The organism is Janthinobacterium breve (assembly GCF_051380895.1).
Taxonomy (GTDB): Bacteria; Pseudomonadota; Gammaproteobacteria; order Burkholderiales; family Burkholderiaceae_D; genus Janthinobacterium.
The window spans coordinates 56,498-114,168 of the sequence record NZ_JBNYXY010000005.1; the positions used below are offsets into that span (position 1 = coordinate 56,498).

Here is a 57,671-nt window from a genome sequence, read left to right on the forward strand (position 1 = left end):
TCGATTTCGATGCGGACAAGCAGACGGCCACCGTGCATTTTGCCGAGCCGCTGGCCAAGGGCGAGTACCTGTTGCGCATCGACTACAGCGGCAAGATCGGTACGCAGGCGACGGGCTTGTTCTCGCTCGACTATGACACGCCGCAAGGGCGCCAGCGCGCGCTGTACACGCAGTTCGAAAATTCGGATGCGCGCAGCATGCTGCCGTCGTGGGATGAACCGGACTACAAGGCCACCTTCGCGCTGGACGTGGTCGTCCCGAGCAGCCAGATGGCAGTCGGTAACATGCCCATCGCCAGCAGCGAAGAGCTGGGCAATGGCATGAAGCACGTGTACTTCGCCACCACGCCGCGCATGTCGACGTATCTGCTGTTCTTCGGCCTGGGCGACTTCGAGCGGGCGACAAAGATGGCCGACGGCACGGAAGTGGGCGTCATCACGAAGAAAGGCGCGCTGGCGCAAAGCCGCTTCGCACTCGACGAATCGGCCGCCCTGCTGCGCGAATACAACGATTATTTCGGCGTGCGCTACCCGCTGCCCAAGCTCGACAACATCGCCGCGCCGGGCCGCAGCCAGTTCTTCGGCGCCATGGAAAACTGGGGCGCCGTCTTCACCTTCGAATACGGCCTGCTGCTCGACCCGGCCATCTCGACCCAGTCCGACAAGGAAAACATCTACACCACGCTGTCGCATGAAATGGCGCACCAGTGGTTCGGCGACCTGGTCACCATGCGCTGGTGGGACGACCTGTGGCTCAACGAAGGTTTTGCGTCATGGATGGAAAGCCGCACCACGGAACGTCTGCACCCGGAGTGGAATACGGCCCTGTCCAACGTGGGAGGGCGCGAATCGGCCATGAGCCAGGACGCGTTACGCACCACGCATCCCGTGGTGCAGCGCATCGCCACCGTGGAACAGGCCAGCCAGGCCTTCGACGGCATCACCTATCAAAAGGGCGAAGCGGTGATCCGCATGCTCGAAGCGTACGTGGGCGCCGATACGTGGCGCACCGCCGTGCGCAGCTACATGCGCAAGCATGCGTATGGCAATACAGTGTCGGACGACCTGTGGCACGAAGTCGATGCGGCCGCCGGCAAGCCTGTCAGCGCCATCGCCCATGATTTCACCCTGCAGCCGGGCGTGCCGATGATCACGGTGGGCCAGGCCGTATGCAGGAAGGGCAGCACGCGCGTGACCCTGACGCAGACGGAATTTTCCAAGGACCAGCCGGACAAGAAGCCGCTGTCGTGGAAAGTGCCGGTGATCGCTTCGACAGTCGGCAACGGCAAGCTGGCCAAGGTGGTGCTCAAGGATGGCAAGGCCACCCTGAACGTGCCAGGTTGCGGCGCCCTGCTGGTGAATGCGGGCCAGAGCGGCTACTACCGCACCCTGTACGCGCCAGCCGGCACGCGCGCGCTGGCGGGGAGCTTCGCGCGCCTCGCGCCGATCGACCAGCTGGGCTTGCTGGCAGACAGCCAGTCGCTGGGCATGGCGGGCCTGCAAGACCCGGCCGGCTTCCTGGAACTGGTGAAGGCCACGCCCCTGTCGGCCGACCCGCAAGTGCTGGGCCGGGTGGCCGGGTCGCTGAACGGCCTGTATGAGCAGTATGCGGGCGACGCGGTGCGCCAGCAGGCTTTCGGCCGCTTTGCCATGGCGCGCCTGGCGCCGATGATGGCGCAGACGGGCTGGGAAGCGCGCGCGGGCGAAGCATCGAGCGTGGCGACCCTGCGCGGACGACTGATCGCCATTCTCGGCGACATGGGCGAGCCGGGCGTGATCGCCGAAGCGCGCCGCCGCTACGCGGCCAGCGAACAGGCCGGTGAGCAGGCCGCCATGCCTGCACCGCTGCGCCGCACCATCCTGGGCGTGGTGGCGCAGCATGCGGACGCCGCCACCTGGGAACAATTGCACGCCAGGGCGCAACAAGAAAAGACACCGCTCATCAAGAACCAGCTGTACGACCTGCTGGCCTCAAGCGACGATACGGCCCTGGCGCAGCGTGCGCTGGCGCTGGCGCTGACGGAAGAACCGGGCGTGACCAACAGCCCGGCCATGATCTCGCGCGTGTCGCGCACGCATCCCGAGCTGGCCTTCGACTTCGCGCTGGCCCACCTGGAGCAAGTCAATGCGCGCATCGACGCCAGTTCGCGCAGCCGCTACTTCCCGCGCCTGGCGGCCGGTTCGGCGCAGCCGGAGATGATCGCCAAGCTGGAAGCGTACGCGCAAGCGCATCTGCCGGCTAGCGCGCGCGGCGACTCCGACAGTTCCGTGGCCGGCATCAAGTACCGCATCAAGGTACGCGCCGAGCGCCTGCCGGCGGTCGATGCATGGCTGGCGAAACAGGCGGGTTAAGTGGAATTCCCGGCGCCGCGGCGCCGGGAGGAAGAACATACAGGCAAAAAAAACCGGCTTCGCAGATTGCGGTAGCCGGTTGAAACGCTGTTTCAGAGCGCAGGGATAAAGCAGGAAAACACATGAAAAAGTGGAAATCGTGCCGGTCATTGAGGTGTCCGGCAACCCTGCGCCCGGGGTTTCCGTGCGCCATATATCCACTATGCCAGCCCTTCCTTGAGTCAGGCTTAGGACTTCATTAAATCCCCGCACTATCCCTGCATTTCCCCCTGCCCCACCCTGCGATCATTACTATAAAACAAGTTTTACATGTCTGGTGCCGATGGTTGAGCTCACCGGCTAAGCTGTTGAGTCATGCCTGCATCCTATCGCTCCCGGAACGTAGTGACCTGCGCACCGCATGCTGTGTGCCAACAAAAGCATCATAGCAGCGGCATATGACCGGCCTATGACGTAACGCTAAGGTGCGTCGCCTTCCTTCACTGAACGCTTGACACCCGTCAATTCAATTTCCACGCGGCGGTTCGGCTGCAAACAGGCGATCAGCGCGGCGCGCGTCGCCACCTTCTCGCAGGCGGCGACGGGTTCGGCCTTGCCCTTGCCATACGCACTGATGACATTCGCGATGCCTTGCTCGCGCAGCAACTGTTTCACCGTCAATGCACGCCGCTCGGACAGGGCCTGGTTATAGCTGTCCCTACCCAGGCGGTCCGTGTGGCCCGTCACGGATAGCGTATCGATCTGCACATAGCCCTGCTTCAGGCGTGCCGCCAGTGCGCGGATTTTCTCGACGCCCTGCGGCAGCATGTCGGCCGCGCCCGCCTTGTCGAAGCGAAACAAGGCATCCATGTCCAGCGTGATGCGTTCATGCTCGATGCGCGGCAGGATTTCCGGCTGCGGTTCCCGCTTCGGCTTGTCGGCCGGGCACGCCGCTGCGGCGGACTGGGCTGCCGCCTGCGCATCCTCGGCCAGCTGCACATACGGGTTCGCGTGGCGCCAGCCCTGCTGCTTGTATTCGTTGCCAGCATGCACCAGTTCCACTTCGCCGCACGCCACCTTTTGCGCCGCACAGGCGAATCCCGGCGACTCGCGCAGCTTGCCAAAGCTGGCCCACAGATCGTCGCGCAGGCGCGTGGCGTCGTTCACCAGCGGCGTAGCGTCGCCGGGATTGGTCGTGCTGCTGTCTTCCAGCGCGGCAACGATCTTGGCCGATTCCTGCAGCGCCTGCAGGGGAAAGGCCGAGCGATCATTGCGCGTGTATTCGTGGAAAGACACGTCGAGCCAGCATTGCGCCTTGGACAGGTAATAGTCACCCACGCGCACGCCGCCGTCGTTGAGCTTCTTGATGCGTTCCTGCAGCAGGCGGTAAGCCTGCTGGTCGGCAGAGACGGCCTGGTCGCTGATGCGCAGCTGGGGCATGGCCAGCGGCGCCGTTGGCAGGGTCGGCGTGGCCGCCTGGGCCAGGCCCATGGCCAGCAGGCTGGCCAGCGGTATCAGTTTCATCATCGGGATCATCATCGGTGTCATCGTCGGTATCAGTGAGGGAGTCATGGTAGTTTTCATGGCCGGGCCAGGGTACGGTTGATGGTGGCGTCTTTGCCTTTGAACAGGTTTTCATCGAACTTGAAGCGCAGGCGCAAATACGGTCCGCGCGCCGTGTAGTCGGCGCCCGTCAGGTCGCGGTCGGAAAAGCCCGACCAGTTGTGGCCGGCCGACAGCCACAGGTTTTGCGCCAGCAGATAGCCCACTTCGACGCCGTTCGCCCACTGGCGGCTGCCCCCTTGCGGGCTGCCCATCACGGCCGCCAGCACGCCGATGTCCCAGTTCTTGCTGATGTCGTAGACGGTGCGCCCGGAAAACAGCCACGCCGTGTACTTTTCCTGGCCTGCAGGCAAGTTCCTGTCGTTGTTGTGCTTGGCGGCAACCCTGCCCGTGAACCACCACGGACGGCTGGGGTGATAGTCGAGGTGCGTGGAAACGATGTGTGCGCGGTAATTGTCGCCATCGATCTGCGACTGGTCGCGCACGGTCTTGTACTCGTAGCGGGCCAGCCCGTTGAAACGGTTGTCGTCCACGGGGCGCCACGCAAAGCCCAGCTGTGCCCGGTCCTGCAGCACATTGCCCACGGGCGCGCCGCTGGCGTCGTCGTTGTTGCGCGTGTACAGCAGGTAATTGCGTGCAAGCAAAGTCCAGTCACGGCTCAGCTTGCGCGCCCAGGCAATGGTATTGAGCCATTGATCCTGGCGCTGGTCGCCGGGCGCGATTTCGCTGTCGAACAAGCGACGGTACTCGAGCTTGACGGAACCGCGCCACAGCGGATTGACCGAGTAGTCGAAGCCTGCCGCCACGGCCACGGCTTGTTGTTGCTGGCCGTTCATGACTTTCAGATATTCCACATTCGTATTCGCGGCCAGGCCTTCGCCCAGGTTCCACGTGTTGCGCAAGCCGGACGCCAGCTGCAAGTCGCGCTGGTTGCTGAGGCTGTAATCCATGGCGTCGCGCATGCGATACTCGCCAAACACGGTGCCACCCGGCATGTAACCCGTGTCCGCGCCGGCCACGAAACTGGTGCTGCGGTCGGCAGGATTGAGCGAATACGCAGACGCCAGCCCCGTCTGATTTTCATAGCGTGCATACAGCCGGCTGCGTTCGGCCAGCTGGTATTGCGCACCCAGGCCGTAGCGGTGCTGGTCCGCGTCGGAAATGCTTTTTTCCACGTCGCCATTCAAGGTCCAGCGCTCCGTGGCCTTGTATTGCGCCCCCAGGCGCACGGTGGTGGCGTCCAGCGGCACCGTCGCGCCGGCGCCGGCGCCGGGATTGATGGGCGCAAACGTGGTGATGCTGCCACCCGTGACGGGGTCGATGGCCGTGTTGGCCGTGCCGTTGCCGAAGAAGCCGCCCGTGGGATTGAGACCCGTGCCCAAGGGCGAGGTATTCGGTGCGATGCCGGCCGTCGACGGCATGCCGCCGCTCTCCTTCATGTGCTGGACGGAGACGTCGAGCAACCAGCGTTCGTTGGCATTCCATGCCACGCCCAGGCGCTGCGCATCGCGGCGCGCCTCCGTGCTGCGCTCGTCGCTACGGATGGCCTCGCCATACACGGTGACGGCGGGACTGAGCTTGTAGCCCGCCTTCACGCCCGCCTCGCCCCGTCCGCCCGTGATGCCGGCCGCCGTGTTATTGAAATCCTTGTCGGAACGGCTCCAGAACGCTTTCGCTTCCAGCTTGTCATCCTTGTGCTGCAGCTCGACCCGGGCCGCATTGCCGCTGACTTCATCACGCAGCTCGCCCGCCTGGCCCGACGGCGTGGTGTAGATGTTGCCGCCCGCGCTGTAGCTGGTGGACGTGGTGCGCGCCACTTCCACCACCAGCAGACTGTGCTCGCCGAAGCGCAAACCGGCATTGACACTGTGCAATTTATACGGCGACAAGGGATTCTTGTCTTCCACGGCCGAGCCACCGAGCGAGACCATCTTGCCCAGCTGTACTTGCCCATCCACGCCCAGGGTCCAGAATTTTTCGCCGCCTTGATCTACCTCATAGCTGATGCGTATCGATTGCGGATCGCCATTCGGCGTCAGCGCCGGGATCGCCTGCTTGAACAGGATGCGCCCGCTAAACGGCTCGAAGCTGTAATCCTCGAAACGGCGCAGCTGCGTCACCTGCACGATATTGCCGTTCTGGTTTTTGTCGCGCACCACGATCTCGATCTTTTCCGAGTTTTCGATGGCGTTGTTGTTGCGCACGGCGAATGGCCCCGAGGTGCCATTGGCCCGGTATTCCTCGACCACCTGCTTCAGGCTATCGTTGATGGCGAAGGCATTGGCGACGATGCCATCCTGTTCATAATGGCCGCGCCCGCCTGTGGCCGTGCGGTTGTACTGGCCCAATTTTCTCTGCTGCAAGCTGGCCACGGCGCCGCCGCCCGTCATCTGGCTGAAGCCGTCGCCGGTGGCGAAGTCGCCATACAGCACATAGCTTTTTTGCTGGTCGATGCGCACGTACAGGCGGTCGCTGGAGCGGGCGTCGAAATTGCGCACGGAACTGTCGCCGTAGACGGGATAGAACTCTTCCGGATTGACATCGCGCAAGAGGCGCGCGCGCGTATCCTTGTCCGAGTCGTAGGCGGCCGTCAGCAAGGCGTCGCCACGGATGGTTCCCTTCAGGAACATCGCCGCGCGGCCCGCCACATTGGCCTTGCCATTGTTGAATGCCCTGCTCCAGCGCTGGATGTCGCGCTCGAAACCATCGTTGAAACGCGATGGTGAAATGGAACTGCTCGACAGGCTGCGCTTGCTGATGATGCCGTCAATCAAGCCCACGGCCAGCATGTCGCGCAGTTCTGGCAGGAAACTGATCGTGCCCTGCGCCGCCACGCTGCCGGCCGACACGCGCAGAAGCACGTCCTGCGGCGTGGTGGGGGCCAGCAAGCTGAAGCTTGCTACACCATTCTCCACCGTCAGCTGCGTGCCGGGCGTGACCTTGTCGGCGTCGCGCCGCTCGGGGCCCAGTTCATCCGTGCGGGCGCCGGGCAGCAGGATGCGCCCGCCGCTGGCCTCGATGGTGAGCAAGGCCGTGCCCGTCAAGGGCTTGCCGTGCTCGTCATACAGCCTGACCGTCACCTTGACGGGGCTCTGGCCATCGGCAGGCACGTCATTCCCGTCCGTTTCGACGGCGATGCGCGCCACGCCCCGGTTGATCGCATAGTCGGCAAGGCCCACCTTGCCCGCAAACAAGGATGGCGCTGCCACGCTGTCCGGCACGGCCATCTGGGCCTGGCTAGCGGCCGGGAAGACCAGCAAAGCCAGTACGGCGGCCATGCGCCGGGGCGCGGGGAGAGTTCTCTTCATGGCTTGTTTCTCTTTAGCAGCATTGGCAAGCGGCAAGTAAGGTGAAAGAGGCTTATTGCGCATGGCTGCCTCCTGCGGCTGGCACGGTGGCGGGCGACGGCACGCGCGGAGCGACGACAGGCTGGTTGGCGCTGTCCGTCGCCTGCGCGGGCGCGCTGGCGGGCTGGCTGCTGAAACTCAGTCCCGGCCCCGCCCTGCCCTCCCTTTCCACGCTGCGCACCTCGCCCTGCGCGCGGCGCGCCTTGACTTGCTCCAGCACGGGGTTCGAGCACGAGCCTTCGATGAAATCGGCGCGCAGCAACTCGCCATTCTTGGTATCGAGGAACAGGCTGTGCGGATCGCCCAGGTTGCGGTTCGACGCTTCCATCATGCGGCTGGCGCGCGGCAACGTTGCGCCATCGACCTTGATGACATGGCTGTTCGGCGTGATGCCGCAATAGCTGTACTTGCCTTCCACGTCCGTGGTGAAGTTCGTGCCATCCTCCATGTACAGGCGCACGCCCGGGATGCCCAGTTCCTCCGCATCCTGCACATGGTTGTTATTGCAGTCCACAAACACCTTGCCGGCGATGCAGGCATCCGTGGTGAACACGCCGCCCGTCACCTTGACTTTCGCGCGCGCCTCGTTCGAAGGCGGGCCGTTGGTGGTCGATGCCTGGGCACGGTTGATGCCGTCGCCCTGCAGCGAACCGACGCCCACGCGCAGGCGGTAGCGGAAGCTGGCGCTGGCGTTCGGCGCCAGGGATTCCAGCTTGAAGCTCAGCTGCGGCCCCGGCTTGCCGGACGGATCGGGCTGCACCACATTGTTGCGCGTGGTGGTGCCGTCGATGTAGCGGAAACCGGCCGGCAGCTTATCGAGCACGCTGACGCCAAACGCCGTCGCCACGCCCGTGTTCTTCACCTCGATCGTGTACTGCAGGCTGTCGCCGATCTCGGCCTGAGTCTTGTTGACGCTCTTGCTGATCAACAACATCGGCTTGTCCGTCGTGTTGAACACCACGGGCGTAAAGCTCGGTGGCGTGGCACCAGGCGTGGCCGGCAGCAGCAAGGTGTCGGCCGAGCTGGCCAGGGCCAGCACGCTGGCCGGTGCCACCGGCGTCGTCGATGTACCCGTGCCGCTATAGCTGTGGCCGATGTTACGCCCGCCTGTTTCCGTGCCCAGCATGGTGCTCGCATACACCTGGTTCAGCTGCGGCACCGTGGGAATCGCCGCCACGCTGCCGAAGTCGACCAGCACCGTGAAGCCGATGTTGCAGCTTTCCTGCGGCTGCAAGTCGCCCTTGCCATTCAACAAGCCAAACACGGTGGCACCGTTGAAGTCGGGATTGGCGACACAGGCCGTGGCACTGGCGGGCCGCGCCGTGACGGCCAGGCTGCCCGGCTTGAGGGTGACGCTGGTGGCCGTGGGGAAGACGGCCTTCAGGTTTTCCGCCACCTGCACCATGGTCGAGGTCGGATAGCCGGCAGGATAACGGTTGGCCGCCTGCACCGTGTAGCTGATCTCGAACTTGCTGGCATCGACTTGTTGCTGTGCCGACACTGCCTTGATGACATCGACCACCTGGCGCAGCAACACCACGGGCGTGGGCGTGTCTTCGCCCGTGAAGGCGACACCGCCCACGGTATCCGAGGCATTGCCGTTATGGTTGGGATCGACCTTGTCCGCCAGCGCGGCCACGTCCGCTGCCGTGGCCACGGCGCCCGCATGGCTGCCGCCATTGTTGGAAGCGTCAAACACGAGGCTGCCCACGGGTGGCGTATACACCGGATTGGCGGCGATGACGCCCGCAGCAGGGGCTGGCGGCACGCTGATGGTGCCGCCCGCGTTGGCGACATTGCCGCCCAGCGCGCTGGTAAACACGCTGTTGTTGTACTGCGGCAAAGTCGTCTCCTGTACCGTGATTTCCACGGTGAAAGTGATGACGCTCAACTCGCCCTCGGCCAGTGCCGTATCACCGTTGAGCAAACGCAAGTCGCTGCCGCCGCAACCGCCCGTAAAGCCCGGGTTGACGGCCAGCTGGCGGCTACCGCCAATGGCGGGCGCGGCAGGCGGCGCGACGATGCGGCACGTGACGGGTTCGGGGAAGGCGGCGCGCAGGCTGTCGAGCGCCTGCACATTCTGCGCCGCGCCCTTGCCCACGTTGCGGATCACCACCGTGTATGGCACATTGAAGACCTTGGCCGACAGCTGGGTCACTTTGCCCACGCCCAGCGCCACGCCGATGGCCGGGTTGGCCACGTCCGTGACGGCCGTGCAATCAGATGCCTGCGCGCAACGTGGCAAATCGGGACCGGCGGGCACGATGGTGTTGCTCAGGGTGCCGCTGGCGGCCACTTTCGCACTCACCGTGACGGCGGCCACGGCGTTCGGCGCCAGGCCGGCCGGCACCGTACACACCAGCTTGTTCGCGGCCAGCGGCGCACAGGTGGTGGGCGCGGCGGGCGTGACGACGATGTCCGTCAGGCTGGCGGCCAGGTCGTCCGTCAACGTGATGGCTGCCGTGGTGGCACCGCTGCCGCCGTTGGTAGCCGTGATGCTCCAGCTGACGGTGTCACCGATGCTGGCATTGGTCTTGTCCGCCACTTTTTTCACCATCACGCTGGGGCTGGTGACATTGGTCGTCGTCTGGCAATCGCTTGGGACCAGGCACAGCGGCACGTCGGGCCCGGAAGGCACGATGCGGTTGAGCGCCGTGCCGGGCTGGGTGACGGTGGCCGACACTTCCACGCTGGCTTCGCCGCCATTACCGATCAGGCCGGCAGGTACGCTGCAGCTCAGCACATTGCCGGCCACCGGTGCGCACGTGGCGCGCACAGGCGTGACCACCACATTCGCCAGGCCGGCCGGCAAGGTGTCGACCAGGGTCATGACGGCGCGCGTGGGGCCGGTGCCCGTATTGCTGGCCGTGATGGTCCACACGACGGTGTCGCCCACATTGGCGCTGGCGCGGTTGACGCTTTTCCGCACCGCCACCTTGGGTCCCGTCAGCACGATGCTGGACTCGCAGCTGTTCGCCTGCGCGCAGGCTGGATTGTCTGGCCCGCTCGGCATCACGCGGTTCGACAGCGTTCCTTCCAGCGTACCGGTCGCCGTCACGCGCACGCTGCGCGTGCCATTTCCGATAGCCAATTGACCTGCAGCGATGCTGCAGCTTTGCACGCTGTTCGCCACCCAGCTCGCCAGCGGCGGACACGTCACGCCAGCGTCGGCATTGACCGCCAGCACCGTCAAGTTCGGTGGCAGGATATCGGCCAGGGTCACCACGCCTTGGTTGGCCACGCCGCCGCTGTTGACGGCAGTGATGGTCCAGATGATGCTGTCGCCCACGTTGGCATTGTTGCGGTTGGCCGTCTTGCTGACGCGGATGACGGGACCCGGCATGGTTACCGTGGCCGTGTTCGGCAAATCGTACTGCACTTCCGTCGAGCTGGTGGCGATGAGGCTGACGATGGTCGAGACATTGCTGGCTGGCTGGATGTACGACAGGCCGAAGCTGTGCAGCTCGTTGGGCGCCAGGCTGGCGGGCAAGCCCGTCACCGTCAGCATGCCGCTGATGGCGTCATAGCTGCCGGCCACACCGCTCAGGGTCACGCCCATCAGGCCCTGCGCCAGTTTCAAGCTGTACGTCACGTTCTCGGCCGTGCCGGGACCAACGTTGCTGTAGCTGACGATGCCGTTGATCTGGTCGCCGGCACTGGTGCTGCCGGGGAAACCGTTCAGGGTGGTAGTCACGTCGACCAGCAGCTTGATGGCCGTGGTACTGGTGGTGCAGTCCGCCGCCTGCAAGCAGACAGGATTGTCCGGTCCGCTTGGCAACACCGTGTTCTGCAGCACGCCAGCCGCGCTGGCCGTGGCCCGCAGCACCACTTGCGCCTGTCCGCCCGGCGCCAGGCCGGCCGTCACGCTGCACGTGACGATATTGCCCGCCACAGGCGCACAAGTGGCCAGCTGCGTGGACAGCACTTGCACGCCACTGACGCCGGCTGGCAGGTTGTCGGTGAGCACGATGGCGGACTTGGTCGCACCCGTGCCGCCATTGCTGGCGGTAATGGTCCAGGTCAGCACGTCACCCACGTTGACACTGCTCTTGTCGACGCTCTTGCGCACCGTCACTTGCGGCGCGACGAGGGTCGTCGTGGCTTGGCAGGCGCTGGCCGTATCGCAGGCGGGATTGTCGCCACCGCTGGGCAAGACACGATTCGACAGGGTGCCACCCAAGGTGCCGCGGCCCGTGATGACGACCTTGCGGCTGCCATTGCCGGCGGCCAATTGACCTGCCGCAACCGTGCATGCCTGCACGCTGCCAGCCGTCCAGCTGGCGACCGGCGGACAGCTCACGCCCGCGTCAGGTGTCACGCTGAGCACGACGATATTGGCAGGCAACACATCGCTGACGACGACCGGGTGTTGATTCGGCAAGTTGCCCGTGTTCGTAGCCGCAATGGTCCACGTCAGGATATCGCCCACGGCCGCGTTTACCTTGTCGACCGTCTTGCTGGCGCGGATCACGGGGCCCGGCAAGTTCGTCGTCGCCGTATTCGGCAAGTCGTTGACGATTTCCGTCGAACTGGTGCCCACCATGCTGGTGATGCGCGAGCTGTTGCTGGCCGGCTGGGTGTAGAACAGGTTGAAGCTGGCGCTCTGGCCGGCGATCAGGGTGGCCGGCAAGCCACTCAGCACATACATGCCCGTGGCGCTGTTGTAAACGCCGCTGATGCCAGGCGCACCGCTGACGGCGCTGAGGGAAACGCCGCTCAGGCCCGCTTCCAGCTGCAGGCTGTAGCTCATCGTTTCCGCCACGCCCGGACCGACGTTGACAAAGGTCACCACGCCACGGATGGCGTCGCCCGCATTGCTGCTGGCGGGGAAGCCGTTCAGGGTGGTGGTCACGTCGACCAGCAGTTTCGATACCACCGTGGTGGTCTGGCAATCGCCGGGGACGGCGCAGACGGGATTATCCGGCCCGCTCGGCACCAGCGCATTCGCGAGGCTGCCCGACAAGGTGGCCGTGGCGCTCAGCTTGACGCTGGCGCTGGCGCCGGCGGCCAGGCCGGCTGGCACGCTGCAGCTGACGACATTGCCTGCCGGCGCGGCGCAGGTGACGGGCGCCGTCGGCGTCACCAGCACATTCGCCAGGCCCGCAGGCAAGGTATCGCTCAGGGTGGCGATGGCCGTGCTGGGCCCGCTACCGCTATTGCGCAAGGTCAAGGTCCACGTCAGGGTATCGCCCACGTTGGCTGCCGTCTTGTCGACGCTCTTGCTGGCGTTCAGCAAGGGCGCGCTGACGGTGCTGGTGGTGCTGCAATCACCCGCCTGCAGGCAGGCCGGGTTGTCCGTGCCGCTGGCGCTGACGCCATTGACGAGACTACCGGCCACGGCAGCACGCGCCGTCACTTGCAACGTGGCATTGCCGCCAGCGGCCAGGCCAGCCGGCACGCTGCATGTGAGCACATTGCCGGCCAGCGGCGCGCAGGTGACGGGCGCGGCGGGCGTGACGACGATATTCGCCAGGCCAGCCGGCAAGGTGTCGGTGATGGTGGCGATGGCCGTGCTGGCCCCCGTGCCGCTGTTGGCCAGGGTGACCGTCCACGTCAGGCTGTCGCCGATATTCAGGGCCAGCTTGTCGACGCTCTTGCTCAGCGCCAGGCTGGGGCTGGTAATGGTGGTGTGTGTCTGGCAGCTGCTGGCCTGGAAACAAGCCGGATTGTCGGGGCCGCTCGGCATGAGCTGGTTGGCCAGGGTGCCGCCCGCGCTGGCCTTGCCGGTCAGCACGATCTGGCGCTGGCCATTACCGGCCGCCAGCTGGCCGATGGCTACGCTGCAACTCTGGCTGCTATTGGCCACCCAGCTGGCCAGCGGCGGACAGGTGACGCCGCCGTCGGGCGCCACATTGGTCACGATGATATTGGTCGGCAGCAAGTCGGTCAAAATGACGGCGCCCTGGTTGGCCAGGCTGCCCGTGTTGCTGGCCGTAATCGTCCAGATAATTTCCTCGCCCACATTCGCCACGGCCTTGTTGGCCGTCTTGCTGACGCGGATGATGGAGCCGGGCATGGTGACGGTCGCCACGTTGGGCTGGTCGTTCGGCACTTCCGCCGACGTCGTGGCAATGCGGCTGACCACGGTCGACAAGTTGCTGGCCGGCTGGATGTAGCTGAGCTGGAAGCTGAAACCCTGCCCCTGCGCCAGGGTGGCCGGCACGCCGCTGAACGTCACCAGGCCGGAGCCCCCGTTGTAGCTGCCCGCCACGCCGTTGACGCTCACGCCGGCCAAGCCGGGCGCCAGCTGCAGGCTGTAGCTCACACCCTCGGCCGGCCCGGGGCCGATATTGCTGAAATTGACGGTACCGGCTATCGTGTCGCCCGCGTGCGTGCTACCGGGAAAGCCGTTCAGGGTGGTGGTCACGTCGACCAGCAGTTTCACGGCCGTGCTGGTGGTACTGCAATCGCCGGGCTGCGGGCAGACAGGGTTATCGGGGCCGCTTGGCACGACGGTATTGACGTAGGCGCCGGCCGCATTGGCCACGCCCTTGACGACGATATTCAGCGTGCTTCCCGCCGCCATGCCGGCGGGAATGGCGCACACCAGCTGATTGCCGCTTGGCACGGCGCAGGTGGCGGGCGATGCGGGCAACACTTGCCACAGCGTCAGGTTGGCCGGCAAGGTGTCCGTCAGGGTGACCACACCCGTGGTCGCGCCCGTGCCCGTATTGGCCACGGCAATAGTCCAGGTCAGCGCATCGCCGACATTGATATTGCTCTTGTCGACGGTTTTATGCACGGCCACTTGCGGGCTGAGGATGGTGGTGCTGGTCTGGCAGGATGCAGCCTGGGCGCAGGCGGGATTGTCGGGTCCGCTCGGCAGCACCTTGTTGCCCAGGCTGCCACCGGTCGTTCCCCTGGCCGTTATGGTAATGCTGCGGCTGCCGTTCACGGCAGCCAGCTGGCCTGCCGCGACAGTACACGCTTGGGCGCTGTTGGCCAGCCAACTGGCCAGCGGCGGACAGCTGACGCCGGCGCCCGGCGTGACGGACAGCACCGCCACGTTGGCGGGCAGGATATCCGTCAGGGTCACTACGCCCAAGTTAGCCAGGCTGCCCGTATTCGTGGCCGTGATGCTCCAGGTAATCGTCTCGCCCACGTTGGCCGTCGTCTTGTCGGCCAGTTTCGTCACGCGGATGATGGGGCCGGGCACGGTTGCCATGGCCGTGTTCGGCAATTGGTTCGCCACTTCCACCGAGGTGGTGGCGATGGTCGAGGTCACCATCGACAGGTTGTCGGCCGGCTGCGTATAGCTGACATTGAAGCTGGTACTCTGGCCATTCGCCAGGCCCACGGGCAAGCCGCTGAGGGTCACGACGCCCGTGGCAGGATTGTAGCTGCCCACGGCGCCCATCAAGGTGACGTTGCTCAAGCCCGGCGTCAGCTGCAGGGTGTATGTCACGCCTTCGGCCGGGCCCGGTCCCACGTTGGCGTAGGTGACGGTGCCGGAAATCGTGTCGCCCGCCAAGGTATTCGGCGGGAAATTATTCAAGGTGGTGGTGACGTCGACCAGCAGCTTGACCACCGTGGTGGTGGTGCCGCAATCGCCGGGCAGCACGCAGGCGGGATTGTCCGGCCCCGATGGCAGCACGCTGTTGACGGCAGACCCGGCCAGGGTGGCCGTGGCGCTGACGATGATCTTCGCCGAGGCGCCTGAGGCCAGGCCGGTCGGCACGCTGCACGTCAGGTTCTGGCCCACCACTGGCGCGCAGCTGGCAGGCGCCTGCGGGCTGACGACGATGTTCGCCAGCCCGGCCGGCAAGGTGTCGGCCAGCGTGACGGCGCCCGTGCTGGCACCCGTGCCGCTATTGCTCACCGTTAAGGTCCACGTGATGGTATCGCCCACGTTGACGCTGGCCTTGTCGACGCTTTTCTTCACCGCCACGTTCGGGCTGGTGACGCTGGTGGTGGTCTGGCACTGGGCCGGCGTGGCGCACGCGGGATTGTCGATGCCGCCCGGAACAAGGCTGTTGGCCACCGTGCCGGGCGCATTCGTCACGGCCTTGATGAGCACTGTCGCCTGCATGCCACTGCCCAGCCCTGGCGGCACGGTGCACGTCAGGGTGGTGCCCACAGGCACGCCGCAACTGGCGGGCGCCACGGGCAGGATCTGCAGCGCGCCCACGTTGGCGGGCAAGCTGTCGGTCAGGGTGATCGGACCATTCGTGGGGCCGCTACCGCTGTTGATGGCCTTCAGGGTCCACGTAATGGTGTCGCCGAGATTGACGGTGGTCTTGTCGACGCCTTTCGTCACGGCCACGCTGGGGCTGGTCACCGTGCTGGTGGTGGCGCAGCCGGCAGGCGTGGCGCAGGCAGGATTGTCGGCGCCAGTCGGCACGACGGTGTTATTGTAGGTGCCCGCCGCCGCAGGCTGGGCCGTGACGGTGAAGCCGGCGACGCCGCCGTTCGCGGCCAGGCCGGCCGGCACCGTGCAGGTGAGGATATTGCCTACCGGCACGGCGCAGGTGGCGCTGCCGACCAGCGCCACGTTCAGGCCCACCAGGTTGGCCGGCAAGGTATCGGTCAGCGTGATGGGCGCGGTGCTCACGCCATCGCCGCTATTCGTCGCCGTGACGCTCCACGTCAGGCTGGCGCCGATATTGATGCTGGCATGGTCGACGGTTTTCGTCACCGCCACCTTGGGGCTGGTGATCGAGGTGACCGTGCGGCAGTTTTCCGCCGTGGCGCATGAAGGATTATCGGGTCCGCTCGGCATGATGCGGTTCGCCAGGCTGCCGCCCGCCGTGGCGTGCGCCGTGATGGTGATGGTGCGGCTGCCGTTGAGGGCCGCCAGCTGGCCGGCGGCGATGGTGCAGGTCTGGGTGCTCGACGCCACCCAGCTGGCCAGCGGCGGGCATGTCACGCCCGGCGCCGCCACCACGCTCGTCACCACCAAGTTGGGCGGTAACAAATCGGCCAGGGAAACCAGGCCCTGGTTGGCGATATTGCCCGTATTGCTGGCAGTGATCGTCCACGTGATGTTTTCGCCCACATTCGCCGTCAGCTTGTCGGCCACCTTGGTGACGCGCACGTTCGGCCCCGGCACCATCACGGTGGCCGTATTCGGCAAGTCATTGGCCACTTCGACCGAGGTGGTGCCGATCACGCTGGTGACGAACGAGCTGTTCGAGGCGGGCTGGGTATAGCTGAGATTAAAGGTGACGCCCTGCCCGGCCAGCAGATTCGGCGGCAGGCCGGACAGGATGATGAAGCCCGTGCCCGCGTTGTACACGCCCGTCACGCCGGTGACGGACACGCCCGTCAAGCCTGGCGGCAACTGCAGCGTGTACGTCACGTTCTCGGCCGTGCCCGGTCCCATGTTGCGGTAGGTGACTGTGCCGCTGATGGCATCGCCCGCATTCGTCGAACCGGGAAAGCCGTTCAGGGTGGTGGTCACGTCCACCAGCGCCTTGCTGACGACAGTGGTGGTCTGGCAAGCAGCCGGCGTGGCGCAGCTGGCGCCATTGCCGCCGGACGGCGCCACGCTGTTGACGAAATTGCCGGCCACCGTCGGTACGCCAGTGATGCTGACCTGGGCGCTGGCGCCCGGCGCCAGGCCGGCGGCTACCGTGCAGGTGAGCGTATTGCCGACCAGCGGCGCGCAGGTCGCGGGCGCCGTGGGCGTGACGACGATGCTGGTCAGGTTGGCCGGCAGGGTATCGGCAAGGGTCAGGGCCGCCGTGGTGGCGCCCGTGCCAGCATTGTTCGCCGTCAAGGTCCACTGCACGGTGTCGCCGATGAAGGCGCCGCTCTTGTCGACGCTTTTTTGCACGCGCACGAGCGGGCTGACGATGCCCAGCGTGTCGCTGTCCACGTTATTCGCGGGAATGGGGTCCAGCGTGGTGGCGCCGGCCGTGGTGGTGATCGTCAGGCTGCCGCTGGCGGGCAGGTTGAAGGTGGAGCTGCAATTGATGCGCGAGCCGGGAATGAAGGGCGTCACGGGTGCGCTGCAACTGGCCGTGGCGCCGGCTGGCAAGCCGCTCATCACGCAGGTGGGCGCTGCCGCGTTGTCGGGGCCGTTATTCGTGCACACGCCCGTGACCGTCACGGGGGCACCAGCATTGTAGGGACCGGCTGGCACCGTCGTGACGGCTTGCATGTCCGCCTGCAGGCGACGGTTGCTGATGGTACACGTGACGGGCGCCTCGGGCATCGTGAAGTTGCCGGCGTTGGCCGCGCCAGATCCGATGACGGCGGCCGTATCCGTGCGCACGCAACTGTAGCTGCTCTGGTATTGCGCCAGGATGGTGGCCGTGCCCGCGCTTTCCGCAAACGTCACGAGGTTGCCCACGCGCACCAGGGCGCTGGCCGTCGCACCATTGCCGCCCTGAACGCCGGCCGTGCCGTTGGCATTCATGATGAACAGGCCACTGTCGCTAGCGGGCGTGAGCGCCTTGACCACCGTCAAGGTATTCGTTTTGACCGTAGCCGTGGTGCTGCTGCTGTTGTTACTGAGATCGCTATCCGTTTCATTGGGCGAGACGGTCACCGTGGCCGTATTCACGATGCTGGCAGCGTCGCCCGGCGTGGCCGTGATCGTCACCGTCAGGTAAGAACCCGTGGTGGGGTCGCTGACGGCCGCATTCACGGGCAGGTTGCCCATGGTAATGCTGACGCTATTGCTGCCCGAACCCGAGGTTTTTGTGCCGCAGGAAGCGCTGCCGCTGGCGGCGCAAGTCCAGCTGACGTTGCTCAAGCTGGCCGGCAGCACATCGCTGAAGGTGGCGCCCGTGCTGAGGGCCGGGCCACGGTTCCACACTTTCATGGTATAGCTCAAGGGCTTGCCGACGGAAAACTGCGCCGGGCCCACCTTGCCGACGGCCAGGTCGGTCTTGCTATTGGTGCAGTCGGCATAGGAACTGGCCAGGCTGGGGTTGCGCAATTGCGCCGCAGGAATAATTTCCGTCACATTGTCAGGACGCGTCCAGCGCATGTGCAAATAATTGATGCCGCCCACGTTATTCCACAGGACGCGGGCCAGATAACAGCCACCGGGCGTGGCGCTATTGAAATTGCCGGCCAAATTCTGGAAATCCGTTTCATTATTCGAATATTCTGCCACGCTGCCCACGGCCACGTTGTACACGGTATTGCGGTAATTGGTCGAATACTGGGTCGAGAAATCGACCTTTACGTCGTCGTCGTGCGAGACGCTGAACTTGTAGTTTCCCGCCTGCGGAAACACCACCAGCGTGTACATCACGCGGCCCATGATCCAGGCCTGGCAGGCAGCAGACGTTTGCTGCGTGTCTAAGTTGCATAACTGCGCAGGACTGGCGGGCGTGCCATTGGCCCAGTCCAGCTGCGCCGAGGTGCCCATGCGCGCCGCATTGACGGCGGGATTGGCAGCCAGCGCCGCCAGACTGGCGAGACGAGCCGTGCTGCCCGCGTTAAAGCTGTTGTCGTAATTGGGCAAGGCGGGGTTGGCCGGCACCCGCGAAATACCCCGGTAATCCTCCCACAGCACTTGCGCACGGGCGGGCGCGGTGGCGCCCAGCAGCAAGGAGGCGAGCAACAGCGGTACGACATGCCACCTGGAAAGGTCGGGTAAGCGGGCGCGGTGAACAATCGCGGTCAGCATTCCCATGTAGCGCCCGACGGACAAAAAAGCTGCATGGCGGCCGGAACGGCCTGCCGTTTCCTGGTGTGTTTTGATCATGTTGTTCGCTAAGAAATGTACCGCTGCAAGGTGCAGGCCAATATAAAAATGACACTTATTTGTCATGATTATATGAACAAGTAACAGTTCAAGCGTACGACAACAGTGGTTTTTTTGTTTCCAACAAAGAAATTAAATTATCTCGTTGATATTTCGCAACACATTCATCAAATTAATCGTGCAGTTACGCTGACATTCTATTTTCTGCCGCATACTGATCAGCTCGACATCATATTTAAATTATCATTTATATAATGATGCGAAACTATCAAACGCGTAGTTTGTTTTTCAAAAGAAATTATTAATTCTCATTATCAGCACTTATTTCAATACGCATTTCCTTCCATGACCAACCATCCCACAATTCTATCCTGCACTGCAGCAGATTCATTTTCCAGCGCCTGAAGTCAATACCAACTCACTGCATTCATGTCTGCTGCCCTGCAAGGCAGGGCATGCGGCAAGACGAATTGGTCTTGCAAAACGGCCGCGCAAGCGAAGCGGCTATCGCGCCGCTGCCCGAATCGCTTACTATCGCCCCATCGCACCCTGCGCCACCACCATTGCCACCCTATGCCAGGAGTCCTCTGATGCCACATGCCCACCGCCGCACGCTGCTGGCCTGCGCCTGCGCCTTGCTCGCGGCCTGCACCCCGTTCGCCCCGCCGCCCAACGCCTCGCTCCCAGCCGCGCCAGTAGCGGCGCCAGCCATGCCCGCGCCCGCGTGGCAACAGCCGGGCGTGCATGTCTTGCACATCGTCCCGCAGGAATCCCTGCTGACCATCACCGTGCGGCGCGGTGGCGCGCTGGCCCGCCTGGGGCATGACCACGTGATCGCCAGCCGCAACTTGCAGGGCGTGGTGGCGCCCGCGCCGGGACGCGCGCAATTCCAGTTCCGGCTCGATGAGATGAGTGTGGATGAGGAAAGCTTGCGCCAGGCGGCCGGCCTGACGACGACGCCGTCGGCCGACGCCATCGCCGGCACGCGCCACAACATGCTGGTGCGCGTGCTCGAGGCCGAGCGTTATCCGTGGGTGCGTATCGATACCCGGCGCACGGGCAACAAGGAAATGCTCGACGCCGATATCACCCTGCATGGCGTGACGCGCACAATGCAACTGCCGGTGCGGATCGAGGAAACGGCCGACGGGCGCAGCCTGCAAGCGAGCGGCGGCCTGCTGTTAAAACAGAGCGACTTCGGCATCGTGCCCTTCGCCGTCCTGGGCGGCGCCATGGCCGTGCAGGACCAGATGGAACTGGCGTTCCGCATTACCGCCCGGCAAGACGTCAGCGCGCCAGGATCAGGCGCAAGCCCAGGCCGATGAAGATGGTGCCGGCCACGCGGTCCAGCCACAGGCCGGCGCGCGGGCGGCGGTTGAGCCACAGGCCGACGGCGCCGGAAAAATAGCCGAGCAAGCCAAACAGCACGCAAGCCTGCGCCGTGAAGACCAGGCCCAGCTGTGCCATCTGCCAGCTGACATTGCCCTGGCCCGCGACGATGAACTGCGGCAGGAACGAGAGGAAAAACAGCACGACTTTCGGATTGATACTGTTGGCAAACAAACCTTTGCCGAACAGGCGCAGCAGCGATTCGTCGGGCAAGGCCGCCGCGCCGTCGACTCTGGCGCCGCCACGGCTGCGCAAGGCGCCGATGCCCAGCCACACCAGGTACAGGCCGCCAGCCACTTTCAGCGCGGTAAATGCGGTGGGCGAGGCGGCCAGCAGGGCCGACACGCCGATGGTCGCCAGCACCGTGTGCGTGAGGCAGCCGAGGGCGCAGCCCAGGCCGAACGCCATGCCCTGGCGGCGCCCGCGCGACATGCCCACGCCCAGCACCATCAGGTTGTCGGGGCCGGGACTGGCGGTGATCAAAACGGCGGCGGCCAGGAAGGCCAGGAACTGGTCGGGACTGAGCATGGAGGACTCGCAGGCAAAAGGCGCCTTGATACCGGAGCGGGGCCATGCCGGCAGGACATGAAATTGCCCGTGTGCCACCGAGAGTCGATTAAAATGAGTACTCTACAACAAACGGCGTTGCCGCCACTTCCCGCGCGACCATCACCACACTCATCGATGCCAGCCCACCCGCCCCCGTCCCGCCACCGCGCTTCCTGCTCCCGCGTCTGCGCCTGGCTATGCGGCTGGCCGCTTGTGTTCGGCCTGCTGTTCGGCTTGCTGGGCTTGGGGGGCGCGGCGCAGGCAGCCACATTGGCCCTGAACAAGCAAGGCATCGCTCACCTGGGCAGCGGCGGGCAACTGTTTTTCCCCGGAAATGACGCCGCGCCTGCCGATGCCGCCGCCCTGCCCGCCTGGCTGGCGCGCCAGCGCCCGGCCGACCAGGTCGACCTGTTCGGCGGCGCCTACTGGCTGCATGCGCAGGTGCGCAACGACAGCAACGTGGCGGCCTGGGTCATCGACCCGAACGACACCCTGATCGACCTGGTCGACCTGCACGTGTATGGCCCCGGGCCGCACACGTCGCCGCACACCTTGCTGACGGGCTACCAGCGCCCGCACGAATATTTGCTGCACTACGGCAGGAACGTGCAGCTGGCGCCGGGCGCCACGTATGACATCCTGATCCGCTTTTCCAGCCCCTACTACGCGCGCGCCCCCCTGTTCGGCCTGACGACGCAGCAGGACTACCGCAAGCTGGTGGGCAAGGAAAACTTCCTGATAGTCGCATCCATCGGCGCCCTGCTGGCGCTGGGCCTGTTCAATTTCTTCATCTTTTCCATCACCCTGGAAAAAGCCTCGGCCTACTACGCGCTGTACGTGCTGACGTATGGCCTGGCCTGGGCCATGACCTTCCACGTCTTTGCCGACCTGTTCGACTGGCATATGCTACAGCTGCATTACGTGCCGTTTTTCCTGCTGCCCGTCTTCAGCACCCTGTTCTACACGCATTTCCTGCGCCTGCGCGACTACTCGCCCCTGCTGCACCGCATCAGCAAGGTCAACCTGGTGCTGCCCCTGCTGCTCTTGCCCAGCTGCTTCTTCGCCCTGTCGTATGCGCATACCTTGGCAACCATCGCCATCAGCATCTGGATGCTGCTGGCGCTGATCTGCGGCATCGTCGTCTGGTGCCGCGGCTACCAGCCGGCGCGCTTCTTCGTGCTGGCCTTCGTCGCCCTGATGCTGCCCGGCTTTCTGATCCTGCCGGCGAACCTGGGCCTGATGCCGGCCATGGTGGCCAACGCCCAGCTGGTGACCTTGCTCGGTGGCACGCTCGACGGCTTGCTGCTGGCCTTTGCCCTGGCCGACCAGATCCGCCTGCTGCGCAACAACCTGGAACAGCGCGTGCAGGAACGCACCTTGGCGCTGACCCTCAGCAACGATGCCCTGCTGAAGGCCAAGGAGCACGCGGAAGTGGTCAGCCGCCACCGCATCGACTTCCTGTCGGCCATGAGCCATGACATCCGCACCCCGCTCGCCGGCGTGATCGGCATGCTGAAATTCGCCCTGCGCGACCAGTCCGTCAAAGGTCGCACGCAGGAATACCTGCGCATTGGCCTGCATAATGGCGTGTCGCTATTGACCATTCTCAATGACATCCTCGATTTTTCGAAGATCGACGCGGGCAAGCTGACCCTGGAAACCGTGGACTTCGACTTGCTGGCGCTGATCGGCGACGCGGCCGGCATCGTGCAGGGCCAGGCCGACGCCAAGAGCCTGCTGCTGCGCCGCGAACTGGCGCTGGACCTGCCGCGCTACGTGCGCGCCGATCCCACGCGGCTGCGGCAAATCCTCATCAACCTGCTGGGGAACGCACTGAAATTCACGGCGAACGGCGAAGTGCTGCTGGAAGTGCGGCGCGCCCGCACGCCGCCGCGCCGCGACGGCTGCAGCGAGATCGACTTCATCATCAGCGATACGGGCCCCGGCATCGACGCGGACACCTTGCCGCGTTTGTTCCAGAAATTCGAGCAGGCCGACCATTCCACCACGCGCCGCTATGGCGGCACGGGCCTGGGCCTGGCCATCTGCAAGGAACTGGTCGAACTGATGCAAGGCACGATCGGCGTGGAAAGCCGGGTCGGCATCGGCTCGCGCTTCCATTTCACCTTGCCGCTGCAAGACGGCAGCGCGCCGGCGGCCGACGCGCGCCGGCCGGCACGCCACGCGCGCCATGCCTGCCGCCTGCGCATCCTGTGCGCCGAAGACGTGCGCACCAACCAGATCATCATCGGCACCCTGCTGGAAGGCATGGGACATGACGTGACCATCGTGGAAAACGGCGAGCAGGCGCTGCACGCGCTGGGCACGGGCGCCTTCGACTGCGTGCTGATGGATGGCCGCATGCCGCTGATGGATGGCGAACAGGCCACGCGCCTGATCCGCGACGGCGGCAACGCGCAGTTCCCCATTCCCGACGCGCACATCCCCATCCTCGCGCTGACGGCCAACGCCAGCGAACATGACCGGCAACGCTACCTGGCCGCCGGCATGGACGATTTCCTCAGCAAGCCCGTCGACGAAGCGCTGCTATTTGAAAAAATCGACACCATCATCGACCTGCTGCTGGCGCGCGGCCAAGCTCTGCCGCCGGCCATGCCCACCGCAGACGACACGCTGGCGCGCCAGTTCGGCCTGGATGACGCCGACGAGTCACCGGCATCGGCCGATCCCATGACGACGCCCGTGCACATCCTGCCGCTGGCAGGCCTGTCGCCGCAGCACTTGCAGCGCATCGCGCAAGCGTTCCTGATGGAAGCGCCGCGGCGCCTGGACCTGGCATGCCACGCCGTGCGCGATGGCAACGCCGGCGCAGCCGCAGCCGCCTTCCACGCCTTGAAAGGCAGCGCCGGCTACCTGAGCCGCCCCACCCTGCACGGCCTGTGCCACCAGATGGAAACCCTGGCCTCGAACGGCCAGCTCGACAACGTGGAGCCATTCCTGCCGCAGTTGCAGGAAGCGCTGGACGTGGCGCGGCGCGACTTGGAAGATCAACCCGGAGCTTGAGCCATCCAGCCGTGCGATTGCAGCCACGCCAGCAACAGCTGCGGCCAGGCAGCCGGCTCGCTGCCCGGCTTGCCCAGGCCCCAGCCATGGCCGCCGTGCTGGAACTGGTGCAGCTCGACGGGCACGCCCGCGCGGCGCAGCGCCGCTGCCATCAATAGACTGTTCTCGGGCGGCGCAATCGGATCGTCGAGCGCCTGCGCGACGAACATGGGCGGCGTGCGCGCATCGACGTGCAGTTCCACCGACAAGGCGTCGCGCGCCACCTGCGTGGGGTGACTTCCCAGCAACTGCTTCTTCGCATGCGTCGTGTCGAATGGCCGCTGCATGGTCAGCACGGGGTACAGCAGCACGGCAAAATCGGGCCGTGCCGATACGCCATCGATCATGTCGACGGACGTGTAGCGGGAGACGTCGGGCAGCACGGCCGTCATGCCGGCCAGGTGCGCGCCGGCGGAAAAACCCAGGATGCCGATGCGCGCCGGGTCGACGCGCCATTCGGTGGCGCGCGCGCGGATCACGCGCATGGCCCGCTGGCCATCCTGGAAGGGCGCGGCCACCCCGCCGCCTTCCTGCGGCAAGCGGTACACGAGTTCAAACGCCGTGATGCCCTGCGCCTGCAGCCAGACGGCGACCGGGCCGCTTTCCTTGCCCGCCTCGATATGCGCATAGCCGCCGCCGCTGACCAGCAGGATGGCCGTGCCGTTCGGCTGCGCCGGGCGGTGCACGAGCAGGTAAGGCTGATCGACCTGCGTGATGGAGCCCTTGGCGCTGTCGCGCTGCGGCCCGGGCGCCGCGCCACCGGGCGGCGCGCCCGGCCACAGCACAATGGCGCCGGGCGGCGCGGCGCCCGCGTGCAGGTGGTAAAAGACAAGACATAGCAGCATCAGGCCTTGCATGCCTAGAAATCCGTCTCGCCATGGATCACGGCCGGATAACCGGTCATGGCGCGCGCAGTCTGCATGCCGGCCATCACGGCCGCCTCCACGCAGCCCGCGTTCAGTCCCGTCCTGATCCAGTCGCCCGTCAGGAACAGGTTGCTGAACCCTGACTGATCGGTGGCCAGCCGGTACTGCGTGCTGTTCACCACCGACATCACGTAGCGCTCGGACGGGTCGACGTTGGCGCGCCAGTACTGGCTGTCGAAGCGCGCCGGCCCCGTGCCAGCCTTCGCATCGACCAGCCATTGCCACGGAAACGCGCCGGGCCCACCCGCCTCGGGCCACAGCGCGCCGATTTCGCGCTCCAGTTGGTGCAGCGCGCCCTGTTTCGCCTTGGCCGCGCAGCGGGCGGGAAAGCACGTGTCGGTGATGGGCGGGTAGCTGTCGATGGGGAAGGCGCTGCAAAAATACGAGACGTTTTTCGGCTCCAGTCCCGCCGGCCAGTCTTCGTGCGCCAATAACTGATCCATCGGCGCCCAGGTGTCGTACGGCTCCGTGAAGGCCGACAGCACGGGCTGTTGCCCTTTCGGCTGCGTGGTCCAGCCCATCTGCGCCAGGCTTTTGTTCAACCACACCTGGTAAGCCTGCGTGGCCACGGTTTTCACCTTGTCGGCAGCCAGTTGCAGGGCCGGGCTTTGCGCCAGCAGTTGCGGGCACAGGGCGGGCAGCGAGCCGATGGAAATGCCGAACACCACCTTGTCGAAATCCACACCCTTCTTCAATACCGTGGCGGGCAGCTGGCGGCCGAACGCCTGCTGATACTGCTGCGGCCAGTCGCTCCAGTACGATTCCAGGTTAACTTCCTGCTCTTGCAGCAGCGCCGCCTGGGCCGGTTCGATCTGCGCGTAGTCGGGCGCGCTGGGCCAGCATGCCAGGCCTTTGACATCCACCAGCGGCGCGTAGCCGGCGTCCGGGTCCTTCAATTGCACCTGCTGCGCGATGCGGATGCTGTCGATGTCGCCCGCGCCCGGCACCAGTTCTTCCACGCGCTGGAAGAATTTGAATTCCACGCCCCTTTTTTTCAGCACTTCGTACAGGGGCGTGAAGATGGTGTCGCCCATGCCGGCCTGCATCTTGAACATGATGCCGCCCTTGTAGGCCAGGCCGATGCGCGCCATCGCCCGCAACAAGGTGCCCGCCTCGATGTTCGGCTTGGCGAAATCACCGCCCTCATAGGCAAACACCAGGTCGTAAAAGCCCCGCACGGGCGCCGAATTGACGCTGAACTGCTCGTCGCCGCCATGTTTTTTCAGCCAGGCGCGGAAATCGATGTCGTTGATGACGTCAAAGCCATTCTTGAATACGCCATCCTCGAACATGCCTTTCATCACCGTGATGCCCAGGTCCAGGCAGGTGAACAGCCGGCGCAATTCATCGTCGCCATCGATCAGGGCGCGGTAACGCAGGCGCAGCCAGGCGCGGATGCCGTTCAGGGTGCTGGCCAGCAGCTGGTGGCGGGCCTGGTCGTGGCGTGTGGAGTCCGGCGCCAGGTCGGCCACCAGCGCCACCAGCGCGCCAACGGACAGGCCCACATCGAGTCCCAGTTCATCGGCCTGCCCCACCACTTCGTCGGCCAGGCGGCGCAGCCAGCCCGGCCACACGCCCTCGCCTTGCGACGCGCTGGCGCTGGCACGCTCTATGCGCGCGTCGGCGTCGGCCACTTGCCGGATCTGGCGTATCCACTGCTCGATCCAGCCCACCATGGCGATGGCCATCTGCCACAGGGTGATATCTTCGCCGCCCTCGCCCGGCTCGCCCGGCAAGGTGGGGAAGACGATGGACCAGTTGCGCCACTGGCCCTTGACGTCTTCCGACAGGGCCACGTAATCGTGCTGCTTGAAGGCGTCGCGCCAGGTGGCCAGCGGGGCGCCGGGCGGACGCTCCAGGCTGGCGTAGGCTTCCTTGATCATCTTGAAGGCGTTCGCATAAAAGCCGAACCAGATGTGCAGGCCGTGTTCCTCGATGCGCTGGCCCACTTGCGCATTGCGCCCGCTGGCGCCCTTGCCGCCCAGGCGCCAGCCCAGCTGGTAGACGGTGATCGCATGCTGGTTTTGCCAGCCCGGCTGGTTCGTCAGATAATATGCCGCCGTCATGGCCGCCACGCCGCCACCCAGGATGGCGATCTTTTCCGGCGCGATCTGCGAGTTGTCGACCAGTTCCTCGCCCGGCATGGCCGTGAAGTCAAAATTCACATTGAACGGCAATATCGCCGCCTGCGGTCCCAGCCGCAAGCCCAGGGTCTGGTCGAGCGGGAAACTGTCGAAGGCGTGCAAGGTGCATTCATACTCATAGCCCAGCAGGCGCGCGCTGTGCAGGCGGTTGATCTCGGCCGGCGCGGCCAGCAAGGCCTGGTACACGGCTTTCACACCCGCGCTGTCGGGGAATTGCTTGAGGAATATCTGGTCGATGCGGGGATTGCGCAGCAGCGACAGGATGTCCGCCCAGCCGGCCTGGTCCATGTCAAAGAAACCCGGGATGGAGAGGAAAATCTTGAACGCCTGCTCGATGAGTTCGAGGAAACTGTTGACGGGTTTATGCGGCCCCGTCTGCACGGTGGCGTTGACTTCCAGCAGCGGGTGCAAGGCCAGTTTCGTTTCCGGCGAAAAATGCTGGAAGCCCTTGGCGGCCACGGAACAGCGCAGCGGCTCGCTGCCAGCGGTGGGGATTTCGTAGTCGCACAGGTATTTCGGATAGCCGAACAGCTCGCGCCCGTTGATCAGGGCCATGGCGTCGTCGACAAAAATATGGCACGGATACCAATAGATATGCGCAAGCTTGCCCGCCGCATCCATCTCGCCGACCATGATCCAGGTGACGATATCGACTTCCGTGATCCAGCCCTTGGCCTGGTCGACGGGGTTGGCGGAGTCCGCATGGTTGACGCGCGTAAACGTCAGCATTACATACGGCGACAGGGCTTTCAGGGTCATTTTGCGGCCCGCCACCTGGTTCAGCGTGGTATTCACGGTCGCTTGCAGCTTCGCCAGATCGCCCCTGACGAAATAGCCGTACATTTCCGACTGTTTCAATTGCAGCGGCGAATGCATCATCACCGAACCGCCCTGATAGATATACGAAGGTCTTGCCGAAGGTATCGCCGTCATTGCCCTGCCCCCTGTGAAGTTTCAGACAAACAAGATTGCTATAGTGTATTGAGAAAGAACAATGAATGATATGAAATAAATGAAAGGATTTGCCAAGAGGCATAGCTTAGGCTCCGTCCCTGCAAGAAACTTCCTGCGCACGGCAGCCGGGGCAGGTCCCCGCCATCGGGTGTACGATGAAACATCCTGACCGTTCCGAGCTCCCTGCCATGGCAATGATTACCACCGACTACGTTTCCACTTATTCCGGCAACCGTTTTTATCCCTTGCGCCCGCATATCGACAAGGTAGTCATCGAGGACATCGCCCACGGCCTCGCTTACCAGTGCCGCTTCAATGGACAGACGCAAGTGTTTTACTCGGTCGCCCAGCACAGCCTGATCGTCGCCGGGCTGGTGCCGCCCCATTTGCGCCTGGCCGCCCTGCTGCATGACGCGGCAGAAGCCTACCTGGGCGATATGGTGAAGCCCTTGAAAGTGCTGTTGCCGGAATTTGCTGTGCTGGAAGACAAGGTCAGCGCCATCATCGCCGCCACCTATGGCCTGGATTTTTCCGATTACGCGCCCATCAAGCGGGCCGACCTGATCGCACTGGCCACGGAAAAGCGCGACCTGATGCCCCACTCGGCCGAGCGCTGGGCTTACCTTGACGGCATCGCCCCCTTGCCCGATATAATCGAAGCCATGGGTCCGGCCGAAGCCAAGCAGCGCTTCCTGCATGCTTTTGCCCAACTGGGCGGACTTGGGCTTGCGGCGTGAAGCTTCCCCTGCCGCACGAACGGGCGCTAAGCCCCGGTTTTTACACGGCTTTTTTAGATATCCACAGCAACTGTGGATAAAGTTGTTGATAAGCCCCTCTTGACAAGCCGCAACACCAGTATTGATGCGGGTTTCAACAATTTGCTGATTTCACAGGCATTTTTTTATCCCAATGAAATCAATGACTTAGAATCATGAGTTTGCGCTAGCACAAAGTTACTCGACCACCATGAAAATATATTTTTCTGTGCATAAACAATCCTGCCCCAGGCCGTCTTGCCTGAACAGCATTGTTTTGACAAACCCCGCAGACTGGCATAGTGTGGAGTGAGCGAGCACGATCAACGGTGGATAAATGCATGAATATGGATAGCGATAGCACCGCCAAGGAGGCGGATGAACCCGACTGGCTGGTCGACGAACCACTCGGGCGGGCAGACGCGGCGGCAGAGCCCGCCAACGCGGCGCCATGGCGCGTGCTGATTGTCGATGATGATGTCGATGTGCACGTGGTGACCAAGTTCGCCCTCAGCCAGGCCAGTTTCCAGGGCCGCAGACTGAGCTTTCTGCACGCCTATTCGGGCGCGGAGGCGCTCAGCCTGCTGCGCAGCACACAAGATATCGCCGTGGTGCTGCTCGATGTCATCATGGAAACCCAGGATGCGGGGCTGCAAGTGGCGCGCCAGGTGCGCGAAGACCTGCACAACAGTGCCGTGCGCATCATCCTGCGCACGGGCCAGCCTGGCCAGGCGCTGGAACACCGCATCATCATCGACTACGACATCAACGATTTCTGGTGCAAGACCGACCTGACCACACGCAAGTTGTTTACCACCGTGATCGCCTCGCTGCGCACCTACGCCACCTTGCGCGAAGCGCAGCAACAAGTCGCCGAGCTCGCCGCCGCCCTGGCCCACTGCGGGGACGCGCCAACGGCACCGGCCGCCGACACGCCCTGAACCGCCGCCGCTACTTTCAGTCATAAAAACAAGAGCACTGGATAGGCATACAGGCTTGTGCAAGGCCCCGTTTTGGCCTGCGGCGGCGCTGCATCTGCTGCGCCAATCCGGCGTCATTATCTAAGTGGCGGATTGTTAAGCGCTTTTTCAGATATCCACACGGACTGTGGATATCTTTGTGGATAAGCGCCTATTGACAGGCCTCAAAGCCACAGCCCGTGCGGCTTTCAATAAACTGCTCAATCAAACAGCAAAAATAAAAACCATTAAAATCAAACACTTAGAAAGTCACAGATAATCACAAGAAAATTATTTCGTCAGTTTCGCTAACCCATCATTTGTGCATAACTGAGCCGCAATGATCAATCCGACAACACCGTCTTGCCGCTGCCGGCAACACAGTTGCCTTGCGGATACTCAATGCACGGTCTGGCGGCGCTGCTCCGGATGCAGCAACACGCGTTCGATCAATTCGGGGGCAACATTGTATGACTTCAGGTATTCCAGTGCGCACAAGGTACTGAAGGCAGCCTGCACGGCGATGCCCAGGTTGACGATGTCGCACATCTTCTGATCGAGCCGGGCATGCGGCACCACGGTTTTGGCGGGCATATGCAGCGTTTCTGTGGAATTAAGCATGATGAACAACTCCTGCGAAGGGGGAAGGAGGGGCGGAGACGGCATACCGGTGCGTACCGCGCCAGCGCGGACAGGAACAGCGGTCGTGTTGCCGATAAAGTATTGCTGATAAACTCTCGATGTCAATGGCAGGGAAACATGAGCCAAGGTTTTTTTCTTGCAGGCACAACTGGAGCCGAAAGCGATGGACAAGCGCAATCGGCCACGGCGATAATCAGCCATGCCCTCATCCCCCCTTTCCGCCTTCCCGCCCGACCTGCCCCGCCCGCAACCGGCCTCGCTGGCCGACCTGTTCTTCTCGTTCACCTGGCTGGCCCTGCAGGGATTCGGCGGCGTGCTGGCCGTGATCCAGCGCGAGATGGTCGAGCGCAAGCGCTGGCTGACGCAAGAGGAGTTCCTGGAAGACTGGGCCGTGGCGCAAATCATGCCCGGGCCGAATGTCGTCAATCTGTCGCTGATGGTGGGCGGACGCTATTTCGGCTTGCGCGGCGCGCTGACGGCGCTGGCCGGCATGCTGGCCGTGCCCCTCGTCATCGTGCTGCTGCTGGGCGTGCTGTACACGCGCTTTGGCGACAATCCGCAGATGGCGGGCGCACTGCGCGGCATGGCGGCCGTCTCGGCCGGCATGATCGCCGCCACGGGCGTGAAACTGGCGGCCGCGCTGGGCAAGCATCCGCTGCCCCTGTGGCTGACCTTGCCCATCACCGTGCTGGGCGTGCTGATGGTGGCGATCTTCCGTTGGCCCCTGCTGTACATCCTGCTGAGCCTGGGCGGCATAGCCTGCCTGCTGACCTACCGAAAACTGTCCTCATGACGCCGCCTTTGCAATTGGTGTTGAGCGCGGGCGACTGGCTGAACCTGTTCGGCCACTACCTGATGCTATCGCTGATGTCGATCGGCGGCGCCATTTCCACCACCTCCGAAATGCACCGCTTCCTGGTCGAGCAGCACGGCTGGCTGACACAGGCGCAATTCAATGAATCGATTGCCATCGCGCAAGCCGCACCCGGCCCCAACGTGCTGTTCGTCGCCCTGATGGGTTGGAACGTGGGCATGAATGCGGGCAGCTACACGGCCGCATACCTGGGCGTGCTGGTGACCATGGTGGGCATCATGCTGCCCAGCACCACCCTTACCTACGTGGCAGCCCAATGGGGCTACCGCAACCGCGACTTGCGCCCCGTGCGCGCCTTCAAGCAAGGCATGGCGCCCATCGTCGTGGCCCTGCTGATTTCCACGGGCATGATACTGGGCGGCGCCAATCACGACATCCGCACGGACTGGCCCCTGTGGAGCCTGTCCATCGTGGCCGGCCTGATCATCTGGCGCACGAAGATCCATTTGCTGTGGCTGCTGGCGGCCGGCGCCGTGCTGGGCTGGCTGCAACTCGTTTAAGCTACACGGCCAGGTGGCGCTTGACCTCGTCGCCATCCATCTGCGCAGCCAGTCCGCTGGCGACGACACTGCCGCGCGACAGCACGATGAATTCGTCGGCCAGCTCGCGGGCAAAGTCGAAATACTGTTCGCACAACACGATGGCCATGTCGCCCCGCTGTTTCAATAAGGCAATGACACGGCCGATATCCTTGATGACGGAGGGCTGGATGCCCTCCGTCGGCTCATCGAAGATGATCAACTGCGGCTCGGCCAGCAGGGCGCGCGCGATGGCCAGTTGCTGCTGTTGCCCGCCGGACAAATCGCCGCCGCGCCGCTGCAGCATCTCTTTTAATACCGGAAACAACTCATACACATGGGGATCGATGCGCGTAGCTTGCCTGCCCGTCTTGACGGCCATGCCCATCAGCAAGTTTTCCTCGACCGTCAGGCGCGCAAAGATGTCGCGCCCCTGCGGCACATAGGCCATGCCCAGCTTTGCCCGCGCATGCGGCGCCAGCCTGGTGATGTCGCGGCCATCGAGCACCACCTGGCCCTGTGCCACGGGCAGCACGCCCATCAGGCATTTCAAGAGCGTCGTCTTGCCCACGCCATTGCGCCCCAACAAGGCCAGGCATTCGCCCTTGCGGGCCGACAGGTTGATGCCGCGCAAGGTATGCGAGGAACCATAGTATTGATTTAATTGTTGCACTTCGAGCATGACTTACCTTCCCAGATAGACTTCGATCACGCGTTCGTCGGCTTGCACTTCGTCCATGCGGCCCTGCGCCAGCACGGCCCCTTCATGCAGCACGGTGACGATGCCTTGCTGGGCAATTTCCGTGACGAAACCCATGTCGTGCTCGACCACCATGATGGAGTGCTTGCCGCGCAATTCATTGAGGAGCTCCGCCGTGCGCGCCGTTTCCGCGTCCGACATGCCGGCTACCGGTTCGTCCAGCAGTATCAGCTGCGGCTCCTGCATCAAGAGCATGCCGATTTCCAGCCACTGCTTTTGCCCATGCGACAGCAAGCCGGCCGGCCGCGCTTGCTGACCATTGAGGCGTATCAAACGCAATATTGATTCGATCTTGCCCTCCTGCTCCGACGTCAGGCGCGCAAACAGGGTGGGCGCCACACGCTTGTCCATCTTCATGGCCAGTTCCAGGTTGTCGAACACCGTGTGCTGCTCGAATACGGTGGGGCGTTGGAACTTGCGGCCGATGCCCGCGTGGGCAATCTGCGCTTCCGTCATGGTGGCCAGGTTCATGGTCTGGCCGAACCAGGCCGTGCCGGACGTGGGCCGCGTCTTGCCCGTGATGACATCCATCATGGTCGTCTTGCCCGCCCCGTTAGGGCCGATGATGCAGCGCAATTCGCCCACGGAAATATCGAGGCTCAGCTTGTTAATCGCCTTGAAGCCGTCGAACGACACGCTGATGTCTTCCAGATACAAAATGGCGCCGTGCGTCGTGTCGACGCCCTCGCCTTTCACGCGCGAGTAGCTCGGACCAGCTTCGGCGCTAGCCATGCCGGGCAACATGCGGATGCTCATACGGCCTCCTCTGCCACGACGGCCACTTTTCTGCGTTTGAGCTTGTCCAACACGCCCAGCATGCCTTGCTGCATGAACAAGGTCACGCCGATGAACAGCAAGCCCAGCGCGAACAGCCACAGTTCCGGCAAGGCAGCCGTAAACCAGCTCTTCAAGCCATTGACGGTGAAAGCGCCCAGGATGGGGCCGATCAAAGTACCCCGCCCACCTACGGCCACCCACACGACCATCTCGATAGAGTTCGCCGGTGACATTTCGGACGGATTGATGATGCCCACCTGCGGCACGTACAGGGCGCCGGCGATGCCGCACAGCACGGCCGACAAGGTCCACACGAAGAGCTTGAACCACAACGGGTTGTAGCCAAGAAACATCAGCCGCGCCTCGCTGTCGCGCACGCCCTGCAGCACCCGGCCCAATTTCGAGCGGACGATGGCGCGCGCGCCCACCAGCGCCGCCAGCAGGATCGCCAGGGTCAGCAGGAACAGCACGGCCCGGGTGGCGGGCGCCGTGACGCTGTGGCCGAGAATGGTCTTGAAATCGGTGAAACCGTTGTTGCCGCCAAAGCCGGTGTCATTGCGGAAGAACAAAAGCATGAAGGCATACGTCATCGCTTGCGTGATGATGGAAAAATACACGCCCTTGATGCGCGAGCGAAACGCAAAGTAGCCAAACACGAAGGCAAGCACGCCCGGCACCAGCACGACGAGGGCCATGCAATACCAGAAATGTTCCGTGAAGGCCCAGTACCAGGGGTAGGTTTTCCAGTCGAGAAAGACCATGAAATCGGGCAAGCTGCTGTGGTACTGGCCTTGATCGCCAATGGCGCGCATCAGATACATGCCGTGCGCATACGCGCCCAGGGCAAAGAACACGCCGTGGCCCAGCGACAGGATGCCCGTGTAGCCCCAGACCAGATCCAACGCCAGCGCGGCCAGCGCATAGCACATGAACTTGCCCACCAGCGCCACCGTGTAGGCGGACACATGCAACGCATGCCCTTCGGCAAACGCCAGATTGAAAATCGGCAACAGCGCCGCCAGCACGCTACAGGTGGCAATGGCCATCCAGACGGGCCGGGGAAACAGGCCCTCGTTGACACGGAGTGAGGTAATCATTCGACGCTGCGTCCCTTCATGGCAAACAGGCCCTGCGGCCGGCGCTGGATAAAGATGATGATGAACACGAGGATGGCGATCTTCGCCAGCACGGCGCCCGCCACCGGTTCGAGAAATTTGTTCACTTCGCCCAGGCCCAGCGCGGCGATCACGGTGCCGGCCAGCTGGCCCACGCCACCCAGCACCACCACCATGAAGGAATCGACGATGTAGCTTTGGCCCAGGTCTGGGCCCACATTGCCCAGTTGCGACAGGGCCACGCCGCCCAGCCCCGCGATGCCGGAACCGAGGCCGAAGGTCAGCATGTCGACCTTGCCCGTGGCCACGCCCACGCAATCGGCCATGCGGCGGTTTTGCGTAACGGCCCGCACAAACAGGCCCAGGCGCGTCTTGTTCAAAATCAACCACACAGCCACCACCACGACGACGGCAAAGACGATGATGGCCAGCCGGTTGTACGGCAGCACGAGGCCGCCCAGCACGGTGACGCCACCCGACATCCAGGCGGGATTGGCCACTTCCACGTTTTGCGCGCCAAAGATCGTGCGCACCGTCTGCATGAGGATCAGGCTGATGCCCCAGGTGGCCAGCAGGGTTTCCAGCGGCCGGCCGTACAGCCAGCGGATGACCGTGCGCTCGAGCACCACGCCCACCAGGCCGGCAACAAAAAAGGCGGCAGGCAGCGCGGCCAGCAGGTAGGCCTCCTGCATGCCGGGCAGGTAGGTGCGGAAGAACAGCTGGCACAGGTAGGTCGTGTAAGCGCCTATCATCAGCAGCTCGCCATGCGCCATATTGATGATGCCCATCAGCCCGAACGTGATGGCCAGCCCCAGCGCGGCCAGCAGCAGCACGCTGCCCAGCGAAATGCCGTAGAACACATTACCGGCGAATTCCATGCGCGACACTCTTCCCTTGATCTGGCGCATGGTGTCGATGGCGGCCAGCTGCACGGACTCGTCCGGCTCGCTGGCGCGGCCATCCACACCCTTGTCCAGCATGGCTTGCAGCACGGGCAGCAGGCGCGCGTCGCTGCTGCCCGCCAGCGCCTGCACGGCGGCCTTGCGCGTGGCGGCATCGGGTGCCTGCAGGCTGGCGCTGGCGATCAGCACCTGCAATAGTTGTTTAATGTCAGCATCGCTTTCCCGCCCCAGGGCGGTGCGGATCAGGGGGAGTTGTGCGGGATCGACAGCCTTTTGCAAGGCTTGCGCCGCCGCCAGCCGGGCGCTGCGCTCCGGCGCCAGCAGCTGCAAGCCCGACAAGGCGCCCGCCACGGCGGCGCGCAAGCGGTTGTTGACCATCACGCCATCGATGCCGTCGGGCACCGGACCAGTCTTGCCACTTGCCGGATCGTAAGCTTGCTCGCCGTCGACCACATACACTTTGCCATCGGGCGCGGCATACAGGCTGTCATCCTGCAAGGCTTGCAACACGCGGGCGGCCTCGGGCGTGGCCAGCGCGGCGATCTGCGCCACGGCCTCGACGCGGGCATCGGGGTCGTCGCCGGACAGCGGTTTCAGTAGCTCTGGAGGGATGGCGGCCTGCGCCATGGATGACAGGCACAGGCAGGCGAAGACCAGCAGCGATGTGAATAGCCTCATTGAGTTCCCGGGAAAGCGTTGATGGTCAGCACCACCGGACGCATGCCCGATGATGCCGGCGTTGCTTTTACAGCTTTTGCTTGCCCTCATTGCCCTTGATATACGGGCTCCACGGCTGTGCGCGTATTGCTTCCTTGGTTTTCCACACGACATTGAATTGCCCATCGGCCTTGATCTCGCCGATCATCACGGGCTTGTGCAAATGGTGGTTGGTCGCGTCCATTGTCAGGGTGAAGCCCGATGGAGCTTTCATGCTCTGGCCCGCCATGGCGGCGATCACCTTGTCCGTCTCCGTCGATTTGGCTTTTTCCACCGCCTGCGCCCACATGTGGATGCCCACATAGGTCGCCTCCATAGGGTCGTTCGTCACCACGGAACCCGCGTTCGGCAACTTTTGCGCTACCGCATACGCCTTCCACTGCTTGATGAAGGCCATATTCGCGGGGTTCTTGACGGATTCGAAATAATTCCATGCCGCCAGATGACCGAGCAGCGGCTTGGTATCGATGCCGCGCAACTCTTCCTCGCCCACGGAAAAAGCGACGACGGGCACGTCCGTGGCTTTCAAGCCCGCGTTGCCCAGTTCCTTGTAGAACGGCACATTCGAATCGCCATTGATGGTGGAAATGACGGCCGTCTTGCCGCCCGTGGAAAACTTCTTGATGTTGGCCACGATGGTTTGATAGTCGGCATGGCCGAACGGCGTGTAGACCTCGCTGATATCGCTATCCTTGACGCCTTTGCTTTTCAGGAAGGCGCGCAATATCTTGTTGGTGGTGCGCGGATACACGTAATCCGTGCCCAACAATACGAAGCGCTTGGCCCCTCCGCCATCCTTGCTCATCAAGTATTCGACGGCGGGTATCGCCTGCTGGTTCGGCGCGGCGCCCGTATAAAACACATTCTTTTCCAGCTCCTCGCCCTCGTATTGCACCGGGTAAAACAGCAGGCTGTTGAGTTCCTTGAACACCGGCAAGACGGATTTGCGGGACACGGACGTCCAGCAGCCGAACACCACGGCCACTTTATCTTGCGCCACAAGCTGGCGCGCTTTTTCCGCAAACAAAGGCCAGTTCGACGCGGGATCGACCACCACGGCTTCCAGCTTCTTGCCCAGCACGCCACCCTTGGCATTGATTTCAGCGATCGTCATCAGGGCCACGTCTTTCAGCGACGTTTCGGAAATGGCCATGGTGCCCGACAGGGAGTGCAATATGCCCACCTTGATGGTATCGGCGGCCAGGGCTGCCTGCATATAGGTGGACGTGGCCAGGGCCAGTGCGCCGGCGGCGGCCGCTTTCAGGATGATGCGTCGTGACATGGGGACTCCTGTGATAGGTTCGTGGGGGTCGAGCTGGGCATACGATGTTGTTAAAGCAGAATACATGCCAGCACCGGCAGGCGTCCGCCATGGTGCACGCGGCCAGCGCCGCACGAAAAAAAAACCTGGCTGCACAAGGACTGTGCAGCCAGGTTTGAAATTGCCGTAAAACGGTGCGCGGCAGGCATCAATCCTTGTGTATCACTCCTTGCGCGGCACTCCGCGCAAGCGGCGCCAGCCCTTGCGGCCCAGCGGGAACAGCAGCATGAAAGCGATCAGCCACGGCAGGATGTAGGCCATGGCCGTGATGGCGTTGGCCACGCCTTGCGACAGGTTTTCCGTGAAATTGCCCAGCGCGCGCTTGACGGGCCGCCAGAACGATTGCTTGCCTTCGGCGCTGATGGCCACGTTCAGCAAGTCCGTGTCGATGCGCTGCATCAACAACGCGTTGGCCGCCGTCGCCTGCTCCAGTTCCACTTGCACGGTCGCCAGCTCCTTGGTCACCTTGATCAGGGCGTCGACGTTCGCGCCCGAGCGTTTTTCCAGGTCCTGCAATTGCGTTTGGTACTGCTTGAGCATGTCCAGGCGTTTCTTGCTGTCAAGCACGGGACGACCGAGGTCTTCCACCTTGGTGCCTTGGCTGGTGACATCGCCTTCGGCCGCGACCAGCGCGACGAGCTTCTTGATGCCGGCCGGCTTGGCGCGCATGCTGATGCGCGCATGCACGTAACGGCCGCCGTCGATGCTCGAGTCGAGCAGCAGACAGCCATTGTCCGTATCGGCCTTGCAGGCGGCGACCACTTTTTCATACAGGGGCCGCACTTGCGCCTCGTTCGTATCGACGCTGACATTGTGTTCATAGGCAAGAAATTCGCTGCCTTTTTCCTTGCCATCGAGACGCGCGGCGCTGGACTGCCCGGCGCTCTCGCCCTTGCCGCCGCAACCGGCCAGCAGCAACAGGCCGATCAGGCTGATATACACTTTTTTCATGATTTCTTTCTTCGAGTTATTTGTGCCGCGGCAGCAATTCAATATCGGGCAGATGCGCCGCCACTTCCTGCACGGTCGCATAGCCGGTCAGCGCAGCCACCACCTGCGGCAGCGGTGCCGGCCAGATTTCCGGTAAATCGCGTTCCTCGGGCGCCAGCACGGGAAAGGCCAGCTGCTCCTGCGGCGGCGTGAAGGCGGCAGCGACGCCGGGCTTGTTGCCGCGCGCATCAATGCGATACCAGCCAAACTCTTGCAGGTACACGGCGTTCAAGCCATGCAGGCAAAACGGCGGCCCCGCTTCGCCCACGGCCAGGCGTTGGTAGCACAGGCCGGCAGGAATGCCATTGGCGCGCAGCAGCGCGGCCAGCAAATGGCTCTTCGCATAGCAATAGCCGGTGCCATGCTGCAAGACATCGGACGCGCGGCAGGTGACGGGATTGCGCTGGTAGTCCCAGCTGTGGGCGATCTCGTCGCGCACGAAGGCAAAGCAGCGGGCCGCGATGGCGGCGTCGCCCACCGCGCCTGCCGCCAGCTCGGCCGCCCTGGCACGCACGGCCGGATGGTCGCTGTCTATGTAGATGCTGCTGGCTAGATATATGGAAAAGTCGGGGGGAAAATCGGTGGACATGGCATCAAGGTCATGCAAAAAGATAATGCGCGATTCTAGTCGAAACAGGTCGAAATCGAGCGTTTCCTTGCGCAGGAACAAAGAAAATGCACGCATCAGGTCGGCTGAACGGGGGGCGGCGGCTTTGGCAGCGGCGCCGTAGCTGGTATCATGCGGGCAAACGCAGCCAGCCATATTGGCGCGGCACATGCACTACCATGCGAAGCGGCCCCGCCCTCCAGCGCGCCGCCGACGCCACCCTACAGATCAGAGAAACGAGTTCCCTATGAGCACACCATCGTCCCACCCATCGTTCTGGCGCCGCGTCCCGCTGGCTTTCGGCGCCTTCTTCAGCACCCTGTCGGACGCCGCCTATGCGGCCCGCGTGGAAAAACTGTCCCTGCCCGAGGCTGCGCCTGTCGCGCCGGCCGCTCCTGCCCCGGCGCCCGCCCCCGTGCCGACGCCGGCCGCCGCCCCCGTCATATTAAAAGTAGCCACGCCGGACGCCGCCCTGCAACTACTTGCCTTACTGCAACGCGAAGCGCGATTGATCGACTTTACCCAGGAAAACCTGGGCAGCCATGCCGATGCCGACATTGGCGCGGCCGCCCGCGTCGTGCATGAAGGCTGCGCCAAGGTCATGCGCGAATACTTCACCATCGAGGCCGTGCGCCAGGAAGCCGAGGGCAGCCGCATCGTGCTGCAGGAAGGTTTTGACAGCGCCCAGGTCCGCCTGACGGGCAACGTCGTCGGTTCGGCGCCGTTTACGGGCACCCTCAGCCACCGCGGCTGGCGCGCCTCCAGCGTGCGCCTGCCGAAACTGAGCGAACAGCACGACGCCACCATCCTGGCCCCGGCCGAGGTGGAACTGTGAGCGATACCGTCAACCCTACCCCGCGCTACGCCATCGGCATCGACCTGGGCACCACCCACAGCGCCCTGTCGTATGTGAACCTGGTCGAGAGCGACGGCGAAAAGTCCAGCCACGGCGTGCTGAAAGTGCCGCAGCTGTCGGCGCCGGGCACCGTCGAAGATCTTTCACTGCTGCCATCGTTCGTCTACCTGCCGCACGCCGACGAAGTGACGGCGGGCGACCTGGCCCTGCCCTGGGTCACCGAGGAAGCGGAAGCGCCATTCGTCGTCGGCGAAATGGCCCGCAGCCGTGGCGCCACCACGCCCATCCGCTTGGTCTCCAGCGCGAAAAGCTGGCTGTGCCACCCGGGCGTGGACCGCCGCGCGGCCATCCTGCCGAACGACGCGCCGGCGGAAGTGGCGCGCATTTCGCCCATCACGGCCGCCACGCGCTACCTGACGCACTTGCGCCAGGCCTGGGACAACGCCCACCCGCAAGCGCCATTCGCGCAGCAAGAAATCACCGTCACCATTCCCGCCTCGTTCGATCCGGCCGCACGCGAGCTGACGATGGAAGCGGCGCAGGCGGCCGGCTACACTTCGCTCACCCTGCTGGAAGAGCCGCAAGCGGCCCTGTACAGCTGGATACAGACCAGCGAAGGACGCTGGCGCAAGGAAGTCAAGCCGGGAGACATCATCCTGGTGGTCGACGTGGGCGGCGGCACCAGCGACTTTTCGCTGATCGCCGTGCTCGAACGCGACGGCGTGCTGGAACCGCACCGCGTGGCAGTCGGTGAACACATCCTGCTCGGTGGCGACAATATGGACCTGGCCCTGGCCCACCTGGTGGCACGCAAGCTGGCTGCCAACGGCACCCAGCTCGATGCCTGGCAAATGCGCGCGCTCACTTATGGCTGCCGCAGCGCCAAGGAAAGCCTGCTGGCCGACAGCGGCCTCGATGTGGCACCGATCGTCGTGCCGAGCCGCGGCTCGAAACTGATCGGCGGCTCCATCCGCACGGAACTGACGCGCGCAGAGGTCTCCACCTTCATCCTCGATGGCTTCTTCCCGCAGGTGGAAGCGTCGAGCCGCCCCGCCGTGCGCACGCGCGCCGGCCTGACGCAACTGGGCTTGCCGTATGCGCAGGACGCAGCCATCACGCGCCACCTGGCCGCCTTCCTGGGCCGGCAAGTGGCGGCGACAAGCGAACTGGAAGGCTTTGCGGGCCGCCAGGCGGATGGCGCCAGCTTTTTGCACCCGACGGCCGTGCTGTTCAACGGCGGCGTCTTCAAGTCGGACTTGCTGGTACAGCGCATCATGGCCACCGTCAACGACTGGCTGTACATGGAAGGCGCGGAACCGGCGCGCATGCTGGCCGGGGCCGACCTGGACCTGGCCGTGGCCCGTGGCGCCGCCTACTACAGCTACGTGCGGCGCGGCCATGGCGTGCGCATCCGCGGCGGCACGGCCAGCGCCTTCTATGTCGCCATCGAGTCGGCCATGCCCGCCATCCCCGGCATGGAACCGCCGATCCAGGCCCTGTGCGTGGCGCCGTTCGGCATGGAAGAAGGCAGCGAACTGGAACTGCCAGGCCAGCAATTCGGCCTCGTGGTGGGCGAGCCCGTGCACTTCCGCTTCTTCGCCTCGTCCACCCGCCGCAACGACCAGATCGGCGATTTGCTCGATTTCTGGGGCCCCGATGAATTGCAGGAGCTGAGCGAAATCCAGGCGACGCTGTCCGCCGAAGGCCGGTCGGCTGGCGACGTGGTGCAAGTGAAACTGCACGCTCGCGTCACGGAAGCGGGCACCCTGGAGCTGCTGGCCGTTTCCCCTGACGGCGCCGAGCGCTGGAAAGTGGAATTCGACGTGCGCGGCACGCCGCAGCAATAAGCATGCGCAGCGCGAAGGTGCAGCCGGCCTGGCTGGTCGGCATCGACCTGGGCACCACCAATACGGTGGTGGCATATGCGGCGGCTGGCGATGCGCAGGCAGAAATAAACCTGTTCGGCATCGAGCAGCTGCTCGCTCCCGGCGAAGTGGGCGCACGCCCCCTGCTGCCGTCCTTGCGCTACCACCCTGCCCCCGGCGAACTGGCGGCGGGCGACTTGCCGCTGCCATGGCCACAAGTCGAGGCGGCGGGCGAGGAAGCACCAGTGCTGGGCGCTCTGGCACGCCAGCTCGGCGCGCAGGTACCGGGCCGCCTCGTGTCCAGCGCGAAGAGCTGGCTGTCGCATGCGAACGTGGACCGCCAGGCGCCCATCCTGCCCTGGGGCGCAGAAGCCGACGTGGCCAAGGTGTCGCCTGTGGCGGCCAGCGCCAGCTACCTCGCCTATGTACGCGCCGCGTGGAATCACCGCTTTCCCGACGCGCCCCTGGAAGCCCAGGAACTGGTGCTGACCATCCCCGCCTCGTTCGACGAGGGTGCGCGCGCACTCACCCTGGAAGCTGCGCGCATGGCGGGCTTGCCCACGCTACGATTGGTGGAAGAGCCGCAGGCCGCCTTTTATGATTTTCTGCAGCGCCGGCGTGAAACGCTGCGCCTTGACCTTGTGCAAACGCGGCGCATTTTAGTGTGCGACGTGGGCGGCGGCACCACCGATTTCAGCCTGATCGACGTCGCCTTCGATGAGGATGGCGAACCGCAGCTCACGCGCAGCAGCGTGGGCAACCATTTGATACTCGGCGGCGACAATATGGACCTGGCGCTGGCCCACCTGGTGGAAACGCGCATGGCGGCGGGAGTGGAAGGCGGCATGAAGCTATCGGCCGCGCGACTGTCGCAGCTGATGGAGCGCTGCCGCGCGGCCAAGGAATTGCTGCTTTCCAGCGACGCACCCGATAGCGCCACCGTCACCCTGCTGGGCGCCGGCTCGCGCCTGATAGGCGCCAGCCGTTCCGCCGACATCACGCGCGAGGACGTGGCGGCCATGGTAGTCGACGGCTTCTTCCCGAAAGTGGAACCCAGCGAGGTGGCCAGGAAAGGCCGCGCCGGCATCGTCGAATTCGGCCTGCCGTATGCGCAGGACGCGGCCATCACGCGCCACCTGGCCAGTTTCCTGCAGCAGCATCAAGGCGCACTGCCAGATACGCTACTGCTGAACGGCGGCGTGTTCCGCGCCGACGCGCTGGCGCGCCGCCTGGCCGAGACGCTCGCCCACTGGCGCGGCGCGCCCCTCACCATCTTGCACAACGATAATCCCGACGTGGCCGTGGCGCGCGGTGCCGTCGCCTACGCGCTGGCCCGCCGCGGCCAGGCACCGCGCATCGGCGGCGGCTCGCCGCGCAGCTATTTTCTCGTGCTGGGCGAGGCGGGCAAGGAGCGCCGCGCCGTCTGCATCCTGCCCCGTGGCAGCGCCAGCGACGAAGAAATCCGCCTGACGGAGCGCCTGTTCGCCCTGCGCCTGGGCCGGCCCGTGCGCTTCCACCTGGCCACTTCCCTCGCCGAAACGGGCACGCCGCCCAAGCTGGGCGACATCGTCGACCTGGACGCCGGCGAGTATCTGCGCCTGCCGCCGCTGGCCAGCGTGCTGCACGATAAACACGATGCCAGTGACAAGCGCGAAATCACCGTGCAACTGGCCACCGTGATGACGGAAGTAGGCACCCTGGAAGTGCATTGCGTGGCCGAAGCCGATGCCAGCGACCGCTGGCTGCTGGAATTCCAGTTGCGCGCTGATAAGGAAGAGCAAGGCGATGGCGAGGCTCAAGCCGTTTCGCCACGCATCAAGGAAGCGATCGAGAAGATCGAGCGCATCTTCGGCGGCAAGGCGCAAAAGGTCGACACCAAGGAAGTGCGCCAGCTGCGCCAGCACCTGGAACGGGGGTTGGGTGGACGCGAAAGCTGGGAGACGCCGCTGCTGCGCCAGCTGTTCGACGCCTTGCTACAACGCGCGCGTGGCAGGCGCCGCTCCGCCGAGCATGAGCGGGTCTGGCTGAACCTGGCCGGCTACTGTTTGCGGCCCGGCTACGGCGACGCGCTCGACCCGTGGCGTATCGAACAGCTATGGGCCCTGTTCGACACGGGCATCCAGCATCACAAGGACAACCAGGTGTGCGCCGAATGGTGGACCCTGTGGCGCAGGGTCGCCGGCGGCTTGAGTACACAGCAGCAACTGCGCCTGCTGGACGACTTTGCCTTCAACCTGCAAGCCGATGCGGCGCAGCGCGGCAGCCGCCCCGTCACCCTGGTCGACGGCAGCGACGACGACATGCTGCGCCTGGGCGCCTCGCTGGAGCGCATCCCCGGCGCCTACAAGGCGGAAGTGGGTGCCTGGCTGATCAAGCGTCTGCGGAAGGCTGATAAAAAGGGCGAAGCGGCGGATACGAACACCCTGTGGGCGTTGGCCAGGGTCGGCGCGCGCCAGCCCTTCCACGGCAGCGCACACGATGTGGTCGACAGCGCCACCGTGTCCGACTGGCTGCAGGTGCTGCTGGCGCTGGACTGGAAAAAGACCGAGCCGGCCGCCTTTGCCGCCGCCCACCTGGCGCGCATGACAGGTGACCGCTCGCGCGACATCGCCGACGATTTGCGCGCCACCATCCTCGCCCGCCTGAAAGCCGTCGGCGCCCCGTCCCTGTGGCAGGCGATGGTCAGCGAAGTGACGCAGCTGGACGAAGCAGTTACCCGGCGCATGCTGGGCGAGGCGCTGCCGCCGGGGTTGAAGCTGATCGGCTGATCGGCTTCCAGCGCAGCATGTCCTCCAGCCCTACACCAGCGCCACCACCAGCAGCAGCACCGCCAGCGGCGCCTGGACCAGCACGATGCCGGGATGCGTGCGGCGCAGCTGGGCCCAGACGGACAGGCCCGGCACTTCCTCGTGCGGATGGTGGGCTTCGTCGCGCAGCGACATCGCGTGCAGGAACATGCCGGCGATCAGGGGGCCGGGGTTGACCCACCAGCCCTGCTCGAGCAAGCCGCGCGACAGGTAGATGGCCAGCGCGCCGATGGCAAACGGCGAGGCCCACACCAGCACCAGCATCAAGCGGATGCCATAGAATTCCGCCAGGGTGCCCAGGCGGTGCAGGCGGCTGAAATCATGGTCTTCCATGCGCCGGTCGATAGCCAGTTCGGCCCGGCCGTACAGGGTCCACAGGCCGCCGAACAGGCAGCCCAGCAGCACGCCGATGACGATATCGGCCACGAACACCGCATATTTGTTGACGTCAGCCGTGCCGATGCCCAGCGAAGTGTGGGCGGCCGCGTGCAGGTGCAAGCTGGCCTGCTCGCCTTCGGCCGTCGTATAGCGGTCGCGCACGTCATAAGTGCTGCCGATATACACGACGTTCTTGCGCAGTGCGTCGGCCGCCACGCCGGCCCGGCCATCGATCAGTTTGACGCGCGTGCGCGTGGGGTTCAGGAATTGCGGCGCCACGGCAGCCGGGTGAAACGGCGCGGTGACGGCGTTCTGCTCCGCCGCATCCTTCGCCTCGCCGTGGATCACGGGTTCGAACGCCCAGCGCGCCAATTCCTTTTCGCTGCCCGTGCGACTGGCCAGCTGGCACACGCGGCCGGCCAACGCCAGCACTTCCTTTTGCTGGGACAAGGCGGCCGGCATGGGCTGCTTCTGCTCCTGCTCGTCGGCGCCATGCGCCAGTTCGAAAGCCACGGCCGCCAGCACAGGGCTTTTCAGCTCGATGCGCGTGACAGCGCCCATGCGTTCGCGGATCTGCGGGCTGGCGAAGTGGATGCCGGCCGCGCAGCGCGCGCGTATCCACGGCAGGTTCGCGTTCCGATCCGATTGTTCGGGCAGGATCAGCACCAGTTGCCGGCCATTCGCGGCCAGCTGGTCGAGCAGGCGGTCCAGCGGCCGCTCGCCCGCCTTGTGCTGTTCATACACGGCCGGCGCCAGATCGAGGTCGATTGCCAGCACCTTGCTGCCGCGCGCGGCAGCGCTGGCGATCAATTGCTCCAGGCGTGAACGCTCCAGCGGTTCGCGCTCGTCGAAGACCTGTTCGAACGCGGGCTGGTCGATTTCGATGATACCGGGCCGGTAGGCGGCGCCCGGGTCCTTGTCCCGCTTCAGCAGTTGTTCCTGTGCCGCGCTGGCGCGCAGCATGGCCGCATCGAGCCATTCGAGCGCATGAAAACCTTCCAGCACCAGCATCAGCGCGGCGATCAGGCTGGCGCCGATCACGTGGTGCAGCAGATGCGTGCCCGTCAGCTTGAAGGCAGAGCCTAGCTGGGCGAGCGGCCACAGCAGGCGCCGCCAGAGCGGCGGGTACGGTTGTTCCGGCTGGCTGGTTTCCACGGTGCGTTCCCCTTGCGTGCGACGCATGAGTTATCACTCAAGCAACGGCGATGACAAAAGGACAGTGTATTGCAGTTGTGCCCGTTTCGCCGCACGGCTGGCACGGGCCAGCCCGGCAGCCTACTTCGGCTTGGCCAGCAGCAGCTTGCCCAGCGCTTCGAAGGCTGGCGTGGTGGTCGGATCGTTCGCCGCATTGGCCGCCGTCGGCGTCGAAGCAAAACGCACGATCACCATTTCCGCCTTCGGATCGACATAGATGCGCTGGCCGTACACGCCGCGCGCCATGTAGGCGCCATGGTCGTTATGCGTGACCCACCACATATCGCGGTAGCTCCAGCCCTTGAGCAAATCGTAGCCGCCCTTGGCGAACAGCTGCTTGTCGCCGCCGCGGCGGATATCGTCGACAGCCGCCTTGGGCAAAATCTGCTGGCCGTTGTAGCGGCCATCGTTGCGCAGCATTTCGCCGAAGCGGGCCAGGTCGCGCAAGCCCGCATTCAAGCCGCCGCCGGCAAACGGCGTGCCGGTCGAATCGACCGTCATGTAGGCATCCTGCTCGGCGCCCAGCTTCTGCCAGATATGCTCGGACAGATACTCGTTGACGTTCTGCCCCGTGACGCGGGCGATGATCCAGCCCAGCACGTCGGAGTTGACCGTGCGGTAGCCGAACGCCTCGCCATGCCTGCCTTCGTGCTGCACCGTTTGCAGGTACTCGAAATAGCTGCGCGGCCCCGTGTAATCCTTCGGCTTGGGCAGCGGGCTGCCGGCCGCCGCGTGCTGCCACACTTCCGCTTTCGGGTCCGCGTAATCTTCGCTGAATTTCAGGCCGGTGGTCATGTCGAGCACCTGGCGCACTGTGGCGTCGCCAAAGGCAGATTTGGCCAGTTCCGGCACATACTCGGCCACTTTCTTGTCCGGATCGAGCTTGCCCTCGGCCACCAGGGCCGCGCCGATGGTGCCCATCACGGACTTCGTCACGGACATGGCGCCATGCTGGCCGCTTTCCTTCAACACGCCAAGGTAGCGCTCATACACGATGCGGCCACGGTGCAGCACCACGATGCCGTCCGTGTAGTTGGCGCCCAGCGACTGCTCCCAGGTCATCGCGTCCTTCGCGCCCAGGGGCGTGAAGCGCAGGCTGTCGATATCCTTGCGCAGCGCGCGCGGCAACGGCACGGGCGCGCTCAAACCACGCGACACCGCCACCGTCGGCATCAGCTGGCGGAAGTGCGACACGCTCCAGCGCAACTGCGGGAAATTGAAATAACTGCCATCGTCGAAGCGGATGATTTTATCGGCCGGCGGCGGCGCGCCCACCATCCATTGCAAAGCAGCCGGATCGCTGGCGGCGGCTGACAGCGGCGTGACAGCCGCCTTGGCCGTCTCGGCCGCGTGGGCGCCGGCGGCCAGCGCCAGGCAGGCAGCGGCCACGGCCAGGCGTTTCATGCTGGGAAAATCGTTCATGCGATGCTCTCCTTGATAAACAGAATACTTAATAAACCCATACCACATTGGCCAGCCATCCCGTCCAGGTCCTGGCCTGCCCGTTCACCAGCTGGTTGACGCCGGACTGCGCGAACGAGGCGCTGAAACCCAGGGTCAGGTAGGTATTCGGGTTCACCACGCGCACGTACTTGACGAAGACATCGTTCGACAGCATCGGGCGCAGCACGCCGGCGATCACCACGGGCGCGTCGCCCGGCACGTCGAGGCGCGTGGCCTGGCCGAACTGCAGCGGGCTGCCCATCTGGTTGGCCCGCACCTGGGCCAGGTAGGCGGTCACGGTATCTTTCGGCGTCGGGTGCAGCTCGATGGTGGCCTGCAGCGCGTTCACGTTGGCATTGACGAAAACCCAGGTCGCCTTGCTGCCTGAAGCCCAGGCGCCCGGCGTGCCTTCGAAGAACAGCGGGTCAAAGCGCTCGTTGCGCGCCGTGTGCGGATCGTCACCTGAAAAACTCTGGTAGCCGAGTGTGAACTTCGGCGTCCACGCCACGTCGGGCAGCGAAAAGCCCCCTTCCGTGCGCCAGCCCCAGGCCCGCATCGGCTCGCGCGTATTCCATTCACGCGCCGCATCGACGCCGAACCAGCCTTTCGGCAGCACGGAGGGCAATACGGGAACGCGCGCGTAGCCATACACGAATTGCAAATCCTTGCGGCCATCGGGCACGGCCAGCGGCGCGCCGATGCCGCCTGGAGCCGCCTGCGGATACGCGGCATGCGAACGGGGTACCTTGCCATACGCGATGCCGGCCTTGCGGTCGTTCGCGGGTGCGTAGCTGACGTCAACGCCCACCACGCGCGTGCCCGAATCGTTGTCGGGGTTTTCATTCGTGTCGAGATAAAACGCCTGGGCGCTGAACGCATCCTGGCTTATTTTGGCCACCACGGAATTCTGGAAGGCCTTGCGCGGCCCCAGTTTCAGCGCGCCACGGTCAAAGCCGTTCGAGCCGCCATTGGCGATCAACATGCCGGTGCCCAGCGTGAAATTCTGCGCGCCGGCCGACAGGTCGAGCATGGCGCCCGTACCGCCGATCGGCATGCGGATGCCGGCGACGAATTCCTCGATCGAGATGCGCCCCGTATCGCCCGCGCCGAAAGGATCGTGGCGCAAGGTGCCAGAGCCGACGGCGGACACGCGCGCATACAGCTGCCTGCCATCGCCCAGATTGCGCTTGAAGCCAAGCGCCGGCTTGACATAGAACTCGTACCAGTAGGGATTGAATTCGAAGTCGGGATTGCGCACCGGTGTATTTGACAGCTTCCAGAACAGATTGCTCTCGCCGGCCACCTGCACGCCCGCTTCCACTGAACGCGTCATTTGCCAGCTGGCGACTATGGCCGGTTCGACGGCAGCGCGCCGGGCCACTTCCTTCTCTAGGCTGCCCTGACCATCGGGATCGAGCTGGCCGGCGGCGCCGCAGGCGGCGCTCCAGCCCAGCAAGGCCATGATGAGTGAACGGCGCACCAGGAACATCGCTTGCATTGCCATAGATATCCCTTGCGCTAGCTGACTGTATGCTAGCTGACTGTATATTTGAGCGAATGTTATCAGAGATGCTCTTTTTTATTGTTGTAAAGCATCCTATTGTGCGTGCGGCCGTGGTGAGACGTACGTCTCACGACAAGCCCATGCTGCATTGCGACATGCATGTGCCTGCGCTTCGTGCTACAAACGGAAAGACCATCAAAACACCAGCAACCGAGACACCGGAGAGCGCCATGCCCTACGTCCGCCAGACCAGCCATATCGACCGCGTGCGCGACCTGATCGCCGGCCGTATCGTCAACCCAGGCGCCGACACGGCCAGGCTGGCGTCGTCGTACCGGCGCTCGCTGGACGACTACCGGCTCGATCCCGCCTCCACCACGGGGCCGCGCATCCTGACTGGCGCCGAACTGCGCGCCATCCAGCAGTCCGAAGAAAATTTTCTGCGCTCCACGGGCCAGTGCCTGCCGCGCCTTCATGCCATGGTGCGCGAAGCAGGCTACTGCGTCATCCTCGCCAATGCGCGCGGCGTGACCATCGATTACGCGGTCGACACGGACCAGCGCAAGGATTTCAAGAAGGCGGGCCTGTATCCGGGTTCGTGCTGGTCGGAAGAGGAGGAAGGCACCTGCGGCATCGCCTCCGTGCTGCTGGACCACGAAGCCATCACCGTGCACAAGACCGACCATTTTCGCGCCGCGTTCACGGGCCTCACGTGCAGCGCCGCGCCCATTTTTTCGCCGCACGGCGATTTGATCGGCGTGCTCGATGCGTCGGCACTGAGCTCGCCCGACGCGCGCGACAGCCAGCGCCTGGTCAGGCAGCTGGTGCGCCAGGGCGCGACCCTGATCGAGGACGGCTTTTTTCTCAAGTCCTACAGCCATTGCTGCATCCTGCTGGCGCACCGCAACCGCCACTTCGTGGAAGTGCAGCCGGAGATGCTGCTGGCCATCGACGAGCATGGCAACATCGTCGCCGCCAACCGCTGCGCGCGCGACGTCATCGGGGGACTCGACACTCTGCCGCGCCCCGTCGCCGAGGTGCTGGAAGTGCGCGCCGAACGGCTGTTCGACGCGCGCACGGGACACAATCTGCTGTCCCTGCGCCTGGCCGGCGGCAGTACCTGGCTGCACGCCCGCGTGCGCGCGCCGCTGCGCCAGGCCAGCGCGCGCCCGCGCGCCACACGCGAGGCGCCCGTCGCGCAAGACGCGGTGGCCTACACGCCGCCGGAGCTGGCCGAACGCACGCGCATCGTGCAAGCCATGAACGCCGCCAAATGGCGCCCGCTAGGGGCGGCTGCCATGCTGGGCATCTCGCGCGCCACGCTGTACCGGCGCCTCAAGCAGCTGAACATTGTGGCGCCGCACCGCCAGTAGCCGATCCGAAAAGCTGAGATTTCCGTCTCAAATTCAGCCATGCTGCGCTGCAGGATGCGGGGCCAGAACGCCAGTGTTACAACATCGTCAGCGGCAACACAGCCGCATCCCATCATAAAGTCAGCAGACTTGGAGGAGACACGATGCAAACCAATAGCAACCCGCACGACCTGGCCGTGGCCGGCATCCTGGAGCAGCTCGAAGGCTTTCTTCGCGCCAGCGACAGCACGGGCGCCGCGCAATTGTTCGAACAAGACGGCTACTGGCGCGACCTGGTGCTGTTTACCTGGAACCTGAAAACCCTGGAAGGCCGCGAGCAGATCGCCGCCATGCTGGCTGCGCAACTGGGCGCCGTGCAGCCGCTCTCCATCCGCATCGCCGACGGCGAGCACGCCGTTGAAGCCGGCGACGTGCTGCAAAGCTGGATCACGGTGGAAACGAACGTGGCGCGCGGCGTGGGCTTCGTCCGCATCCGCGACGGCAAAATCTGGACCCTGCTCACCACCATGAGCGAATTGAAGGGCTTTGAAGAAGCCAAGGGCGGCCGGCGGCCCATGGGCGCCGAACATGGCGCGCGCACGGACCGCAGCAGCTGGCTGGAAAACCGCGAGCAGGAAGCGGCGGAACTGGGCTACGCGCGCCAGCCCTATTGCGTCATCATCGGCGGCGGCCAGGGCGGCATCGCGCTCGGTGCGCGTTTGCGCCAGCTGAACGTCCCCACCATCATCATCGAGAAAAATGCGCGCCCCGGCGACAGCTGGCGCAAGCGCTACAAGTCCTTGTGCCTGCACGACCCCGTCTGGTACGACCACATGCCGTATATCCCCTTCCCGGACAACTGGCCCGTCTTCACACCGAAGGACAAGGTGGGCGACTGGCTGGAAATGTACACCAAGGTGATGGAACTCAATTACTGGGGTTCGACTTCATGCGAATCGGCCAGCTTCGACGACGCCACGGGCGAATGGACGGTGCAGGTGCTGCGCGACGGCCAGCCCGTCACCCTGAAGCCGAAGCAGCTGGTGCTGGCCACGGGCATGTCGGGCAAGGCGAACATGCCGAAGTTCAAGGGCATGGACGTATTCCAGGGCGAGCAGCAGCACTCGTCGCAGCATCCGGGGCCGGACGCCTACGTGGGCAAGAAAGTGGTGGTGGTCGGCGCGAACAATTCCGCGCACGATATCTGCGCCGCCCTGTGGGAAGCGGGCGTGGACGTGACCATGGTGCAGCGTTCGTCGACGCACATCGTCAAGTCGGACTCGCTGATGGACCTGGCGCTGGGCGACCTGTATTCGGAACGGGCGCTGGCGGCCGGCATGACGACGGCCAAGGCCGACTTGACCTTCGCCTCGATTCCGTACAAAATCCTGGCCGACTTCCAGAAACCCGTCTTCAAGGCCATCCGCGAGCGCGATGCGGATTTCTATGCACGCCTGGAAGAACGGGGCTTCATGCTCGATTTCGGCGACGATGATTCCGGCCTGTTCATGAAATACCTGCGCCGCGGCTCCGGCTACTACATCGACGTGGGCGCCTCGGAGCTGGTCGCCGACGGCAAGATCAAGCTGAAAAGCGGCGTCGGCGTGCAGGAGCTGAAAGCCCATTCCCTCGTGCTGTCCGACGGCACGGAACTGCCGGCCGACCTGGTGGTCTACGCCACCGGCTACGGCTCCATGAATGGCTGGGCAGCGGACCTGATCTCGCCCGAAGTGGCCAACAAGGTGGGCAAGGTCTGGGGACTGGGCTCGGCCACGACGAAGGACCCGGGTCCGTGGGAGGGCGAGCAGCGCAATATGTGGAAACCCACGCAGCAGCAAGCCTTGTGGTTCCACGGCGGTAACCTGCACCAGTCGCGCCACTATTCGCAATACCTGTCGCTGCAACTGAAGGCGCGCATGGAGGGTTTGACTACCCCTGTATATGGACAGCAGCAGGTGCATCACTTGTCGTGAAATCCGGGGTCTGACCCCAGCCCTCGCTTTGGGGATAGGTATAAAAAATGGCGGCGGACCGAAGTCCGCCGCCATTTTGCATCCTGCAGCCAACAATTACTGTTTGATGGCTTCGATGGCAAACGTCAAAGTCACATCATCGCTGACGGCTGGCGCATATTTGCCGGCGTTGAATTCCGAACGTTTGATCTTGGCCGTGGCGTTGGCGCCGCAAGCGTCTTTCTTCAGCATCGGGTGCGGTGCGCAGGCGAACGAGGTGACGGTCAGGGTGACTGGCTTGGTCACACCTTTCAGGGTCAGGTTGCCGTCGACGGACGCCAGCTTGTCGCCGTCGAAATTGAACTTGGTCGATTTGTAGGTGGCGACCGGGTACTTGGCCGTGTCGAGGAAGTCTTCGCCCTGAATGTGCGAATTGAACAGGGTCGAACCCGTATCGACGGATTTGGTGTCGATCAGCACTTCGACGGCGCCCGTCTTGGCGGCGCGGTCCAGCGTGACCTTGCCGGTGGTGTTATTGAAACGGCTTTGCTGCGTCGAGAAACCCATGTGGGTGTACTCGAAACGGGGGAAAGTGTGGCTGCCATCGATGACATAGACTTCAGGAGCGGCAACGGCGGACAGCGAGAAGCCGGCGGCGGCGATAAAAGCGAGCAGTTTTTTCATTGTAAATTCCTGATTGGGAGTGGAGGATGTCAAAACCGCAAGCAGCTGCAAGCGAACGGCGCATGCGGCTGATTGTCTGGCTTCAGTTGCAACAGATTATGCATGGCATGAAGATCGATGTAAAACGGAAAATATGCCTATTTAGCATCGATAAAATCGATAATAACGACGATACTGACCGCTACAGCGCCTTCTGCTGCCGATTATTGTCTGCATTGCCAAAAATATCCAGCGTTATCCAGCACCTCAGACAATACATCAAATGAGAATGATTCTTGTTATTATTTTATAGGCTTGTTATCATCGCGGCCCTGGCGGGCATGCAGCGTCGTCTTGATTCCTCCATAATGGAGCAGAACCCAGAGCAGAAAAACATGACGGCCACCCGCCACGCTATGAGCACAATGCACGCGCACCCCACCAATAACCAGCCCCGCGGCCAGGGCATGACAGCCGGCGCCTTCGCCTGATGCAGGAGCCGCACGCCCAGCCCCCGCTGCGCGAAGCGCACGGCGTGCGCCTGCGCCGCTGGGCCTGGACCGCCGCCGGCGCCTTGATGGTGCTGCTGGGGATCATCGGCGCCATGCTGCCTGTCATGCCGACGACGATTTTCCTGATCCTCGCCCTGGCCTGCTTCAGCCGCGCCTCGCCGCGCCTCGAGCACTGGCTGCTGCACCATCCCCGCTTCGGCCCGTCGCTGCGCCAGTGGCGCGAACACCGTGCCGTCTCGCGGCGCGGCAAGGCCATGGCTTGCCTGGGCATGGCCATCGGCTTTGTCGCCATGTGCCTGGGCCATCCGCCGTGGTGGGTCATCGCCATGGTGGGCATCATGGAAATCTCCGTCCTCATCTACCTGTTGCGGCGCCCCGAAGGCCCTGCCGCCAGCGGAGCAGAATCTGCCCCTGAAGAGGGCAATGGCAGGCAGTAAACGGCCATGCCCGCGTCGAAAAAACGCAAAGTCAGCCGAACTTCACATGAAAACACCGTGATGCCTGCGCAAGCCGCGTCGAACTTTTCACTGGGATGCGGCTCCATCGCGCCAGTCCACGCGATTAAATTCGGCAAGAACGCCAGTTCCCCACTTTTTCAACTTGAAAACAGACGCATAGACATTATTTGCATATTCAAAGCAAGATTCTGTCGTAGGAGTAATAACACGATCGGAGGTATACTACGCAACCGACGTAACAGGCCGGGCGATTTGGCCCCTGCAAGCAAGCCTGTCACGGTCCAATAAAAAAGGAAACACTGCATGACCACACCACACCGTACGCCGGTGATTCGCATCGACGGCGCGAACAAGACCTTCGCGCTGCCCAAGGGCGTGCAATTCCACGCGGTCAAATCGGTCACGCTGGAAGTCTATCCCGGTGATATTTTCGGCCTGATCGGCAAGAGCGGCGCCGGCAAATCCACCCTGCTGCGCCTGATTAACCTGCTCGAGCGTCCCGACAGCGGCACCATTACCGTGGCCGGGCGTGAACTAACCCGCCTGGGCAAGAGCGAATTGCGCGACGCGCGCCAGAACATCGGCATGATTTTCCAGCAATTCAATCTGCTGCAAAACGCCAGCGTCTTCGACAACGTCGCCTTCCCCTTGAAAATCCATGGCACGACCAAGGGCGAGCAGATCGCCGCCCGCGTCGAAGAATGCCTGGCGCTCGTGGGCCTGTCCGACAAGCTGCATAGCTATCCGGCGCAATTGTCCGGCGGGCAGAAACAGCGCGTGGCGATTGCCCGCGCGCTGGCCAGCCATCCCGACGTGCTGCTGTGCGACGAGCCGACGTCCGCGCTGGACGCGGAAACCACGCGCGCCCTGCTCGACACTTTGCGCGACATCAATGCGCGCCTGGGCGTGACCATCGTCATCGTCAGCCATGAGCTGTCGGTGCTGGGCGCCATCTGCAACCGCGTGGCCGTCGTGGAAAACGGCGCCATCGCCGAACAATTCGATTTGAGCGACACGGCCACCCCGCGCAAGACGGCGCTGGGACGCGAGCTGGCTTATTACGGCACCGAGGCGTTTGAAGCCACCGCATGGAAGGATGCAACACATGTTTGAAGAATCGATCAATAACGTCGTCAAGCTGCTGCCGGAGATCTGGGTGGCGCTGGGCCAGACCATGACCATGCTGGGCATCGGCCTGACGGCCGCCATCCTGATCGGCGGCCCGCTGGGCATTGTGCTGTTCCTCGTCTCGGAAGGCCAGTCGCTGGAAAACCGTCCGCTGTCGACGATTTTGGGCTGGCTGGTGAATACCGTGCGCAGCTTCCCCTTCATCATTTTGCTGGTCGCCCTGACGCCGTTTACGCGCATCATCGCGGGCACCTCGATTGGCCCGCTGGCGGCTGCCGTGCCGCTGTCGTTTGCCGCCATTCCCTACCTGGCGCGCCTGGTGGAACAGAACCTGCGCGAAGTGCCGCGCGGCGTGATTGAGGCGGCGCACGCCATGGGCGCGTCCGAAATGCAGATCATTTTCCGCGTGCTGCTGGTCGAAGCGCGCTCCGGCCTGGTGCTGGCGCTGACCGTGCTGTCGATCAGCTTCCTGTCGTATTCGGCCGTGGCCGGCGTGGTGGGCGGCGGCGGCATCGGCGACCTGGCCATCCGCTACGGCTACTACCGCTTCGAGACGGACATCATGGTCGTCACCGTGGCCATCCTGATCGTGCTGGTGCAAACCATCCAGTTCGCCGGCACGCGCATCGCCAAGCGCCTCGACAAACGTTAATTCATATTCAGAAACAAGGACTTACATGAACCACCTTCGCCGCACCCTGCTCCTGGCCGCCACCAGCCTGGCCTTCGCCACCGCTGCCCACGCCAAGGACCCGAAAGAACTCGTCATCGGCACCAGCTCCGGTCCGTATTCGGACCAGCTGAAGCTGGGCATCAAGCCCATCCTGGAAAAACAGGGCTACAAGGTCAAGATCGTCGAATTCAACGACTACGTGCAGCCGAACTACGCGCTGGCCGAGGGTTCGCTGGACGCCAACGTGTTCCAGCACATCGTCTACCTGACCAAGTTCGCCACCGATAACAAGCTGCCATTGAGCCCATTGATCACCGTGCCGACCATGCCCATCGGCCTGTACGGCGGCAAGCAAAAATCCTTGGCCGAAGTGAAGAACGGCGCCACCATCACCATGCCGAACGACCCGACCAACCAGGCGCGCGCGCTGGTCATGCTGGCCAAGATGGGCTGGATCAAACTGAAACCGAACGTCGACCCGCTGCGCGCTTCCGAGCGCGACGTGCTGGAAAACCCGAAGAAGCTGAAACTGGTGCCGCTGGAAGCGGCGCAACTGCCACGTTCGCTGGCGGACGCCGACTACGCCTTCGTCAACGGCAACTTCGCCCTGGCCGCCGGCATGAAGCTGACGTCGGCCCTGAGCGTGGAAAAGATCTCGGACAGCTACATCAACCTGGTGGCCATCCGCACGGCCGACAAGGCCAAGCCATGGGTCAAGGACCTGGAAGCGGCCTACCGCTCGCGCGCCTTCCTCGACGCGACGAACAAATACCTGGCCGGCTACGAAAAGACGGACTACCAGCTGGCGCTGGAAAAGACGCTGAAAAAATAAAGCGGCGCAGACAATGCAAAAAGGACGGCCAGGTGCAAACCCGGCCGTCCTTTTTTATTGTGCGCGCCACGCGGGCGCTGTCATGCCATGCTTAGAAGCGATAGCCGACGCCTACGCCGATCAGGACAGGATCAATCTTGACTTCGCTGGCCTTGGCGGCACCGACGAATACGTCGCTGCGGATCTGTACTTTCTTGATGTCGAAGTTCAGCGACCAGTTTTTGTCCAGCTTGTAGTCGACACCGGCTTGCAGCGAGAAGCCCCAGCTGTCATGCTCCAAGCGGCCAGCGCCATCCAGCAGTTTCACGCTCGAAATATTCGTATAGTTCACGCCTGCACCCACGTACGGGCTGAATTGTTTTTCAGGCATGAAGTGGTATTGCAGCGACAAGGTCGGCGGCAGATGCTTGAACGTGCCGATATTTTGGCCACCCAAGGTGACGTCATGCTTTTGCGGATAAGTCAGGATCAGCTCGGCGGCGATGTTCGGCGTGAAGAAATACGAAATATCGATTTCAGGAATTGTCTTGCTGCTGACATGTATCGTGTCCGATGCGCCAGCGCCCAAGACCGGCGTGGATTTGTTGGCCGGATCGATATGCACGGCGCGCGCACGGACCAGCCATGGGCTTTCCTGCGCCATTGCATTGCCGGCGAATGCGCCGATGGCGGCCAGGACGATTGCTGCTGCAGTTGCGGACTTCTTCATTCTAGTTCCCTCTTTTTGTCGTTAAGTAACGCTGCGAAGTCTATGAGTGCAGTGCAACAAAAACTTTGATCCACATCAAATAGTGCTAGATGGCATCACTAGAGGGATTTTTTTCTTTGCCCAAGTCAAGAAAATGCCGCGGCGCGTCAATGCACGCCGTCAAACAGGCTGGCGACCCAATCGGCAAACACGCGCACGCGCGGCGACAATTGCCGGTGATGGGGATACAGCACGGACACGGGCAAGGGGTCGGGACGCATGGCCGCCAACACTTCCACCAGCTCTCCAGCTGCCAGCGCCTGCTCCAGGTGGTAACGGGGCGCCTGGATCAAGCCCAGGCCCGCGCGGCAGCAGGCGTGATACGCATCAGCATTGTTGACGGATACGCTGCCCGGCAAGGCCACGCTGTGCCGCTGGCCGTCCACCTTGAAATCGAAGGGCCAGACCTTGCCCGTCTGGGCGGAAAAGAAATTGACGGCGC

At 64.0% G+C, this 57,671-nt stretch carries 38 protein-coding genes (2 of these 38 running past the window's edge); 18 read left to right on the forward strand and 20 right to left on the reverse strand.

The annotated features are described in order from the left end of the window. Positions 1-2,351 carry the 3' portion of a M1 family metallopeptidase gene (locus tag ACQ4W0_RS10570; protein WP_436576686.1) on the forward strand. Its footprint begins 349 nt before the window's first position, so the window shows 2,351 of its 2,700 coding nt (coding positions 350-2,700); the start codon falls outside the window, past its left edge; its stop codon occupies positions 2,349-2,351. A 459-nt stretch (positions 2,352-2,810) separates the two neighbouring features. On the opposite strand, the gene ACQ4W0_RS10575 is transcribed toward ACQ4W0_RS10570, so the two are convergent. The 3 genes from ACQ4W0_RS10575 to ACQ4W0_RS10585 are packed head-to-tail and all read right to left on the reverse strand — an operon-like array spanning position 2,811 to position 18,902. Next, positions 2,811-3,902 carry an OmpA family protein gene (locus ACQ4W0_RS10575; protein WP_436576687.1) on the reverse strand — a complete coding sequence of 364 codons (1,092 nt, stop codon included), beginning with the start codon at positions 3,900-3,902 and terminating at the stop codon, positions 2,811-2,813. Between the two features lie 8 nt (positions 3,903-3,910). Next, entirely contained in the window at positions 3,911-7,201 is a 3,291-nt protein-coding gene (locus ACQ4W0_RS10580; RefSeq protein WP_436576688.1) for a hypothetical protein, read from the reverse strand. Positions 7,202-7,253: 52 nt separating this feature from the next. After that, positions 7,254-18,902, reverse strand: coding sequence for a hypothetical protein (locus tag ACQ4W0_RS10585; protein WP_436576689.1), 11,649 nt, complete (start codon positions 18,900-18,902; stop codon positions 7,254-7,256). A gap of 590 nt (positions 18,903-19,492) precedes the next feature. On the opposite strand from ACQ4W0_RS10585, the gene ACQ4W0_RS10590 reads away from it, so the two are divergent. Continuing rightward, a complete protein-coding gene (locus ACQ4W0_RS10590; RefSeq protein ID WP_436576690.1) occupies positions 19,493-20,227 on the forward strand; it encodes a YceI family protein in 735 nt (244 codons plus the stop codon). On the opposite strand, the gene ACQ4W0_RS10595 is transcribed toward ACQ4W0_RS10590, so the two are convergent. Next, positions 20,190-20,819 carry a LysE family translocator gene (locus ACQ4W0_RS10595; RefSeq protein ID WP_436576691.1) on the reverse strand — a complete coding sequence of 210 codons (630 nt, stop codon included), beginning with the start codon at positions 20,817-20,819 and terminating at the stop codon, positions 20,190-20,192. The genes ACQ4W0_RS10590 and ACQ4W0_RS10595 overlap by 38 nt on opposite strands. Before the next feature lie 234 nt (positions 20,820-21,053). On the opposite strand from ACQ4W0_RS10595, the gene ACQ4W0_RS10600 reads away from it, so the two are divergent. Next, a complete protein-coding gene (locus tag ACQ4W0_RS10600) occupies positions 21,054-23,864 on the forward strand; it encodes a hybrid sensor histidine kinase/response regulator (RefSeq protein ID WP_436576692.1) in 2,811 nt (936 codons plus the stop codon). Here the strand turns inward: ACQ4W0_RS10600 and ACQ4W0_RS10605 are convergent. Next, positions 23,849-24,760, reverse strand: coding sequence for an alpha/beta hydrolase (locus ACQ4W0_RS10605; protein WP_436576693.1), 912 nt, complete (start codon positions 24,758-24,760; stop codon positions 23,849-23,851). The genes ACQ4W0_RS10600 and ACQ4W0_RS10605 overlap by 16 nt on opposite strands. A gap of 2 nt (positions 24,761-24,762) precedes the next feature. Continuing rightward, positions 24,763-27,906, reverse strand: coding sequence for an NAD(P)-binding protein (locus ACQ4W0_RS10610; protein WP_436576694.1), 3,144 nt, complete (start codon positions 27,904-27,906; stop codon positions 24,763-24,765). A gap of 209 nt (positions 27,907-28,115) precedes the next feature. Here ACQ4W0_RS10610 and ACQ4W0_RS10615 point away from each other — a divergent pair, with 209 nt between their 5' ends. Together ACQ4W0_RS10615 and ACQ4W0_RS10620 are read left to right on the forward strand one after the other, a co-directional pair. Further along, positions 28,116-28,664: a phosphohydrolase gene (locus ACQ4W0_RS10615; protein ID WP_436576695.1), complete on the forward strand. Its 549-nt coding sequence runs from the start codon at positions 28,116-28,118 to the stop codon at positions 28,662-28,664. 359 nt (positions 28,665-29,023) lie between these two features. Next, the gene (locus ACQ4W0_RS10620) at positions 29,024-29,623 is read left to right on the forward strand and encodes a response regulator (protein WP_436576696.1); all 600 of its coding nucleotides are present in this window, start codon (positions 29,024-29,026) and stop codon (positions 29,621-29,623) included. A 417-nt stretch (positions 29,624-30,040) separates the two neighbouring features. Here the strand turns inward: ACQ4W0_RS10620 and ACQ4W0_RS10625 are convergent, their stop codons facing one another. Next, positions 30,041-30,484 (reverse strand): hypothetical protein, encoded by a 444-nt coding sequence (locus ACQ4W0_RS10625; RefSeq protein ID WP_436576697.1) that lies wholly within the window; start codon positions 30,482-30,484, stop codon positions 30,041-30,043. Here ACQ4W0_RS10625 and ACQ4W0_RS10630 point away from each other — a divergent pair. Continuing rightward, on the forward strand, positions 30,483-31,076 hold the full coding sequence (locus tag ACQ4W0_RS10630) for a chromate transporter (protein WP_436576698.1): 594 nt from the start codon (positions 30,483-30,485) through the stop codon (positions 31,074-31,076). The genes ACQ4W0_RS10625 and ACQ4W0_RS10630 overlap by 2 nt on opposite strands. Continuing rightward, positions 31,073-31,657, forward strand: a complete 585-nt coding sequence (locus ACQ4W0_RS10635) for a chromate transporter (RefSeq protein ID WP_436576699.1) — start codon at positions 31,073-31,075, stop codon at positions 31,655-31,657. Before ACQ4W0_RS10630 ends, ACQ4W0_RS10635 begins: the two co-directional genes overlap by 4 nt. Position 31,658: 1 nt before the next feature. On the opposite strand, the gene urtE is transcribed toward ACQ4W0_RS10635, so the two are convergent. The 7 genes from urtE to ACQ4W0_RS10670 all read right to left on the reverse strand — a co-directional run bounded on the left by urtE (position 31,659) and on the right by ACQ4W0_RS10670 (position 38,942). Beyond that, on the reverse strand, positions 31,659-32,357 hold the full coding sequence (gene urtE, locus ACQ4W0_RS10640; protein WP_436576700.1) for an urea ABC transporter ATP-binding subunit UrtE: 699 nt from the start codon (positions 32,355-32,357) through the stop codon (positions 31,659-31,661). A gap of 3 nt (positions 32,358-32,360) precedes the next feature. Beyond that, on the reverse strand, positions 32,361-33,167 hold the full coding sequence (gene urtD / locus ACQ4W0_RS10645; RefSeq protein WP_436576989.1) for an urea ABC transporter ATP-binding protein UrtD: 807 nt from the start codon (positions 33,165-33,167) through the stop codon (positions 32,361-32,363). 20 nt (positions 33,168-33,187) lie between these two features. Beyond that, positions 33,188-34,309, reverse strand: coding sequence for an urea ABC transporter permease subunit UrtC (gene urtC / locus ACQ4W0_RS10650; RefSeq protein WP_436576701.1), 1,122 nt, complete (start codon positions 34,307-34,309; stop codon positions 33,188-33,190). Next, entirely contained in the window at positions 34,306-35,907 is a 1,602-nt protein-coding gene (urtB, locus tag ACQ4W0_RS10655) for an urea ABC transporter permease subunit UrtB (protein ID WP_436576702.1), read from the reverse strand. The genes urtC and urtB overlap by 4 nt, the downstream gene beginning before the upstream one ends. 67 nt (positions 35,908-35,974) lie before the next feature. Then, a complete protein-coding gene (gene urtA / locus ACQ4W0_RS10660) occupies positions 35,975-37,228 on the reverse strand; it encodes an urea ABC transporter substrate-binding protein (protein ID WP_436576703.1) in 1,254 nt (417 codons plus the stop codon). A 201-nt stretch (positions 37,229-37,429) separates the two neighbouring features. Next, complete coding sequence (locus ACQ4W0_RS10665; protein WP_436576704.1) at positions 37,430-38,218, reverse strand: DUF4349 domain-containing protein; 789 nt, start codon at positions 38,216-38,218, stop codon at positions 37,430-37,432. Between the two features lie 16 nt (positions 38,219-38,234). Further along, on the reverse strand, positions 38,235-38,942 hold the full coding sequence (locus ACQ4W0_RS10670) for a transglutaminase-like domain-containing protein (protein WP_436576705.1): 708 nt from the start codon (positions 38,940-38,942) through the stop codon (positions 38,235-38,237). A gap of 169 nt (positions 38,943-39,111) precedes the next feature. Between ACQ4W0_RS10670 and ACQ4W0_RS10675 the strand changes: the two genes are divergently transcribed. Genes ACQ4W0_RS10675 through ACQ4W0_RS10685 form a run of 3 tightly spaced genes read left to right on the forward strand, consistent with a single transcriptional unit; the run spans position 39,112 to position 44,353 of the window. Beyond that, positions 39,112-39,699, forward strand: a complete 588-nt coding sequence (locus tag ACQ4W0_RS10675; RefSeq protein ID WP_436576706.1) for a DUF2760 domain-containing protein — start codon at positions 39,112-39,114, stop codon at positions 39,697-39,699. Then, positions 39,696-41,567, forward strand: a complete 1,872-nt coding sequence (locus ACQ4W0_RS10680) for an Hsp70 family protein (RefSeq protein WP_436576707.1) — start codon at positions 39,696-39,698, stop codon at positions 41,565-41,567. The genes ACQ4W0_RS10675 and ACQ4W0_RS10680 overlap by 4 nt, the downstream gene beginning before the upstream one ends. A 2-nt stretch (positions 41,568-41,569) precedes the next feature. Further along, positions 41,570-44,353 carry an Hsp70 family protein gene (locus ACQ4W0_RS10685; RefSeq protein WP_436576708.1) on the forward strand — a complete coding sequence of 928 codons (2,784 nt, stop codon included), beginning with the start codon at positions 41,570-41,572 and terminating at the stop codon, positions 44,351-44,353. Positions 44,354-44,383: 30 nt separating this feature from the next. Here the strand turns inward: ACQ4W0_RS10685 and ACQ4W0_RS10690 are convergent, their stop codons facing one another. The 3 genes from ACQ4W0_RS10690 to ACQ4W0_RS10700 all read right to left on the reverse strand — a co-directional run bounded on the left by ACQ4W0_RS10690 (position 44,384) and on the right by ACQ4W0_RS10700 (position 48,911). Then, positions 44,384-45,952 carry a CHASE2 domain-containing protein gene (locus tag ACQ4W0_RS10690; protein ID WP_436576709.1) on the reverse strand — a complete coding sequence of 523 codons (1,569 nt, stop codon included), beginning with the start codon at positions 45,950-45,952 and terminating at the stop codon, positions 44,384-44,386. 93 nt (positions 45,953-46,045) lie between these two features. Then, positions 46,046-47,386, reverse strand: a complete 1,341-nt coding sequence (locus tag ACQ4W0_RS10695; RefSeq protein WP_436576710.1) for a serine hydrolase domain-containing protein — start codon at positions 47,384-47,386, stop codon at positions 46,046-46,048. A 28-nt stretch (positions 47,387-47,414) separates the two neighbouring features. Continuing rightward, positions 47,415-48,911, reverse strand: a complete 1,497-nt coding sequence (locus tag ACQ4W0_RS10700; protein WP_436576711.1) for an alginate export family protein — start codon at positions 48,909-48,911, stop codon at positions 47,415-47,417. A 230-nt stretch (positions 48,912-49,141) separates the two neighbouring features. Between ACQ4W0_RS10700 and ACQ4W0_RS10705 the strand changes: the two genes are divergently transcribed. Together ACQ4W0_RS10705 and ACQ4W0_RS10710 are read left to right on the forward strand one after the other, a co-directional pair. Beyond that, on the forward strand, positions 49,142-50,284 hold the full coding sequence (locus tag ACQ4W0_RS10705) for a helix-turn-helix domain-containing protein (protein ID WP_436576712.1): 1,143 nt from the start codon (positions 49,142-49,144) through the stop codon (positions 50,282-50,284). A gap of 143 nt (positions 50,285-50,427) precedes the next feature. Then, entirely contained in the window at positions 50,428-52,236 is a 1,809-nt protein-coding gene (locus ACQ4W0_RS10710) for an NAD(P)-binding domain-containing protein (protein ID WP_436576713.1), read from the forward strand. A 96-nt stretch (positions 52,237-52,332) separates the two neighbouring features. Here the strand turns inward: ACQ4W0_RS10710 and ACQ4W0_RS10715 are convergent, their stop codons facing one another. After that, entirely contained in the window at positions 52,333-52,899 is a 567-nt protein-coding gene (locus ACQ4W0_RS10715) for a YceI family protein (RefSeq protein ID WP_436576714.1), read from the reverse strand. Positions 52,900-52,925: 26 nt separating this feature from the next. On the opposite strand from ACQ4W0_RS10715, the gene ACQ4W0_RS10720 reads away from it, so the two are divergent. From ACQ4W0_RS10720 to ACQ4W0_RS10745, 6 genes are all read left to right on the forward strand, one after another. Continuing rightward, positions 52,926-53,165 carry a hypothetical protein gene (locus ACQ4W0_RS10720; RefSeq protein ID WP_436576715.1) on the forward strand — a complete coding sequence of 80 codons (240 nt, stop codon included), beginning with the start codon at positions 52,926-52,928 and terminating at the stop codon, positions 53,163-53,165. A gap of 9 nt (positions 53,166-53,174) precedes the next feature. Then, complete coding sequence (locus ACQ4W0_RS10725; RefSeq protein ID WP_436576716.1) at positions 53,175-53,369, forward strand: hypothetical protein; 195 nt, start codon at positions 53,175-53,177, stop codon at positions 53,367-53,369. After that, entirely contained in the window at positions 53,369-53,827 is a 459-nt protein-coding gene (locus ACQ4W0_RS10730) for a YbaN family protein (protein WP_436576717.1), read from the forward strand. The genes ACQ4W0_RS10725 and ACQ4W0_RS10730 overlap by 1 nt, the downstream gene beginning before the upstream one ends. Positions 53,828-54,151: 324 nt before the next feature. Then, the gene (locus ACQ4W0_RS10735; protein ID WP_436576718.1) at positions 54,152-54,961 is read left to right on the forward strand and encodes a methionine ABC transporter ATP-binding protein; all 810 of its coding nucleotides are present in this window, start codon (positions 54,152-54,154) and stop codon (positions 54,959-54,961) included. Next, on the forward strand, positions 54,954-55,628 hold the full coding sequence (locus tag ACQ4W0_RS10740; protein WP_436576719.1) for a methionine ABC transporter permease: 675 nt from the start codon (positions 54,954-54,956) through the stop codon (positions 55,626-55,628). Before ACQ4W0_RS10735 ends, ACQ4W0_RS10740 begins: the two co-directional genes overlap by 8 nt. 25 nt (positions 55,629-55,653) lie before the next feature. Beyond that, positions 55,654-56,481: a MetQ/NlpA family ABC transporter substrate-binding protein gene (locus ACQ4W0_RS10745; RefSeq protein ID WP_436576720.1), complete on the forward strand. Its 828-nt coding sequence runs from the start codon at positions 55,654-55,656 to the stop codon at positions 56,479-56,481. A gap of 91 nt (positions 56,482-56,572) precedes the next feature. On the opposite strand, the gene ACQ4W0_RS10750 is transcribed toward ACQ4W0_RS10745, so the two are convergent. Beyond that, positions 56,573-57,190, reverse strand: coding sequence for an OmpW/AlkL family protein (locus ACQ4W0_RS10750; protein ID WP_436576721.1), 618 nt, complete (start codon positions 57,188-57,190; stop codon positions 56,573-56,575). A 146-nt stretch (positions 57,191-57,336) separates the two neighbouring features. Continuing rightward, positions 57,337-57,671, reverse strand: the 3' portion of a protein-coding gene (locus ACQ4W0_RS10755; RefSeq protein ID WP_436576722.1) for a LysR family transcriptional regulator. 562 nt of this gene lie beyond the right edge of the window; only the last 335 of its 897 coding nucleotides appear in the window; its start codon lies off the right edge, out of view; the stop codon is at positions 57,337-57,339.

Excerpts from the sequence above, each read along its gene's own strand:
- ACQ4W0_RS10575 (WP_436576687.1), bottom strand. The coding sequence starts at position 3,902 with ATGACTCCCTCACTGATACCGACGATGACACCGATGATGATCCCGATG.
- ACQ4W0_RS10580 (WP_436576688.1), bottom strand. The coding sequence starts at position 7,201 with ATGAAGAGAACTCTCCCCGCGCCCCGGCGCATGGCCGCCGTACTGGCT.
- ACQ4W0_RS10585 (WP_436576689.1), bottom strand. The coding sequence starts at position 18,902 with ATGATCAAAACACACCAGGAAACGGCAGGCCGTTCCGGCCGCCATGCA.
- ACQ4W0_RS10590 (WP_436576690.1), top strand. The coding sequence starts at position 19,493 with ATGCCACATGCCCACCGCCGCACGCTGCTGGCCTGCGCCTGCGCCTTG.
- ACQ4W0_RS10595 (WP_436576691.1), bottom strand. The coding sequence starts at position 20,819 with ATGCTCAGTCCCGACCAGTTCCTGGCCTTCCTGGCCGCCGCCGTTTTG.
- ACQ4W0_RS10605 (WP_436576693.1), bottom strand. The coding sequence starts at position 24,760 with ATGCAAGGCCTGATGCTGCTATGTCTTGTCTTTTACCACCTGCACGCG.
- ACQ4W0_RS10610 (WP_436576694.1), bottom strand. The coding sequence starts at position 27,906 with ATGACGGCGATACCTTCGGCAAGACCTTCGTATATCTATCAGGGCGGT.
- ACQ4W0_RS10615 (WP_436576695.1), top strand. The coding sequence starts at position 28,116 with ATGGCAATGATTACCACCGACTACGTTTCCACTTATTCCGGCAACCGT.
- ACQ4W0_RS10620 (WP_436576696.1), top strand. The coding sequence starts at position 29,024 with ATGAATATGGATAGCGATAGCACCGCCAAGGAGGCGGATGAACCCGAC.
- ACQ4W0_RS10630 (WP_436576698.1), top strand. The coding sequence starts at position 30,483 with ATGCCCTCATCCCCCCTTTCCGCCTTCCCGCCCGACCTGCCCCGCCCG.
- ACQ4W0_RS10625 (WP_436576697.1), bottom strand. The coding sequence starts at position 30,484 with ATGGCTGATTATCGCCGTGGCCGATTGCGCTTGTCCATCGCTTTCGGC.
- ACQ4W0_RS10635 (WP_436576699.1), top strand. The coding sequence starts at position 31,073 with ATGACGCCGCCTTTGCAATTGGTGTTGAGCGCGGGCGACTGGCTGAAC.
- urtE (WP_436576700.1), bottom strand. The coding sequence starts at position 32,357 with ATGCTCGAAGTGCAACAATTAAATCAATACTATGGTTCCTCGCATACC.
- urtD (WP_436576989.1), bottom strand. The coding sequence starts at position 33,167 with ATGGCTAGCGCCGAAGCTGGTCCGAGCTACTCGCGCGTGAAAGGCGAG.
- urtC (WP_436576701.1), bottom strand. The coding sequence starts at position 34,309 with ATGATTACCTCACTCCGTGTCAACGAGGGCCTGTTTCCCCGGCCCGTC.
- urtB (WP_436576702.1), bottom strand. The coding sequence starts at position 35,907 with ATGAGGCTATTCACATCGCTGCTGGTCTTCGCCTGCCTGTGCCTGTCA.
- urtA (WP_436576703.1), bottom strand. The coding sequence starts at position 37,228 with ATGTCACGACGCATCATCCTGAAAGCGGCCGCCGCCGGCGCACTGGCC.
- ACQ4W0_RS10665 (WP_436576704.1), bottom strand. The coding sequence starts at position 38,218 with ATGAAAAAAGTGTATATCAGCCTGATCGGCCTGTTGCTGCTGGCCGGT.
- ACQ4W0_RS10670 (WP_436576705.1), bottom strand. The coding sequence starts at position 38,942 with ATGCGTGCATTTTCTTTGTTCCTGCGCAAGGAAACGCTCGATTTCGAC.
- ACQ4W0_RS10675 (WP_436576706.1), top strand. The coding sequence starts at position 39,112 with ATGAGCACACCATCGTCCCACCCATCGTTCTGGCGCCGCGTCCCGCTG.
- ACQ4W0_RS10685 (WP_436576708.1), top strand. The coding sequence starts at position 41,570 with ATGCGCAGCGCGAAGGTGCAGCCGGCCTGGCTGGTCGGCATCGACCTG.
- ACQ4W0_RS10690 (WP_436576709.1), bottom strand. The coding sequence starts at position 45,952 with ATGCGTCGCACGCAAGGGGAACGCACCGTGGAAACCAGCCAGCCGGAA.
- ACQ4W0_RS10695 (WP_436576710.1), bottom strand. The coding sequence starts at position 47,386 with ATGAACGATTTTCCCAGCATGAAACGCCTGGCCGTGGCCGCTGCCTGC.
- ACQ4W0_RS10700 (WP_436576711.1), bottom strand. The coding sequence starts at position 48,911 with ATGGCAATGCAAGCGATGTTCCTGGTGCGCCGTTCACTCATCATGGCC.
- ACQ4W0_RS10705 (WP_436576712.1), top strand. The coding sequence starts at position 49,142 with ATGCCCTACGTCCGCCAGACCAGCCATATCGACCGCGTGCGCGACCTG.
- ACQ4W0_RS10710 (WP_436576713.1), top strand. The coding sequence starts at position 50,428 with ATGCAAACCAATAGCAACCCGCACGACCTGGCCGTGGCCGGCATCCTG.
- ACQ4W0_RS10715 (WP_436576714.1), bottom strand. The coding sequence starts at position 52,899 with ATGAAAAAACTGCTCGCTTTTATCGCCGCCGCCGGCTTCTCGCTGTCC.
- ACQ4W0_RS10720 (WP_436576715.1), top strand. The coding sequence starts at position 52,926 with ATGTCAAAACCGCAAGCAGCTGCAAGCGAACGGCGCATGCGGCTGATT.
- ACQ4W0_RS10730 (WP_436576717.1), top strand. The coding sequence starts at position 53,369 with ATGCAGGAGCCGCACGCCCAGCCCCCGCTGCGCGAAGCGCACGGCGTG.
- ACQ4W0_RS10735 (WP_436576718.1), top strand. The coding sequence starts at position 54,152 with ATGACCACACCACACCGTACGCCGGTGATTCGCATCGACGGCGCGAAC.
- ACQ4W0_RS10740 (WP_436576719.1), top strand. The coding sequence starts at position 54,954 with ATGTTTGAAGAATCGATCAATAACGTCGTCAAGCTGCTGCCGGAGATC.
- ACQ4W0_RS10745 (WP_436576720.1), top strand. The coding sequence starts at position 55,654 with ATGAACCACCTTCGCCGCACCCTGCTCCTGGCCGCCACCAGCCTGGCC.
- ACQ4W0_RS10750 (WP_436576721.1), bottom strand. The coding sequence starts at position 57,190 with ATGAAGAAGTCCGCAACTGCAGCAGCAATCGTCCTGGCCGCCATCGGC.